The following is a 54,828-nucleotide window of genomic DNA, read 5'->3' as shown; positions in this document are numbered from 1 at the left end:
GCTGTATCTCCTACCTCACCATCGAGCACGACGGCCCAATTCCGCCCGAGTTGCGCGTTCAGATGGGCAACCGCATCTATGGCTGCGACGACTGCCAACTGGTCTGCCCCTGGAACAAGTTTGCGCAGCCCTCGATGCTGGCGGATTTCGACCCGCGCCCCGGCTTTGCGGGCGCGTCCATCACGACGCTGCTCGGCTGGGACGAGGCCGAGTTTTTGCGCCGCACGGAAGGCAGTGCCATCCGCCGCATCGGCCATGTGCGCTGGCTGCGCAATCTGGCCGTCGCTGCCGGCAACGCTTTGCGTGCGCAGCCCCGCGCGCCCGAGGCCGAGGCCTTGCGCCTCGCACTGCAGCGCTGGCAGAGCCACCCGAGCGCGCTCGTGCGCGAGCATGTGGTCTGGGCTTTGGGCAACGCTGAACAAGTCCCTCGCGCGTCGCGCATCCCGGGTGCGGGCGGTCTGCTTCGTTGCAAATCCTCGCCATAGCTACGGCTATGGCTGCGGTTTTCGCCTCGCATCCCATCCCGCGGCCGGGCGCGCGCCATCGCGGGAACTTATTCAGCGTTGCCTTTGCAGTCGTAAGCGGGCTCGGGCGGTGAGCGTGCCTCGGTGGCAGACCGGGCTGTCCGATGACCTTGCCCTATGATCCATCCATGAAGCACCAGACCGCCCTGCAGCTTGGGTCGCAGCGCGTGCGCGCTGCGTGGGCGTCGCTGCGGCTGGCTGCGTTCGTGCTAGTGTTGGCTTTGAGCCCTTCCACCTACCGCGACCCGGCGGTGCGCGCGACGCTGGTGCGGCAGATTGCGCTGGGCACGGGGCCGCTGTTGGCTTGGTTCACGGTGCTCGTAGCCGTGGGCTCTTTGGTGTTGATCCGCATCGTCGTCGTCACCGCAGCGAGCTACGGCTTGAACCGCTACGCGCTCGACATGGTGGTGCGCGTGCTGGTGCTCGAGCTCATCCCGCTTATTGCCGCGCTGGCGGTGGCGGTACGCATCACGTTGCCCGAAGGCGTGCGGCTTGCAGCGCAAATCACACCCGAGCGGCTCGCCGCCTGGCGCCGCGAGGGGCGCGATCCGCTCGCGGTCGAAGGGGCGCCGCGGGTCGTGGGCGGGGTGTTCGCGGTGGTGGCGCTCGCGGCGGTGAGCTGCGCGGTGTCGCTGGTGCTGGCCTATCTGGTCGTGCACGGTTTCACGCTGGCCGCGCTGCCGGCCTACACCCGCAAGGTCGGCCAGGTATTCACGCCGGCGGTGTCGCTGGTGTTCGTGCTCAAGACGCTCGCGCTCAGCTTGAGCGTTTCGCTGGTTCCCGTGGTGTCGGCCTTGCGGATCGCCGGCTCCAGGAACGCGGGCGTACTCTCTGAAGTGGGTAGTCTCGTGCGCATGTTCTTACTGATCTTGCTGATCGAAATCGGCTCGCTCATGGTCAACTACGCTTGATGTCCTCGTCTTTGCCTTCATCGAACGAAAGTGTTGCGGCCGCGGATCTGGCCGCGCCGGATCCGCGGCTCGCGCGCCGTGCGCGCTGGTTGGTGCTGGCGGTGCTGGCGCTCGTCGTCGCCTCGGTGCTTTATTTGCTCTATGCCCGCGGTGTGTTTGAGCAAACGCAGCGGGTCGTGCTGGTCGCCGATGACTCCGAGGGTGTGAGCATCGGCATGGACATGACGTTTGCGGGCTTTCCGCTCGGGCGTGTGAGCCGGATCGAGCTCGCGCCCAGCGGCCGGGTGCGCATCCTCGTCGACGTGGCGCGCAAGGACGCGCATTGGCTGCGCGAAACCAGCGTCTTCACGCTCGAACGTGGCTTGGTCGGCGGCGCCAAGCTGCGCGCCTACACCGGCATGGTCGGCGCTGCCCCGCTGCCCGACGGCGCCGAGCGCGAACTGCTCATCGGCGACGCGAACGCCCAGATCCCGCGGCTGCTCAGCGACGTGCGCGACCTGCTCGCCAATGTGCGTGCGCTCACGGCGCACGACGCGCCCCTGGCGCAGACGCTTGCCGATGTGCATGAGATTACCGGCCGCATCAAAGGCCCGAGCGGTGCGCTGGGTGTGCTGTTCGGCAACGAGGCCGATGCGCGCCGGCTGCTCACCACGCTGGACCGCACCAACGCACTGCTTGCGCGCCTCGACGGGCTGGGCGCCAAGGCGGACGCCCAGGTATTCGGCGAGCGCGGGCTGGTCAACGCCTCGCGGGGGGCGGTGGACGAGGTCTCCGGCCTGCTGGCTGACACCCGCGCTAGCCTCAAAAAACTTGACGCCGTGCTGACCCAGGTCGAAGCCGTCGCCGCCAACGCGAAGGAAGGCACGGCCGATTTGGGTGCGCTGCGCGCCGAGGTCGAGAGCAACCTGCGGCGGGTCGAAGACTTGATGAACGAAATCAACCGCAAATGGCCGTTTGCGCGCAACCCGGAGCTGCGGCTGCCATGAGGTCCGCAGCGTTTCTGCTCCCGCCTCTGCCGTCGAGCGTGCGTCGCGGCGGGCTGGGGCTGTTGTTCGGCCTCTTGCTCGCCGGTTGTGCCAGCGGACCGCCCGTGCCCGACTGGAAGCTCGAGTCCCATGCGGCCGCGACCCGGGGCTTGGCCGCCATCCTCAATGCCGATACCCGCGTGGCGCAGGCCGAGTTTGCGCGGGCCCGCCAGCAGCTCGCCCGCACGGCCGATCCGGCCCGCCTCGCACGGCTCGAACTGCTGCGCTGCGCCGCCGAAGCGGCAAGCCTGCTCGTGAGCGACTGCCCCGCGTTCGAGGCTCTGCGTGCCGACGCACCGCCGGCCGATCGCGCCTATGCCGATTGGCTGCAGGGCCGCGCGCAGGCCGAGACGCTCGCCTTGCTGCCCGAGGCCCAGCAGCCCGTGGCGCGTGCTTTGCTGTCGCCCGCGGGCGCCAGCACCGGGGGTGCGGCGCTGATCGCCGGGATCGAGGACCCGCTCGGGCGGCTGGTTGCAGCCTCGGTCTGGCTGCGGGCCGGCCGAGTCGACACCGCCGTCATCGACCTCGCGATCGACACCGCCTCGGCCCAAGGCTGGCGGCGCGCGCTCGCCGCCTGGCTGCAGGCGGGCGTTCGCGCGGCCAGCCTGCGTGGGGACGAGGCCCGCGCGTCGCAACTGGGCCGCCGACTCGAGCTGCTGAGATTCGCATTCGACGGCGGCTGAGACGCTGCCGGCCGACATCGGTCTGTCATGTCTCGTCTTTATACTGTCAGGGGTATGTGACAGCCGACTGCCACTCTGGCGCAATGTGGCAGTGCGTGTGACAGCCGAGTGAAGCCGTCTTTGCGGAACATCAAAGGGTTGCCGCTTTGAGTATTGATCCAGCGCAAACCCAGCTGTCGTTACCGCTTGGCACAGATCTTGTTTCTCTTCTCGCGGTTCGCGCGCGGACATCCCTTCGCCGCGAGACCGCAGAGGACGAACAAAAACCATGGAGATGATTGGTCTGTATCCGACCTGGTTTGAAGCCGGCGTCGGTAGTGGCTGGATCGTGGGGCTCATCGCCACGGCCCACGTTTTGTTTTCACACACCTCGGTTGGCGCGGCCATCTTTTTTGCGTGGCTGGCCAACTATGCCTACCGGCACGACAGGCCTAAGCTGCTGGAGTTCATTCGCCGCTATGGCCTGTTCCTGCTGGTGTTCAGCTACGTGCTGGGTTCCATCACCGGGCCGGGCATCTGGTACTCCACTACGGTGGCCAGCCCCCGTGGCATCTCGGCGCTGATCCACTCCTTCGTCTGGATGTGGGCCACCGAATGGGTTTTCTTCGTCATCGAGGTGGTGGGTGTGTACATGCTGGTCTACCTGGTGGGCCGCATCGACGTGAAAACCCACACCCGTGTGGCGCTGATCTTCGGTCTGGCGTCCTACACCACCATGCTCATCATCGTGGGCATTCTGAGCTTCATGATGTGGCCGGGTAAGCCCGAATGGAACGAGGCGGGGGGCGTGCTCAACGCCTTCTATGGTCCCAACACCTTCGCGCAACTGGGCATGCGCACGGCCTTCATGTTCAGCATCGCCGCGGTGGTGGGCGGCATCGTGGCCGCGCGCTTCGAGGATGCGGAACTCAAGAAGAGCATCGCACGCAAGCTCGCTGTGCTGGGCATCGTTGCCACGCTGAGCGGCGCGGGCATGCTGCAGTGGTACTTGGCCACGCTGCCGCCTACTGCGGATGTGATGCTGCAGAACCGCCTGCCCGCCTATTTCCCCACCGCCCTGATGGCCGTAGTGGCCGGCACGCTCGCTTACTTTGTGCTGACCTTCGTGCAGCCGCGTGCGCTGGTGTCGGCCGTGGCAGGGGTGATGACGGTGGTCATCCTGGTCTTTGGCCTGTGGCCTGAAGAGGTGGCCCGCGAGTCCATTCGCAAACCCTGGGTGGCTGGGCAGTACGTCTATTCCAACCAGGTGGTCGGCGCCGATGTGCCAGGCATGGGCGTGAAGTCCGAGATTCCCAAGATCGAGGCGCATGGCTTCCTGCAAACCCATGTGTTCGTGCCGCAGGGCCAGCGCGTAGTGACGGATGACAACCGGCTCGAAGTCGGCCGCACGCTTGCGCTGGCCACCTGTTCCAACTGCCATTCGCTCTCAGCCACCGGCATGCGGCCGCTGCGTAACTACTTCGCCGGCAGTCACACCGAATCGGAGATTGCCGAGTACCTGCAAGCTGCGCTGGCGGGCGGCAACACGCTCTACATGCCGCAGATTCCGCTCAAGGACGACGAGGCCCGTGCGCTTGCCGCCTACATCCTCTCCACCACGCCTCAAGCGGGCGTGAACACCGCGCAGGCCAGTGTTGCCGCGCCTGCCAAGGAGTGAAGCCATGACCCCTGAAATGCTCTACGCGTTGCGCGACCAGGCGGGCGTCCCCTCGCACCCTGCGGTGTTCCTGATTCTGGGCGTGCTCACTTTCGCGCTGCACATCGCTGCGGTGCAGGTCATGCTTGGGGCGGCTGCGCTCACGCTGCGCGGCGCCTTTAGCACCGACCTGAAGTGGCGCCGCCTGGCTGCTGCGATGATCACCACGGCCAAGATCGCGGTGTCGGTGGCCATCGTCCTCGGCGTCGCGCCGCTGTTGTTCGTGCAGGTCATCTACGACCCGTTCTGGTACACCTCCAACGTGCTCTCGGCCTGGTGGGTGATCGGCTTCATCATGCTGCTTATCGCCGGCTACATCGCGATGTATGTGTTCTACTGGAAGAACCATGACATCGTGGCTGAAGGTGGCCGGGGCGGCGGGTGGATGGTGTTGTCCCTCGCGCTGCTGCTGGCGGTAGGCTGGATCGTGCACAGCCTCACCTATCAGATGCTGTTCCCCGAGCAGTGGATGGACTGGTATGCCCCCAACGGCCAGATCGACCCCAGTGGCCGCAGCCTGCATTTGTCGCACCTGCCCCGCTTCCTGTTCTTCATTGCGCTGTCGGCGCCGGTGACGGGGGCGTGGTTGTTTGCCTACCGCCGTTATCTGCAAGGCGGCAAGGAATCTGACGGCGTCTATCTGGCCTTCCTGCGCGGGCTGGCGCAGCAGCTCATGCTAGTGGGCGGAGTGGTGGCGGTGGTCATTGGCGCGGTGTGGATGCTGACGCTGCCTGAAAAGATGGCCTGGTTCGCTGGCTCGGTCTGGATGTGGATGGCGCTGGCAGCACTGCTGGCCGTGGTTGCTTTGCCGCTGGTACTGCGTGAGAAGCTCGACACGGGTTTCTGGGGCTACGCCATCTTTGGCGCCGGCGCCGTGGCGCTGATCGTGGTCGGCGCTTCGCGCGAGGTGCTGCGCTTCGTTACGCTGCTGGGCAGCCACGGCTACAACGCGCTGGACTACCGCATCACCATGGATTGGTACAGCACGCTGCTGTTCTTCATCACCTTCGGCGTGCTCGGCGGCATGACGCTGGCGTATTTGTTGACCGTGGCCTGGAAGGCCGGCCAGCACAAGGGCGATGGGCCGTACGTGCCCAGTGCGGGCGTGACCCGCATCGGCCAGTGGTCGGTGAGCCTGCTGGTGATCTGGACCTTGTTGTATTTCGGCGTGGGCTTTTGGGTCTGGGCCCGTTGAAGACCGAGCAGGAGTCAACCCAACATGACGTACCTTTTTTCTCTCCCCCCGGCCCGCCTGCCGCTGCGAGACGTCGCGGCCTGGTCTCTGGCCGTCGCTCTGGGCGCCACGCTGATGGCGTCGCTCAGCGTCAAAGCGCTGGCGCAAACCGCGCCGGGCGCTGGCCCAGCGGTAGCCCCAGTTGCCGCAGCAAATCCGGCCGCCGCCGCACCGCCGCCACCCGCGCCGAGCCCGGCGCTCAACCCGAAGCCGGTGCCCGCAGCCATCATGGCGCACAGCTGTGCGGCCTGCCACGGCACCAACGGTCAACTCGGCGACGAGTATTTCAAACCGCTCGCGGGCATGCCGGTGCAGCAGTTCGTGCGCACGATGGTTGATTTCCGCGAAGGCAAACGCAGCGCGACCCTCATGGGCCATGTGGCCAAGGGCTTCACCGACGCCGACCTCAAGGCCATGGGTGAGTTCTTCGCCGCACAAAAGCCGTCGAACCCGGCTGCCGCCGGCCAAGGAGCGAAATGATGCACAACATGAATGTCGCCACGCGCCGCGCGTGGCTCGGGCAGGCTTTGGGTGCGCTCGGCGTGCTGGCGGCGCCCAGCTTGGCCTTTGCACAGAACCGCGCCCGTATCGTCATCGTCGGCGGCGGCGTGGGCGGTGCCACTGCAGCCAAGTACCTCAAGCTGTTCAACCCCGAACTCAGCGTCACCGTCATCGAGAAGAACCCGGTCTATGTGCGGCCCTACGGCTCGTCCGAGGTGCTCAACGGCCATGTCTCGATGGAAGACCTGAACGTCAGTTACGACGCGCTCAAGAGCCGCTACGGCATCGAGTTCGTCTTTGATACCGTCACCGGCGTCGACGCGGCGGCACACGTCGTCACCACGGCTGGCAAGCAGAAGATCGGCTACGACCGCCTCATCGTCTCGCCGGGCATCGAGCTGATGTACAACGCCTACGCGGGCTACAGCGAGGCCGTGGCCCGAACGGCCGTGCCCTCGGGCTGGATTCCCGGCGAGCAGACCGCGTTGCTGGCCAAGCAGCTGCAGGGTATGCGTGAGGGCGGAACCTTCGTCCTGGCTGCGCCGCCCAACCCCTATCGCTGCCCGCCCGGGCCGTATGAACGCGCCTCGCTCATGACCGAGTGGTTCCAGAAGCACAACCCCACGGCCAAGGTCATCATCGTCGATCCGAAGGACAGCTTCGTGACCGACGAAACCATGCTGCTCGGTTGGAACCGGCTCTACAACTTCAACCTGCCGCCGGACTATGTGAAGAAGATGCAGGCCGAAGTCGAGATCAAGCAGCATGCCAAGCCCGGCATGCTGAGCTGGGTCCGCGGCAAGGACGGCGGGCGTACGCTCAAGATCGACGCGAAGAAGATGACCATCGAGACCGAGGCCGAGGTCATCAAGGCCGATGTGATCAACGTCATCCCGCCCATGCGCGCCGGCCAGGTGGCCAGGACGCTGGGCCTGACCGACAGCTCGGGCTTCTGCCCGGTCAACCGCCGCAACTTCGCGTCCACACTGCTGCCCGATGTGCATGTGATTGGCGACGCCAGCATTGCTGACGCCATGCCCAAGAGCGGCTTTTCGGCCAACACGCAGGCCAAGGTGGTGGCACGCGCCATCGTCGAGGAACTCGCCGGCCGCCAGGCGCCCGAGCCGCTGTGGGAAAACACCTGCTACGCCCTCGCTGGCGAGGACTACGGGCTGTTCGTGGCCGATGTGTTCAAGATTGTCGACGGCAAGATCGGCCGCATCAACGGCAAGAGTCGCTATCTCCCTCTCAAGGCAACGCCGGCACAGCTCAAGCTCGGCGCGCGCTACCAGCAAGCCTGGCTGCGCACCTTCACCTCGGACTGCTTTGCGTGAAAGGCCGCACCCGATGAACACTTCCGTTTCCCTGGCCCGTGCCGCCGGCCTCTCGCTCGCGTTGGCTGCAGCCCTGAACACATCGGCGCATGCCAACGAAACCGCGGCCACACCCGCTACCAAGGCCTGGACGCCCGCCGCCCTGCGGCAGGCCCTCGCCGCATTGCCCAAGGGCGATGTCGAGCGTGGCCGCGTGGTCAACCAGCAGCTGTTCTGCGCTTCCTGCCATGGCGACACCGGTGTCGCCCCCACCCAGAACTGGCCGCACCTTGCCGGGCAGAAGAGCGTCTACACCGTGAAAATGCTGCTCGATTACCAGAGCCGCTTGCGTAGCGAAAACAAAGGCGCCGCGCTGATGCACGATGTGGCGGTGATGATGACGCCGCAGCAGATGGCCGACGTCGCCGCCTTTTACGCCGCGCAGACGCCCCCGCGTGACGACGGCACGCCTCGCCCCGGCACCAAGGGCGGCGGCCTCAGCGCCGAGCAACTGGTCACCAAGGGCGATCCCACGCGCCTGCTGACGCCTTGCGCGAGCTGCCACGGTGTGAAGGCCTCGGGCGGCAAGTTCGAGGCGGCGTCCTTGGCCGGGCAAAACCCCTTGTACTTCACGCGCACCATGCTCGACTACCAAAGCGGCGTGCGTGCCAATGATGCAGCCAAGGGCATGAGCGCCTTTGCCAAGAAGCTCACGCGCGGCGAGATCGAAGCGCTCGCCACCTACTACGCCGACCTGCCGCAGAAGCTGAAGTGAGGCCGGATGCCGGCGGCATCGCTGGGTGCCGGCCGCACCTCAGAGGCTGAGAGGGAATTGGGCGTGCCCGAAGGGGCGCCCCAAAACGCGCCCGAGTAGGCGCAAAGCACAGCCGTAGCTCGGGCTACGGCGCGCATTTGCAACGCCCTCTGGCGTGTTTTGGGACGTCAAAGCGGGCATGACCAATTCCCTCTTAGCCTCTCAGAGCCGCCGGACGAGCTCCAGTGCGAGCGGCAGGCTCAGCAGTCCCAGCAGGGTGGAGAGCGTGACCAGCGCGGCCACATAGCCGCCCGGGTAGCCCATGCGGGCCGCCAGCACATAGGCGCTCGAGGCCGTGGGCAAGGCAGAGAAAATCAGCAGCACGGTCGCCTGGATGTGCGGCAGTTGCAGCGTCACCGCCAGCGCGAACGCCGCCAGCGGCAGCAGCAGGTGGCGGATCGCCAGCACCGAGGCCGCGAGCGCGCGGGCCTGCGAGAGCGATCCGAGCTGCATGCCCGCGCCCGCACTCATGAGGCCGAGCGCCAGCGCCGCTGCGCCAATGCGGGTGGCCGCCGGCTCGATCCACGCCGGCAGGTGCCAGCCCGAGAGGCTGGCCACCAGGCCCGAGGCGGTGGCGACGATCAGCGGGTTGCGCACGAGTTCGCGCAGCAGCCCGTGGCCGCCGTGACGCGCCATCGGCCACACGGCGGCCACGTTGAACAAGGGCACGCACACGCCGATCAGCACCGACACCCACTGCAGCCCCTGCGGCCCGGCCAGCCGCTCGGCCAGGGCCAGCCCGATGAAGGAGTTGAAGCGAAAGGCCACCTGGGCCGCGGCCGCATGGCTGCGCACCTCCAGGTGGCGCCCCAGGCCCGGCAGGTGGGGCAGCCCCCAGGCCATGCCGATGCCGACCACGCCCAGCGCCAGGCCCGCGGCAATCAGCTGCGAGGCCGCCGACACATCGAGCGAGAACCGGGTGATCGACTGAAACAGCAGCACCGGGAACAGCAGGAAGTACACCAACTGCTCCACCGCGACCCACACCGGCCGGCCCAGGGTGGTGTAACGGCAGACCAGGAAGCCCAGCAGAATCAGCGTGAAGTCGGGCAGCAGCAGGGAGAACATTGCCATTCATGCGAGCATAGCGGCACCCCGTTGCCGCCTCTGTCACGCGCATGCCCGCCGCCACCCGTTCTGCCACGCCGCCCACCACGGCCACCACCGCCCCCGATGCCGGCATCGACGCTTTTCTCGACGCGTTGTGGCTCGAGGACGGGCTCAGCGCCAACACCCTGGCCGCCTACCGGCGCGACCTCACGCAGCTCGCGCGCTGGCTGCACGGCCAGGGCGTGGCGCTGGATGCAGCCACCGATGCCTGGCTGCAGCGCTACATGGCCGAGCGCCACGCCAGCAGCCGCGCCACCTCGGCCAACCGGCGGCTCACGGTGTTCAAGCGCTACTACCGCTGGGCGCTGCGCGAACGCCGCATCGAGCGCGATCCGACGCTCAAACTGCTCTCGGCGCGCACGCCTTTGCGTGTGCCGCGCACGCTGAGCGAAGCCCAGGTCGAGTCGCTGCTGGCCGCGCCCGATGTGGGCACCGCCCTGGGTGTGCGCGACCGCACCATGCTCGAGCTGATGTACGCCAGCGGCCTGCGGGTGAGCGAGCTGGTGGGCCTCAAGCTGCACCATGTCGGGCTGCGCGAGGGCGTGCTGCGGGTCTTGGGCAAGGGCGCCAAGGAGCGTCTGGTGCCGTTTGGCGAGGTGGCGCAAGATTGGCTCGAACGCTATCTGCAGTCGGCGCGCCAGGCGCTACTCGGTGGGCGCCAGAGCGACGACCTGTTCGTCACCACCAGCGGCGCGCGGCCGGGTACGGCGATGACGCGGGTGATGTTTTGGCAAATCGTCAAGCGCTATGCGCGCGAGGCCGGCATCACCGCGCCGCTCTCACCCCACACACTGCGCCATGCGTTCGCCACGCACCTGCTCAACCACGGCGCGGACCTGCGCGCGGTGCAACTGCTGCTGGGGCACGCCGATATTTCCACCACCACCATCTACACCCACATCGCCCGCGAGCGGCTCAAAACGCTGCACGCCCAGCATCATCCGCGGGGATGAAGCTCAGCCTCTCAGCCGGCGTCTCGCAGCGCCTGCAATTCGGCCTCGGTAAACCCCGCGGCGCGGCGAGCAGCGTCGTTGTACGGGGGCTTGAGGCGGGGCGCGCGGTGGGTGCGTGCGAGCCCTTTGTAATGGGCGAGGGGGTCGAGCCCGTCGCGCGCGCACAGCCAGCGGTACCAGCGGTTGCCGATGGCCACATGGCCGACCTCGTCGCGCAGGATGATGTCGAGCAGCGCGCAGGCTTCGAGCGCGTCCTGCGTGCCCACCTGCCGCAACCGCGCCTGGATCAGGGGCGTGGCATCGAGCCCTCGGGCTTCGAGCGTGCGCGGCACCAGCGCCATGCGTGCCACCGGGTCGTTACGGGTTTTCTCGGCCATCTCCCAAAGCCCATCGTGCGCGGCAAAGTCGCCATAGTCGTGGCCGAGGCTTTGCAGGTGACGGCGCAGCAGGCTGAAGTGCTCGGCCTCCTCGGCGGCGACGCGCACCCAGTCGCGGTAGTACTCGGCGGGCAGACCCGCAAAGCGCCAGACGGCGTCGAGCGCGAGGTTGATGGCGTTGAATTCGATGTGGCAAACCGCGTGGATCAACGCGGCGCGGCCCTCGGGCGTGAACGGGGAGCGGCGAGGCACCTCTGGCGGCGGCACAAGCCGGGGCTGGGCCGGTCGGCCGGGCAGCGACGGGGGCTCTGGGATGGGGTCGATTGCTATTGAATACGACGCAAACTGTGCCCGAATCACGCTGGCGAGTTGGCATTTTTCTTCTGGATCGGCGGTTTGAAGAGCCGTCAGCGCCGCGTGTCGGAGTTCCATCCCTACAATTCTAGAGTTCCCGGCTTCTACGCTTTCGCGCACCCCCATGGCACTCTACGAACTCGACGGCATTTCTCCGCAATGTCACCCCTCGGCCTGGGTGGCCGACAGCGCCGAGGTCATCGGCAACGTACGTCTGGGCGCCGACGCGAGCGTCTGGTTCGGCACCGTGGTGCGCGGCGACACCGAGAGCATCACCATCGGCGAGGGCAGCAACATCCAGGATGCGAGCGTGTTGCACGCCGACATTGGCCAGCCGCTGACCATCGGTGCGCGGGTCACGGTCGGGCACCAGGTGATGCTGCACGGCTGCACGATCGGCGACGAATCGCTGATTGGCATCGGGGCGGTCGTGCTCAATGGTGCGAAGATCGGCCGCCATTGCCTCGTCGGCGCGGGCGCGCTCGTGACCGAAGGCAAGGAATTTCCCGACGGCTCGATGATTCTGGGCAGCCCAGCCAAGGTGGTGCGCTCGCTCAGCCCCGAGCAAATCGAAGCACTGCGCCAGAGCGCGCAGCACTACATCGACAACGCCAGGCGCTTTCGCGCGGGGCTCAAGAAAATCGCCTGAAGGCGAGAAGGCGGCTGCGTGTCCGAACTGCACAAATTTCATTTCCAAGGCATGCCCGTGCGCGGCATGCTGGTCCGCTTGACCGAGGCGTGGCAAGAGGTGCTTGAGCGGCGCGCGGCCAACGCGACGACCGGCGCGTACCCGGCGCCGGTGCGGGCCCTGCTTGGCGAGATGACCGCCGCGGCGCTGCTGCTGTATGGAAACATCAAGTTCGATGGCGCGCTGATTTTGCAGATCCACGGCGACGGCCCGGTGAAGCTGGCGGTCGTGGAAGTACAGCCCGGCATGCGTTTTCGCGCCACCGCCACGCTCGTGGGCGAGGTGCCCGAGGGCGCGACGCTGAGCACCATGGTCAACCAGCACGGACGCGGGCGTTGCGCGGTGACGCTGGACCCGCAGGGGCGGCAGCCGGGGCAACAGCCCTACCAGGGGCTCGTTCCGCTGGTCGATGAGGCTGGGCGGCGGCTCGAGCGGCTCGCGGAGGTGCTCGAGCACTACATGCGGCAGTCCGAGCAGCTCGATACGACGCTGGTGTTGGCCGCCGACGACCGGGTCGCGGCGGGCTTGTTGATTCAACGTTTGCCGGCGCAGGGCGGCACGGCAGCCGTTGGGGCACCCGTGCGGGCGCACGGCGAGGAAGCCGACGACGACTACGCGCGTATGGCCATGCTGGCCAAGAGCCTCACACCCCAGGAGTTGCTGGGGCTCGACAGCGAGACCATTCTGCGCCGCCTGTTCTGGCAGGAACCGATCGAGCGTTTCGAGCCGCTGCTGGGGCCATCCGGGCCGCGGTTCGGCTGCAGCTGCAGCCGAGAGCGCGTGGCGCAGATGCTGCGTTCGCTCGGCGCAGACGAGGTACGCAGCATCGTCGATGAGCAAGGCCAGGTCGAGGTCGGCTGCGAATTTTGCGGTCAGCAATACCGCTTCGACCCGATCGAAGCGACGCAGTTGTTCGTTCCCGCCGTCGGGCAGCCCCCCGTGGGGCCACAGGTGCAGTGAGCCTAAATCCGGCAGTTGGGCGCGCCCGGGCGGGTCGTCATCGGGCACGCGGGCAAGGCGCAAACCGCAGACATGGCGGGTGCCATGGCGAGGATTTGCAACGCCGCCCCCGGGCCCGAGGGCGGCTCGAACGGGTGCGCAGCGCTCACCCAAGCGGTGAACGGCCTGCGCACCGAAAATTGTTGAAACATCAACACCTTGCTTTTCGCGAGTAGCGGTCAACTGCCGGATTTAGGCTGAGAACGATCCTCACGGCGACGAGGGCGGAGCACCGAAGTCGAGGTTGTTGCAGGCCTCGCACTCTTGCTTGAACACGCCCAGTTTCGCGAGCAGCGCATGCAGCTCGCAGCCCACGCAGACGCCCAGCACCGTCTCCATCCACATGAAGCCCACGCAGACGCCGACGGCCACCAGCGGAATCCAGCGCGGCATGTAGTTCGAGGTGGTGGGCAGCCATTCGTGCATCGTCACGGTGTTCACCCAGCCCGCGAAGGTGTCGGGGTTGAAGAAGATCCAGCAGACGGCGATCATCGTCGCGCCGATGCTCCAAGCCATGCGCTTGGGCGCGAGCGGTTTCCAGACCGGCGGCTTGTTCGCAGCGAGCAGGCTGGCGATCCAGACCGTGGGTGAGAGCCGGGTCGTCGCCGGGAACATCGCCACGATCATTTCGAAGAACGCGTAGGCCAGCAGCCGCGACTGCACGGTGTAGTCGTAGACCCGGCGCACGGCCTCCACCATGTAGAGCACGCGGCCGTCGAAATCGGTGTCGAAGGTGTCTTGGATGACATTGCCCGTGACTTCCCAGCGGCTGCCGTACACCACATCGAGCAGGGTGTAGAGCATGAAGAGCGGAATGAACAGCAAGATGCCCGCGCGGATGCGCACGGCCACCTCGTTGATCATCGGCTCGGCGTCGTCGGGGCTGCGAAACCACAGGTGGCGCAGCGCGTGGCGCCAACCGACACCGCGATGGCGTGGTGCCTGAAAGATCGTGGCAGCAGTCATGGGGCCTCCTTGATACAGCCGGGGGTATATGTGGAGCCCCAAGCTTACTCCTGCCCGATCCCGACGTTGATCAGGGTCAATACCTACCCATGCCGCGAAACAAGCGCCGCTCGGCTGCGGCGTCGCCACAGTGCGGACACAGCGCCATCCAGCGACCATGCGCCAATGTGGCTTCCGACGGGTTTCGGTCAGGCGCCGGCGTGGAATGGGTTTGAAGTGCTCTGAAAAAAAGAGCATCGAGGGCTCGCTGCAGCCGGGCTACGCCATGCCCATAGATCACCTGCCAAGGCTGGCCCGACTGGTGCAGGGCCGTGCGCAGCAGGGTGTCGACCGGCTCGCGCACGTGGGGGCCGTCGCGCTGAATGCCGTCGGGCACCCAGGGCAGGTCGAGGCCGGTGAGCAGGGTCAGGTCGTATTGCCGCTGGTGCGCGAGCGCAAAGGGATGCAGCGAGCGGTCGCCAAACAGCCGTTCGCTGTAGACCGCGGTCATGAGCGGCGTGGTGTCGGCGATGACGAAGTCTGCGTCGCGCACGGCCAGCACCCGCCGGGCCTGCTCGCGCGCGATGTCGCGCTGTTCCTGCGGCTCGGGCGTGCGGCCGGCCCGGTCGCACCATTCGCGCAGGTATTCCGGGACGACCACCGCCTCGAGGCCGCGCGCGCGCAAGGCGTCGGCCAAGGCGACGGTCAGAGCCGTCTTGCCGGTGCTCTCGGCACCGAGTACCGCGATGCGCTGCGGCCGGCTGGGCGTCGTGGTCATGGCTGTGCGGCGGGTTCGAGGGCGGCGCGCCAGGCGCGCCAGCCGACGACGGACAGGCCGATGAACAGCAGGTAGAGCAGGGCAGTGAGCCACAGCCCCTTCCAGGCAAAGAGTGCGACGCTCACCCCATTGACCGCGATCCAGACCAGCCAGTTTTCGAGGTATTTACGGCCCAACAGCACCTGCCCAATCAGGCTCAACGCCGTCGGGAATGCATCCCACCAGGGCACGTCGGTGTCGGTGTAGCGTGCCAGGAATAAGCCCGTGGCCGGCCACAGCAGCACGGCGCTGCCGATCAGTGCGCGCCAGCCAGCGGCGCTGAGCCGTGCGACCCTCAGCGGCTGCCCGTTGCCGCGTGAGCCGCGCAACCACTGCGCCCAGCCCCAGAACGCCATCACCGCGAAGAAGATCTGCAGCGCCGCGTCACCATAGAGTCGGCTGCGCCAGAACAGGCCGAAATACAGCAGCGAGGCGACGGCCGCCAGCGGCCAGCCCCAGTGGATTTCGCGGATGTTGCACGCGACCATGGCCAGCGAGAGCGCGAAGGCGACGATCTCGAGCCAGGTGGTCGGACTGCCCCAGGCGGTGAAGGCAGGGGTGAAAAGCCAATCGGGCATGAGCAAGGGGCTGCGCTGGGCTGGCCGCGCTGGGCGCAGGCGTCGGCGTCAGGGGCCGAACTGGACCAGGATTTCGTTGGGCTTGACCATGCCCAACTCCGAGCGCGCGATCTCCTCGACGATTTCGAGGCCTTCACGCAGGTCCTGCACTTCTGCGGCCAGCCGGGCGTTGGCCGCGCGCGCCTCCTCGTTGGCCAGGCGTTGCGCGGCCAGGCGTTCCCGCAGGCGTTGCACCTCGGGAATGCTGCCGCGGCCAAACCACAGCTGGGCGTGGAACACCCCCAGCAGAACGACCAGGACGGCGGCAACGACGCGAGCGGTCATGAGCGTTCCGTGGGCGGCGCGTGCGCAGGGCCAGCCGCGGCTTCAGCGCAGGTTGTAGAACGCCGCGCGGCCGGGGTAGATGGCCACGTCGCCCAGGTCTTCCTCGATGCGCAGCAGTTGGTTGTACTTGGCCATGCGGTCGCTGCGGCTCATGGAGCCGGTCTTGATCTGCCCGGCGTTGGTGCCCACGGCGATGTCGGCGATCGTGCTGTCCTCGGTCTCGCCCGAGCGGTGGCTGATGACGGCGGTGTAGCCCGCACGCTTGGCCATTTCGATGGCGGCGAAGGTCTCGGTCAGCGTACCGATCTGGTTGATCTTGATGAGGATGGAGTTGGCGACGCCGCGCTCGATGCCTTGCTTGAGGATCTTCGTGTTGGTGACGAACAGGTCGTCGCCCACGAGCTGCACCTTCTTGCCCAGGCGTTCGGTGTGCAGCTGCCAGCCTTCCCAGTCGCCCTCGGCCATGCCGTCTTCGATGGAGATAATGGGATACTTGTCCACCCAGGTCTCGAGCACGTTCGTCCACTCCTGCGCCGACAGCGTCAGGCCCTCGCCGGCGAGGTGGTACTGGCCGTCTTTGTAGAACTCGCTGGCCGCGCAGTCGATGGCGATGGCCATCTGCTCGCCCGCCGTGTAGCCGGCGTTGCTGATTGCCTCGAGGATGAGTTGGATGGCCGCTTCGTGGCTGGCCACGCTGGGCGCAAAGCCACCCTCGTCACCGACGGCGGTGCTCATGCCGCGGTCGTGGATGATTTTCTTGAGCGCGTGGAAGGTCTCGGCGCCCCAGCGCAGCGCCTCGCGCAGGCTCGGCGCGCCCACCGGCACGATCATGAACTCTTGCAGGTCGAGGTTGTTGTTGGCGTGCGCGCCGCCGTTGATGACGTTCATCATCGGCACCGGCAGCTGGCAGCCGTTCATGCCGCCGAAGTAGCGGTACAGCGGCAGGCCCGATTCCTCGGCCGCGGCGCGGGCGACCGCCATCGACACGGCGAGGATGGCGTTGGCGCCCAGGCGGCTCTTGTTCTCGGTGCCGTCGAGGTCGATCAGGGTCTTGTCGAGGAAGGCTTGCTCCGACGCATCGAGGCCCAGCACCGCTTCGCTGATTTCGGTGTTGATGTGCTCGACGGCTTTGAGCACGCCCTTGCCGCCGTAGCGGCTCTTGTCGCCGTCGCGCAGCTCCACGGCCTCGCGGGTGCCGGTCGATGCGCCCGACGGAACCGCGGCGCGGCCCATGGTGCCGCTCTCGAGCAGCACGTCGCATTCGACGGTGGGGTTGCCGCGGCTGTCGAGAATCTCGCGACCGACGATGTCAACGATGGCACTCATGCAGTAGTCCTTTCAAAGGAATCGGGGAAAAAGAAGAGGGAATTCAGGGTGAGGGCGGCTCGGGTTGGCGCAGCAGCACGATCCAGCCCGTGAGCCAGCCCAGGCCGCCGAGCAGCATGGCGGCCGCCACCGGCTCCCAGCAGCCGCGCGCGCCGCTGGTGTCGGCGGCATCGAGCGCGGCCGCGTGCTCGGCGGGCACGCACCAAGCCTGGCCGATGAGCCAGGCCGCCAGCGCCGGCAGAACCGCAGCCGCCACCACGAAAACGATGCGGCCGCCGAAGCTGCGTGGCAAGCGCATCAGACGCCCTCCACCGCGATCATGCGCATGACGCACGCGCCTTCGCGCGCGGCCCGCGCGGCGCGGTACTCGGGGCTGTCGTAGAAAGCCTGCGCCGCCGCGAGGCTGGGGAACTTCAGCACCACGATGCGCCCAGGCGTCCAGTCGCCTTCGAGCGTGACCGTCGCGCCGCCGCGCACGCAGATTTCCGCGCCATGGCGCTCGATGGCGATCGAGGAGAGCGTGCGGTACTGCGCATACTGTTCCGGGTTCGTGACGGTGACATCGGCGATGACGTAAGCGCTGGGCATGGGGTTCGGTGGAGAGGGTCAGTCGTTGAACCTAAATCCGGCAGTTGGGCGCACCCGGGCGGGTCGTCATCGGGCGCGCGGGCAAGGCGCAAACCGCAGCCATGGCGGGTGCCATGGCGAGGATTTGCAACGCCGCCCCCGCGCCCGAGGGCGACACGAACGGGTGCGCAGCGCTCACCCAAGCGGTGAACGGCATCCGCACCGAAAATTGTTGAAGCGTCAACACCTTGCGTTTCACGAAAAGCGGTCAACTGCCGGATTTAGGTTGAAATGCTGCTCGAGGAAACCGCGTCGCTTGGTGACGGCGTCGAGTTCCTGCAGCGACTCGAGCAGCGCGCGCAGGTGCTTGAGCGGTACGGCGTTGGGCCCGTCGGAGAGGGCGTGGGCAGGGTCGGGGTGGGTCTCCATGAACACGCCGGCGACGCCCACGGCCACGGCCGCGCGTGCGAGCACCGGGACGAACTCGCGCTGCCCGCCCGAACTCGTGCCCTGGCCACCGGGCAGTTGCACCGAGTGGGTGGCGTCGAACACGACGGGCGCCGCGGTCTCGCGCATGATGGCCAGGCTGCGCATGTCCGAGACCAGGTTGTTGTAGCCAAAGCTCACGCCGCGCTCGCAGGCCATGAAGCGGTCTTCGTCCAGGCCCGCTTCGCGCGCGGCAGCGCGGGCCTTGTCGATGACGTTTTTCATGTCGTGCGGCGCGAGGAACTGCCCCTTTTTGATGTTGACGGGCTTGCCCGACTGCGCCACTGCACGGATGAAGTCGGTCTGTCGGCACAGAAAGGCCGGCGTTTGCAGCACGTCCACCACCTCAGCGACGGCGGGAATCTCACCCTCGGTATGCACGTCGGTGAGCACCGGCACGCCGATCTCGCGGCGCACCTTGGCGAGGATTTCAAGGCCGCGCTCCATGCCGGGGCCGCGAAAGCTCGCGCCCGAGGAGCGGTTGGCCTTGTCGTAGCTGCTCTTGAAGATGAACGGGATGCCGAGCGCCGCGGTGATGTCACGGATCTGGCCCGCGACGTCCATTTGCAGTTGCTCGCTTTCGACGACGCAGGGGCCGGCGATGAGGAAGAAGGGATGGTCGAGGCCGACGTCGAAGCCGCAGAGTTTCATGGGTGTTTCTTCAGGCGACGGCTTTGAGCTCGGCGCGGCTCGCCTGATGCTCGAGCGCGGCGCGGATAAAGGCGTTGAACAAGGGGTGCCCGTCCCACGGGGTGGACTTGAATTCCGGGTGGAACTGCACGCCGATGAACCACGGGTGCACCGCCTGCGGCAACTCGACGATTTCGGTGAGCTGCTCGCGCTGGGTGAGCGCCGAAATCACGAGGCCGGCTGCGCGCAGCCGGTCCAGGTACTGCGTGTTGGCTTCGTAGCGGTGGCGGTGCCGCTCGGTCACGACCGGGCCATAGATCTGGTAGGCGAGCGTGCCGGGCAGCACGTCCGCGCTCTGCGCGCCCAGGCGCATGGTGCCGCCGAGGTCGGTCTGGGCATCGCGTTTTTGCACGGTGCCGTCGGCGTCGAGCCATTCGTCGATGAGCGCAATCACCGGATGCGGCGTGTCCGGGTCGAATTCGGTGCTGTTGGCGCCTTCGAGCCCTGCGACATGGCGCGCGAACTCGATCGTGGCCACTTGCATGCCGAGGCAGATGCCGAGGTAGGGCAGACGATGCTCGCGGGCGTAGCGGGCGGTGCGGATCTTGCCTTCGATGCCGCGCTTGCCAAAGCCGCCGGGCACGAGGATGGCGTCGTACTTGGCGAGCCGGGCGACGCTTGCTTCGTCGATGGTTTCGGAATCGATGTGGTCGATTTTGACGCGCACATGGTTTTTCATGCCCGCGTGGCGCAGCGCTTCGTTGACCGACTTGTAGCTGTCGGTCAGGTCGACATACTTGCCCACCATCGCAATGCTCACCTCACCCTGCGGATGCTCGACTTCATAGACCAGCGCATCCCAGCGGCGCAGGTTGGCCGGCGGGGTGTTGAGCCGCAGTTTGTCGCAAATGAGCCCGTCGAGGCCCTGTTCATGCAGCATGCGCGGCACCTTGTAGATGGTGTCGACATCCCACATGGAGATCACGCCCCATTCGGGGACGTTGGAGAACAGGCTGATCTTCGCGCGCTCGTCCTCGGGAATGGGACGGTCGGCGCGGCACAGCAGCGCGTCGGCCTGGATGCCGATCTCGCGCAGCTTTTGTGCGGTGTGCTGCGTGGGCTTGGTTTTGAGCTCGCCGGCGGCGGCGATCCAGGGCACGTAAGACAGGTGTACGAAGGCCGCATTGTTGGGCCCGAGGCGCAGGCTCATCTGGCGCGCCGCCTCAAGGAAGGGCAGCGATTCGATGTCGCCCACGGTGCCGCCGATTTCGACGATGGCCACGTCCACCGCGTCGGGCGTGTCCACGCCGGCGCCGCGGCGGATGAATTCCTGGATCTCGTTGGTGACGTGGGGGATCACCTGCACGGTTTTGCCGAGATAGTCGCCGCGGCGTTCCTTCTCGAGCACGCTCTTGTAGATCTGGCCGGTGGTGAAGTTGTTGGCGCGCTTCATGCGCGTGGTGATGAAACGCTCATAGTGCCCGAGGTCCAGATCGGTTTCGGCGCCGTCGTCGGTGACGAACACTTCACCGTGCTGGAACGGGCTCATCGTGCCCGGGTCGACGTTGATGTACGGGTCGAGCTTGATGAGGGTGACTTTGAGGCCGCGCGATTCGAGGATCGCGGCAAGGGAGGCTGAGGCGATTCCCTTGCCCAGGGAAGACACCACACCGCCGGTGACGAAGACGAATTTGGTCATGTCAGGGTCGGGCAGATGGCCCGAGGGAGGTGGTAAAGGTGGATTATAGGCGCGTGCGTCTCCGCGCTGCGGGTTTGTCCGGAGGGCGCCGCTGAGCGTATCGGTCGCGCGCCGTGGCAGATGTCGCATCCCGGCGCGCGGGCGGCGGGTTGGTATATTGGCCGCATGGATGTCTTGCATGGAAAACACATCGTGCTCGGCTTGAGCGGCGGCGTGGCCTGCTACAAGGCCGCGGAGCTCTGTCGCCAGCTCATCAAAGCGGGCGCCACCGTGCAGGTGGTCATGACCGAGGCCGCCGAGCACTTCATCACCCCGGTGACGATGCAGGCGCTCTCAGGTCAGCCGGTCTATGGCTCGCAGTGGGACCTGCGCGCGCCCAACGCGATGGCCCACATCAACCTCGGCCGCGAGGCCGACGTGGTGCTGATCGCGCCGGCCAGCGCCGACTTCATGGCGCGGCTGGCGCAAGGCCGCGCCGATGAGTTGCTGAGTCTCTTGTGTCTCGCGCGGCCGGCCGAACGGGTGCCGCTCGTCCTCGCTCCCGCGATGAACCGCGAGATGTGGGCGCACCCAGCGACCCAACGCAATGTGGCGCAGTTGCGCGCCGACGGTGCGCAGGTGCTCGATGTGGGGGTTGGCGCGCAGGCCTGTGGCGAGACGGGCGACGGTCGCATGCTCGAGCCACATGAAATCGTCGCCGAACTGCGTCGCGTGCTGAGCCCGCAGCGGCTCGCCGGACGGCGGGTGCTCATCACCGCCGGGCCGACCTGGGAGGCGATCGACCCGGTGCGCGGCCTCACCAACCGCTCGAGCGGCAAGATGGGTTTTGCGCTGGCGCAGGCCGCGTGGGAGGCCGGCGCCGAGGTCACGCTGGTGGCCGGGCCGGTGGCGCTGGCCACGCCGCGCGGCGTGCAGCGCATCGATGTCGTCTCGGCGCGCGACATGCTCGAGGCGGTGCTGGCCGAGGTCGAGGCCGCGGATGTGTTCATCGCGACGGCAGCGGTGGCCGACTGGCGACCGGCTCAGGTCAGCGAGCAAAAGATCAAGAAGGACGCCAGTGGCCGCACGCCGACACTCTCGTTCACCGAAAACCCCGACATCCTGGCGACCGTCGCCGCGCTGCCGCGCTCGCGCAGCGGCGCGCTCTACTGCGTGGGCTTCGCGGCCGAAAGCCACGACCTGCAGCGCCACGCCGAGGAAAAGCGCGCGCGCAAAGGCGTGCCGCTGCTCGTCGGCAACATCGGCCCCGAGACCTTTGGGCGCGATGACAATGCCTTGCTGCTCGTCGACGCCGAGGGCAGCATGGCATTGCCACGCGCGCCCAAGACCGAGCTGGCCCGCCTGCTCGTGGCCGAACTCGCACGGCGGCTTTCCGCCACGCCCTGAACCATGGACATCGAACTCAAAATTCTCGACCCCCGCATGGCCGAGCGCCTGCCGGCCTACGCCACACCGGGCAGCGCCGGGCTCGATCTGCGGGCTTGCCTGGACGCGCCGCTGAGCCTCGCGCCCCATGCCTGCGCGCTCGTGCCCACGGGGCTGGCGATCCACATCGCCGATCCGGGCTTTGCGGCGCTGATCCTGCCGCGCTCGGGGCTTGGGCACAAACACGGCATCGTGCTCGGCAACCTCGTCGGCCTCATCGACAGCGATTACCAGGGGCAACTCATGGTCAGCGCCTGGAACCGCAGCGACACGCCCTACACCATCGAACCGATGGAGCGCATCGCCCAGCTCGTCGTCGTGCCCGTGGTGCAGGCGGCGTTTCGGGTCGTCGATGCCTTCGGGGCGACGAGCGCGCGCGGCTCGGGCGGCTACGGCTCCACGGGAACCACCTGATTTGCTTCTTTAAAAAGAGCAAGAAAAGACCGATTGACGCCGGGAATCGGCCAAAAATATCCAAAAATTAGGGCAACGCTGAATCAGTTCCCGCGATGGTGCGGGCCCGGCCGCGGGCTGGGATGCGAGGCGCAAACCGCAGCCATAGCCGAAGCTATGGCGAGGATTTGCAACGAAGCGGACCGCCCGCAGCCGGGATGCGCGACGCGCGAGGGACTTGTTCAGCGTTGCCTTAGTGCAGGGTCCGCCCGCCGGGCGCCAGAGCGGTCTGGGCGGCTGTGGCGATGGCGTCGCGCTCAGGCTCGCCAACCTCGATGCGGAAGAAGCCAGTGCCGCAGGTGCCCGCGCCGATTTCTTCTTCCGTGGCTTCGCGCACGGCATGGACCTTGAGCGACAGCCGCAGCGCGATTCCCGCCAGCGGATGGTTGCCGTCGAGCACGATGTGCTCGGGGTAGATTTCGCTGATGGTGTAGAGCACGTCCTTCGGTGCGTCGGGGTTCGTGCCCGCGGGCAGCGCGTGTCCTTCGATCGTCATGCCGACTTCGATGTCTTTTGGAAACAGCGAGCGCGGCTCGAGAAACAGCAATTGATCGTTGAAGTCGCCAAAGGCTTCCTCGGGCTCGAGGTGCAGGTCTAGCGTCGCGCCGGGGCCGTGGCCTTGCAGCGCCTCTTCGATGCGCGGCAGCAGGTCGCGCCCGCCGACGAGGAACTCCACGGGTTCGTCGAGCACGTCGAGCTCCTCACCGAGTGTGTCTTTGAGCGTCCAGGTCAGAGCGACCACACATTGTTCCTTGATGTCCATGGGAGAATTGTCCCATGGACACGACCCTAGCAACACCGCTGCTCGGCGGCCTCACGCCCGAGCAATTCATGCGTCGGCACTGGCAAAAGAAGCCGCTGCTCGTGCGGCAGGCGATGGCCGGCTTTGCGCCGCTGCTCGACCGCGCTGCGCTGTTTGCGCTGGCCGAGCGCGACGACGTGGAGTCGCGGCTCTTGCAGCGCGGTGAGCAGGGCTGGAAGCTGCGCCACGGCCCGTTGCCGCGGCGCGCACTGCCGCCGCTGAAGGCGCCGAACTGGACGCTGCTCGTGCAAGGCGTCGATCTGCACGATGAAGCTGTGCACCGTCTGATGCAGCGCTTTCGCTTCGTGCCCGATGCGCGGCTCGACGACGTGATGATCTCCTGGGCCAGCGACGGCGGCGGGGTGGGGCCGCATTTCGACAGCTACGACGTGTTTTTGCTCCAGGCCTACGGCCAGCGGCGCTGGCGCATCGGCCGGCAGAAGGACAAAACCCTGGTCGAGGGCCTGCCGCTGCGCATCCTCGCGCACTTCGAGCCCGAGGAAGAGTTCGTGCTCGACCCCGGCGACATGCTCTATCTGCCGCCAGGCTGGGCGCACGACGGCATTGCGGTGGGCGAATGCATGACCTATTCCATCGGTTTTCGCCAGCCCAAGCGCGGCGAACTGGCGCGCGAACTGCTGGAGCGCCTGGCCGAGGACGCCGAGGAGGTGGCGGGCGAGACGCCCTATCGCGACCCCAAACAAAGCGCGGTGGCCACGCCTGCAGCGATCCCGGCGCCGATGTTCGACTTTGCCCGCGACGCGCTACAGGCCGTGCTCGACGACCCCGAGGAACTCGCCTGCTTGCTCGGTGAATACCTCAGCGAACCCAAGCCTCAGGTGTGCTTCGAGCCTCGCGCGCACGAGGGCCAGCAGCCGGATGGGCCCGCAGCAGCGCGTCGGGGCGTCGTTCTCGACCGCCGCAGCCGTATGCTCTACGACGAGCGCCGCATTTACATCAACGGCGAGAGCTATTTGGCCGCAGGCCGAGACGCTCGCCTGATGCAACGACTGGCCGACGAACGCCGCCTCGATGCCGCGACGCTGCGCCGAGCGAGCCGGGCGGCCTTGGAACTGTTGGCGCTGTGGAAGGAAGCGGGGTGGCTGCATGACGAATTCGAATGAGGGCGCTGGGCCGTCGGCCGCCGCCTTGCTCGAGGGGCGTTTCGAGGGGCGCCAAGCGTTTCGCCAGGCCGTGCGCGATGCCTTGGCAGCAGCAGCCCGCGAGGGTTGGCGTGAGATCGTCCTTTGCGACGCGGATTTCGAGGACTGGCCGCTCGGTGAGCGCGCAACGCTCGAGGCACTCGGGGCTTGGGCGGCGCGGGGCCGGCGGCTGGTGCTCCTGGCGGCGAACTTCGACCCGCTGGTGCGGCAGCATCCCCGCTTCGTCGGCTGGCGCAAAACCTGGGACCACATCATCGAGGCTCGTCGCTGCGCGAAGGGCGACGCCGACGACCTGCCCAGCGCGATCTGGACGCCGCACTGGTTTTTGCACCGCCTCGACCCCCGTCACGCCACGGGCGTTGCCAGCCAAGACGCCGAGCGCCGCGCACAGCTGCGCGAGCAAATCGACGAATGCCTGCGCCGCAGCAGCAGCAGCGCCTTTCCCGCGACGACGCTGGGCCTGTCAGGGGGGTAGAGACCGGGGCTGAGAAGCTGAGTGGAAGGCTCGGCCGCCGCGCAGTGCCTTGGGCGCTCGGGTGGAGCGGGGTCCGCGGGACAGTTTTTCCGCTGCGCGTTGCGTCGAGGCCACGGGCGGCTCCCCGCGCGAGGCCGTGTCTGTGGCGGGTCGGCTTGGAGTAACCCTATAATTTGTGGTTGAGCGGAAAGAGCTCTCAAGCTTTCTCTCATCCCGCACGTGCTTGCCGCGGGCGGGGCGTTTCCAGTTTTTCTGCGTTTCCCAACCACTCCTTGAAGGAAGTCGAAATGAACAAGTCCGTCGTTCTCGCTGCGCTGATCGCTGCTGCTGCCCTGGCCGCTTGCGGCAAGAAGGAAGAGCCCGCGCCCGCTCCGGCCCCCGCGCCCGCTGCTGCTCCGGCTCCCGCTGCCGCTCCGGCTCCTGCCGCTGAGCCCGCCGCTGCCGCTTCCGCTGCTGCCCCGGCTGCTGCGGACGCTGCTGCCAACGCCGCCGCTGCTGCCGCTTCCGGCGCCGCTGCGGGTGCTGCCGACGCTGCCAAGAAGTAATTCTTCGGCACGGCATGAAAAAGCCGCCTCCGGGCGGCTTTTTCTTTGGGCAACCGAAACTGATGCGCATGCGCTGCGCCTTCAGCGTTGCCCTAGACCTCGACCCACGGCAGGCCGTCGCGCGGGTCGGCGACGAGGATGTCGGCGGCTTGCCCGCCGAGCGCGGCGGCGAGGGCGAGGCGGGCGTGTTCGGGCGTGTTGTTCTGCTCGCTCAAGTGGGCCGCGACGACATGACCGAGGCCGTCATGCCGGATGTCGCTCAAGAAGCGGGCCGCCTGGTCGTTCGAGAGGTGGCCGTAGTCGCTGCGGATGCGCTGTTTGAGCGATTCGGGATAGGCCGAAGTCGCGAGGCGATCGAGATCGTGGTTGCATTCCAGCAAAACGGCGTGCAGGCCGTGCAGCCGCTGGCGCACCGGCTCAGGGGTATGGCCAAGGTCGGTCAGGATGGCCAGATGCCGTGCGCCGTCGTGGCAGCGCAGTTGCAAGGGCTCGGCGGCGTCGTGGGGAACGGCCAGGGGTTCGATGCAGATCGCCCCGATGGCCAGCGATTCGCCGTCGGCACAGAGCTTCCAGGAGCCCGGCAATTGGTCGCCGCCGCACGCGCGAAACGTGCCCTCGCTGAGGTAGACCGGGAGACGTTCGCGCCGGACCAAGGGCCGCAGTCCGCCGACATGGTCGCTGTGCTCATGGGTGATGAACACCGCGTCGAGATCGGCGGCGCACAGCCCGATGCGGGCCAGCCGGGCGTCGAGTGCGCGCAGGCTGAAGCCACAGTCGACGAGCAGCCGCTTGGTCTGCGTGCCCGCGCGGGCCTCGACCACGGTGGCATTGCCCGAGCTGCCGCTGCCGAGGCTGCAAAAGCGAAGCATCGGCGCGGGTCGCTTATTTCAGCTCGTCGGCGACGATCTTGAGGATGTTGCGCGCCGCATCGGCTGGCGCCGGACGGCCTTGCGCGTCGAGCAGACGCACGACACTCCCCTTGGCGGCCGCGGCAACCTGGATCTGGTATTTGGTCGCCGACGTGTTCTTCTCGTCGCTGCCAAAGAGCTTGGCGAGGAAGCCCGGTTCCTTGCGGTTGGGATCCGGCGCCACATAGCGCACGAAGTACAGGCCTTTGCTGCGATCGCGATCCTCGACCGTGAAGCCGGTGCGGTCGAGCGCGAGGCCCACGCGGCGCCATGCGCGATCGAAGCCGTCGTCGATCTCGACGGCGGGCATGTTGCCTTCGAGCGTGACCAGGCGCGCCGCGGATTGGGGAGCAGCGGCGGCGAGCGCCGCCTGGGCCTGCTCCTGCGTGACCCCCAGCTTGATCATGAGGCGACGCAGGAACTCGTTTTCGAGCTCGGGGTCCGCAGGCCGGGGCTGCCAGATGGTGTTTTCGCGCGTGGCGTTGTTGGTGTAGACCTCGATCATGCCGCGGTGGCTGATGTAGATCTCGGTGCTGCCGTCGGGTGCGCGTTCGATGCGGGTACGGAACTTGTCCCGCTCGGGCGTGGAATAGACCGAGTCGAGCAGCTTACCCAGCGTTGCGCGGATGATGTCCTGCGGAATCTTGGCGCGGTTCTCGGCCCAGTCGGTTTCCATGATGCCGAGCTTCGGGTTGTCGATGGCGAGCAGGAAGCCGTTTTCCAGCCAGAAGGCACGGACCGGATCCCACAGCGCTTCGGGCGGCCGCTTGACGACCAGGTAGCGGGTATTGCCGGCGCGTTCGACCCGCACGTCGCCCAGCGCGGTGGTGGCGACGGTGCCGCCGCTTTGCGTGGCGGCTGCGGCCTGGCCGGCCGCAAAGCCGCTGGCCGTGACCGCACCGCCCGGGACGGCATAGCGCGTGTCGCGCGTCAGTTGCGTGAGGTCGGGCGGGACTTCGAGCGTCGGCGCCTTGCCCGCGCTCTTGTAGTCGATCTTGTCGCCTTCCAGAACCGAGCAGCCGGCCAGCACCATGAGGATGCCCAGGGCGCTGAGCCGGAAGATCGAAGAAGCTTGGTCTTTCACAGGGGATTCCTTAGGGTGTTGCGTCGGGGCTGCTTCGGTGCGGGAAAGAGGGAGTCAGAGCAGACCGGCTTCGCGCAGGGCCGCCTCCACCGTGGCGTGGTAGCCGTCCGAAAGCGGCGTCAGCGGCAGCCGGATGCCCGCGCCGATCTGGCCCATGCGCTGCAGGGCCCATTTGACCGGGATCGGATTGGCCTCGACGAACAGCGCCTTGTGCAGGGGCAGCAACTGCTTTTGAATTGCGCGGGCGCGGGCCACGTCGCCGGCGATGGCGGCCATGCAGAGCTCGTGCATCAGGCGCGGGGCCACGTTGGCGGTGACGCTGATGTTGCCGTGCCCGCCGAGCAGCATGAGGGCCACGGCCGTCGGGTCGTCACCGGAATAGATGGAAAAGCCCTCGGGCGCTTCACGGATGAGCCACTGCGCGCGCTCGATGTTGCCCGTGGCTTCCTTGATGCCGACGATGCCCGGCACCTGCGCCAGCCGCAGCACGGTTTCGGGCGCCATATCGGCAACGGTGCGGCCAGGCACGTTGTAGAGGATGATGGGCAGGTCGCCCGTGGCCTCGGCGATCGCCTTGAAATGCCGGTATTGGCCCTCTTGCGTGGGCTTGTTGTAGTAGGGCACGACCTGCAACTGGCAGTCGGCACCGACCTTTTTTGCAAAGCGGGCGAGTTCGATGGCCTCGGCCGTCGAATTGGCGCCGCAGCCCGCCATGACGGGCACGCGGCCGGCGGCCTGCTCGACGGTGACGCGGATGATCTCGCAGTGTTCCTCGACGGTGACGGTGGGCGATTCGCCGGTGGTGCCGACCACGCTGATGCAGTCGGTGCCCTCCGCGATGTGCCAGTCGATCAGGCGCCGCAGCGCCGCATAGTCGACGCGCCCATCCTCGAGCATCGGGGTGACGAGCGCTGGAATGCTGCCCCGGATGGGGCGGAAAGTGGATGTCATGGAGTTCGCAGCCAGGGAGCGAAAAGACTCATTCTAACGACGGCAGGGCGCAGGCCGATGGCGCTGCGTCGCGCACCGCCGCGAGGCGCTGCACGCAGCGCGTGGGCGCTTCGAGCCGCCCCTCCTCATACGCCACGACCCGCAGCGCCGGGCGGGCTCGGCAAAGGCCGCAGGCGCGCAGCAGCTCGCCGCTCTGCAGCAGAAAGTCCGGCCGCGAGGGCTTGCCGAAGGCTTCGTTGCCGACGGCAAAGGTCTCGTAGATCAGCACGCCGCCGGGCGCGACGCTCTCGACCAGTGTGGGCAGCAGCGGGCGCCAAAGGTAGTTGGTGACCACCACTGCGTCGAAGCGCTGGCCCTCGAAGGGCCAGGGGCCGGCCTCGATGTCGGCGCAGACCGCGTGCACGCCGGGCAACGCGGCCAGCGCGGTGATGGCCTCGGCGTCGCGGTCGACCGCGGTGACGGCACAGCCTCGTTCGGCAAACCAGCGCACATGGCGTCCCCGTCCGCAGGCCACGTCGAGCACCCGAGCACCCGAGGCAACGAGATGCGCCCAACGCTGCACCCAAGGCGAGGGCGCCAAACCCGCATGGCTCTGGGCTGCGAAAGCATCAATTTTCATAGCAACACATGACCATTTCACGCTGGCATCGGGCCAAAAAGATTTGAAATATCGGCTTTGGGGTGGCTTGACAGCGTTGCCCCATGCCTCAAAAGCATCCCCAGAGTTGGTTCGCGACGTCCAGCATGAAGTCGCCTCGCCCGTACAGGCTGAACACCGCCAGCAGCGCGGCCAGGGCCAGCGCCCACAGCAGCCAGCGGGGCAGCGGCTTCATGCGGCGGCCTGCACACGCGGCAGGCTGCGGCGGATCGGTTGCTCGTTCACGCGCAGATTCACCAGCGCCGCCACGATGCCGAGCGCGATGGCGATCCACCAGACGATGTCGTAGCTGCCGGTGCGGTCGTACAGCAGGCCGCCGAGCCACACGCCCATGAAGCTGCCGATCTGGTGGCTGAAGAACACGAAGCCGCCGAGCATGGACAGATGCGCCACGCCGAAAATCTGCGCCACCGCCGCGTTCGTCGGCGGAACGGTCGAGAGCCACAGCACGCCCATCACCGCGGCGAACACGTAGACGCTCGCCGGTGTGAGCGGCAGCAGCAGAAAGACCGAGATGGCCACGGAGCGGGCGAGGTAGATGAAGGCCAGGATGTGCCGCTTGGCCAGCCGCTGCCCCAGCGCGCCAGCGGCATAGGTGCCCAGCACGTTGAACAGCCCGATGAGCGCGAGCGCGTAGCTCGCGACCTGCGGCGAAAGCCCGTGGTCCTTGAGGTAGCTCGGCATGTGCACACCGATGAACACCACCTGAAAGCCGCAGACGAAATAGCCCGCCATCAGCAGCCGAAAGCTGGGGTAGGCCAGCGCCTCGCGCAGGGCCTGCAGGATGGACTGCTCCCCACGCACCCCGCCGGCGTGCGCACGCCGCTCGCGCAGCCCCCAGGCCAGCGGGATGATGAGCAGCACCGCCAAGGCCAGCGCCCACAGCGAGCGCTGCCAGCCCAGCGTGGTGATGAGCCAGCCCTCCACCGGCACCATCAGGAACTGGCCGAAGGAGCCCGCGGCGGCCGCCACGCCCATCGCCCAGGATCGGCGCTCGGGCGGTACGTTGCGGCCGATGACCCCGTAGATCACGGCATAGGTGGTGCCCGCCTGCGCCGCGCCGATCAAGACGCCCGTGGTCAGCGCAAAGCCCAGCGGCGTGGTGCTCTGCGCCATGCCCCACAGCCCCAGCGCGTAGAGCACGGCACCGGCGATGAGCACGCGCAGCGCGCCGTAGCGGTCGGCCAGCATGCCGGCCACGATGCCGACCAGCCCCCAGCTCAGGTTCTGCACCGCCAGCGCCAGCGCGAAGCTCTCGCGCGACCAGTCGCGTGCCTGCGTGATGGGCTGCAGCCACAGCCCGAAGCCGTGGCGCACGCCCATGGACAGCGTGACGATCAGCGCGCCGCACAGCAGCACCTGGGTCATGGAGAGCGGGCGGTGGCCAGTAGCCTGGCGGGGGGTGGCGGAACTCATGTGCCGAATGTAGCGAATTCGCCCCTGCTTTGCTGGCGTGCAAGCTGTATGGATAACCAGGTGTTTTCCGCGTGCCGCCGTACAATCGCGCCCCTATGGCTTCCGTGAACGAACCGAAAACCCAGACTGCCGCCTATGGCGAGGCGTCGATTCGCGTGCTCAAAGGGCTCGAGCCGGTCAAGCAGCGCCCGGGCATGTACACCCGCACCGACAACCCGCTGCACATCGTGCAGGAGGTGATCGACAACGCCGCCGACGAAGCGCTGGCGGGCTTTGCGAAAAAGATCGCCGTCACCCTGCACGCCGACGGCTCGGTCAGCGTGGAGGACGACGGCCGCGGCATTCCGTTTGGCTTGCATCCCGAGGAGGGCGCGCCGGTGATCGAACTCGTGTTCACGCGGCTGCACGCGGGCGGCAAGTTCGACAAAGGTAAGGGCGGCGCCTATGCCTTCTCGGGTGGCCTGCACGGCGTGGGCGTGTCGGTGACCAATGCGCTGGCCACGCGGCTCGAAGTCACGAGCCGACGCGGCGGCGAGGTCGCGCGCATCGTCTTCGCCAGCGGTGACGTGGCCGAGCCGCTGGTCGTTCGCCCAGCCGAGGCGGGCGAGAAGCGCAGCGGCACCATCGTGCGCGTCTGGCCCGATGCACGCTATTTCGAGAGCAGCGTGCTGCCGCTGGCCGAACTCACCCATCTGCTGCGCAGCAAGGCGGTGCTGATGCCCGGCGTGACGGTCAGCCTCACGAACGAGAAAACCCGCGACACCCAGACCTGGCTCTACAAGGGCGGGCTGCGCGACTACCTTGCGCAAACCTTGCCCGCCGAGCCGGTCGTGCCCCTGTTCGAGGGCGAAGGCTGGGCCGATGCGCAAAGCGACAGTTTTGCCGAAGGCGAGGGCGCGGCCTGGTGCCTGGCCTTCACCGAGGAAGGGCCGACGGTGCGCGAGAGCTACGTCAACCTGATTCCCACGCCCGCGGGCGGCACGCACGAGGCGGGCTTGCGCGAGGGCGTGTTCCAGGCCGTCAAAGGCTTCATCGAACTGCACGGCCTGCTGCCCAAGGGCGTGAAGCTGCTGCCCGAGGATGTGTTTGCCCGCGCGAGCTACGTGCTCTCGGCCAAGGTGCTCGACCCGCAGTTCCAGGGCCAGATCAAAGAGCGGCTCAATTCCCGCGACGCGCTGCGCCTGGTGGCGGGCTTCGTGCGCCCCGCGCTCGAACTCTGGCTGCATGCGCATGTGGAGCACGGCAAGCGGCTGGCCGAACTCGCCATCCGCGCCGCCCAAACCCGCCAGCGGGCGAGCCAGAAGGTCGAGAAGAAGAAGGGCTCGGGCGTGGCGGTGCTGCCGGGCAAGCTCACCGATTGTGAAAGCCGTGACCTGGCGCGCAACGAGTTGTTCCTGGTCGAGGGCGACTCCGCCGGCGGCAGCGCCAAGATGGGTCGCGACAAGGAGTTCCAGGCCATCTTGCCGCTGCGCGGCAAGGTGCTCAACACCTGGGAGGTCGAGCGCGACCGCCTGTTCGCCAACAACGAGGTGCACGACATCGCGGTGGCCATTGGCGTCGATCCGCATGGGCCGGACGACACCGTCGATCTGTCCAGTCTGCGGTATGGAAAGATCTGCATCCTCTCCGACGCCGATGTGGACGGCGCGCACATCCAGGTGCTGCTACTCACCTTGTTCTTCCGGCACTTCCCACGGCTGATCGAGGCCGGCCATGTGTTCGTGGCGCGCCCGCCGCTCTACCGCGTCGACGTGCCCGCGCGCGGCAAGAAACCCGCAGCCAAGTTCTACGCGCTCGACGAGGGTGAACTCGCCGCCGTGCTCGACAAAGCCGCCAAAGAAGGCGTGCCGCGCGAGAAGTGCAGCATCAGCCGCTTCAAAGGCCTGGGCGAGATGAACGCCGAGCAACTGTGGGAAACCACGCTCAACCCCGACACCCGACGCCTCATGCCCGTGACGCTGGGCAGCCTCGACGCCGCGCGCACCACCGCACTCATGACGCAACTCATGGGCAAGGGCGAGGCCGCGGCGCGGCGCGAACTGATGGAACTGCACGGCGATGCGGTCGATGTCGATGTTTGAGGCGACGCTGAACCAGTCCCCCGCGCGCTGCGCATCCCGGCTGCGGGCGGTCTGCGTCGTTGCACATCCTCGCCATAGCTGCGGCTATGGCTGCGGTTTGCGCCTCGCATCTCATCCCGCAGCCGGGCGCGCACCATCACGGGAACTTGTTCAGCGTTGCCTCAAGGCGCCGCTGAACCCGAACGCCACACGCCATGACTGAGACCACGCTTTTCGACACCCCCGCTCCCGGCAGCGACGCCGAGTTTCCCGATCTGGCGCACTATGCCCAGCGCGCCTACCTCGAATACGCCTTGTCCGTCGTCAAGGGCCGTGCGCTGCCCGATGTGTGCGACGGGCAAAAGCCAGTGCAGCGCCGCATCCTCTACGCCATGCACCGCATGGGCTTGGGCTATGGCGGCGCAGGCGGCAACGTGGCGGCCAAGCCGGTCAAGAGCGCGCGGGTCGTCGGTGACGTGCTCGGGCGCTTTCACCCGCACGGTGACCAGGCGGCGTATGACGCGCTGGTGCGCATGGCGCAGGATTTCTCGCAGCGCTATCCGCTCATCGACGGCCAGGGCAATTTCGGCAGCCGCGACGGCGACGGCGCAGCGGCCATGCGCTACACCGAGGCGCGGTTGGCCAAGATCACCCGGCTGCTGCTCGACGAGATCGACGAAGGGACGGTCGATTTCATTCCCAACTACGACGGCTCCACCGAAGAGCCGCGCCAACTGCCCGCACGGCTGCCGTTCGTGCTGCTCAATGGCGCGAGCGGCATCGCCGTCGGCCTGGCCACCGAAATTCCCAGCCACAACCTGCGCGAGGTGGCCGATGCGTGCATCGCGCTCATCAAAGACCCGGCGCTTTCGGACGAGGCTTTGTTCGCGCTCATCCCCGGCCCGGACTACCCCGGGGGCGCGCAGGTCATCAGCAGCGCTGCAGAGATTGCCGAGGCCTACCGCAGCGGCCGCGGCTCGCTCAAGGTGCGCGCGCGCTGGAAGATCGAGGAGCTTGCGCGTGGCCAGTGGCAACTCGTCGTGACCGAACTGCCGCCGGGCGTGAGCGCGCAGCGCGTGCTCGAGGAAATCGAGGAGCTCACCAACCCCAAGGTCAAGGCTGGTAAAAAAGCGCTCACCGCTGAGCAGAACCAGCTCAAGGCCAGTGTGCTCGCGGTGCTCGACGCCGTGCGCGACGAGTCGGGCAAGGAAGCCGCGGTGCGCCTGGTGTTCGAGCCGCGCAGCAGCCGCATCGAGCAGGCCGAGCTCATCCGCACCTTGCTCGCGCACACCAGCCTCGAGACCACCGCGCCGATCAACCTCACCGCCATCGGGCTCGACGGTCGGCCGGTGCTCAAGTCGCTGCGGCAGTTGCTGACCGAGTGGATCGCCTTTCGCCAAAGCACCATCGAACGGCGTACGCGCCACCGTCTGGCCAAGGTGCTCGACCGCATCCACATCCTCGAAGGCCGGCAGGCGGTGCTGCTCAACATCGACGAGGTGATCGCCATCATCCGCGCGAGCGACGAGCCCAAGGCCGCGCTGATCGAGCGCTTTGCCCTCTCCGATCGGCAGGCCGAGGACATTTTGGAAATCCGCCTGCGTCAGCTCGCCCGGCTCGAGGCCATCCGCATCGAGCAGGAGCTTGCCGAACTGCGCGAGGAGCGCGCGCGGCTCGACGAAATCCTGGGCTCCAGCGCGGCGCTGCGCCGCCTCATGGTGCGCGAGATCGAGGCCGACGCCAAAGCCTTCGCCGATCCGCGCCGCACGCTGATTCAGGCCGAGAAGCGCGCCGTCGCCGAAGTCAAGGTGCTCGACGAGCCGGTCACCGTGGTCGTTTCGCAAAAAGGCTGGGTGCGCGCGCGCAGCGGCCACGAGCACGACCCGGCCGGCTTCGCATTCAAGGCGGGTGATGCGCTCTACGCGACCTTCGAATGCCGCACCGTCGACACCCTGATTGCGTTTGGCAGCAACGGTCGGGTCTATTCCGTGCCGGTGGCGTCCTTACCCGGCGCGCGCGGCGACGGCCAGCCGGTCACGAGCTTCATCGAGCTCGAGGCGGGCACTCAGCTCGTGCATTTCTTCGCGGGGCCGGCGGCGGCCACGCTGCTGCTCTCCAACTCGGGCGGCTACGGCTTCCTCGCCACGGTCGAGCACATGAGCACGCGCCTCAAGGCCGGCAAAGCCTTCGTCACGCTCGCTGAAGGCGAAACGCTGTGCCTGCCCTCGCATGTCTCGGGCCATTCGGGCAGCCGGCCGCTGGCGCCGGCCACGCAGGTGTGCTGCGCGTCGACCCTCGGGCGCATCCTGACCTTCGATCTCACGGAGCTCAAGCTCCAGTCCGGCGGCGGCCGCGGCCTGGTTCTCATCGACCTCGACCCCAAAGACACCCTGGCAGGCGCGGCAGCCTACACCCGCAGCGTGCGCATCGAAGGCATCGGCCGCGGCGGCAAGCCCCGCGAAGAAACGCTCGAAATCCGCAGCCTCAACAACGCGCGCGCCGCCCGCGCCCGTAAAGGCAAACTCGCCGACCTGGGCTTCAAGCCGCAGCGGGTCATGCGCGTAGAGTAGGGTGGGTCCGCACGGCCGCGGGGTTTTCCGTCCTCAAAACCGAAAGAGGCCGACGTGAAATGGTGCGTTTATGCTATGAAAAAACAAGCATTTCAGGGTCGCCGGAAAGCCACGTGGCGTGCGCGCGCCGGGGTGTCTGCCCTCTCGCTGGTGCTTTCGTTGGCTGCAATGAGCCTGCCGGCGCAGGCCGAGGAGGGGCGGCTCTCGCTGCGCGAGCGCATCGCACAGCGGCGCGCGGCGACCGCGCCAACGCCAGCCGCCGCCGCGCTGCCTCTCACACCAGGCGACCATGAAATCCGCGTGGCGCATCAAGGTCTCGAGCGCAAGGTGGTGGTGCACGTGCCGCGGGCGGCCGAGGCGGGGCAGCCGCTGCCGCTGGTGCTGGCGCTGCATGGCGGGGGTGGCTTTGCCGAGTTCATGGCCGACGATGCGCGCTACGGCCTCATCCGCGCGGCGGATGAAGGCGGCTTCATCGTCGCCTTCCCCAACGGCTACAGCCGCTTTGCCGGCGGGCGCCTGGCCACCTGGAATGCCGGGGCCTGCTGCGGCGACGCCCGCGACCGCCAGGTGGACGATGTGGGTTTCCTGCGCGCCGTGGTGGCGCAGCTGCAGGCGCACGCGCACATTGACTCGGCGCGCATCTTTGCCACTGGCATGTCCAATGGCGGCATGATGGCCTACCGGCTCGCCTGCGAGGCGTCTGACCTGTTCCGCGCCGTCGCCAGCGTGGCCGGCACCGACAACACCTTGCAGTGCACGCCGGCGCGGCCGGTGTCGGTGCTGCACATCCACGCTCGCGACGACGACCATGTGCTGTTCGAAGGTGGCGCAGGTCCTGGCGCTTTCCGCGACGCCAACAAGGTCACCGACTTCACCTCGGTGCCCGAGACCATGCGCCGCTGGGCGCAGCGCGACCGCTGCGAGGGCGCGCCGCAGCGCACCCAGAGCTTCGCGGGCGCGAGCTGCGAGGCCTACGCCCGCTGCGCCCAGGGCGTGCGGGTCGAGCTGTGCGTGACCGACAGCGGCGGCCACTCCTGGCCCGGCGGCGTCTCCCGCCGCGGCAAGGCACCAAGCTCGACGGCCTTCGACGCCGCTCGGCTGATCTGGGACTTCTTCGCCGCCAGCAGCGCTCCGCGCTGAGCGGGCGGGAAGGATTCGCCCACAACCGCTCAAGCCGCCTTGAGCCCGCCCGGCGCGCCAGCGTTGGCCGCCGCAGTGGCGCTGCGCGCCTTGTCGCCGGTGCCGAAGCTGATCTGCCCTGAGAGTTGGCCGCCTTCCTCGATGACGAGCTTGCCGTAGCGGATGGTGCCGCTGACGCGCCCGGTGGCGTAGATGACGAGCTTGTCGCGCACCGTCAGGTCGCCGTCGAAGGCGCCATGAATCTCCGCGGTGTCGATTTGCGCCGAACCCTGAAACGCCCCGATGGGCGCGATCTGCATCAGCCGCGAATCCATCGTGGCCTCGACCAGCCCCTCCACCACCAGGGTGTCGCAGTCGGTGATTTCCACACCCTTGAGCTTGATGTTGGGGCCAACGATGAGCCGGCTGCCGCCCTCGCGCACCGGCGCGCCGGCTGCCGACGCGGTCGCCGAGGCCGCTGCACCGGACGCCGCGTCCGGTGCCCATGCGGCGGGGTTCAGACCGGTGCGCTGCGAGGCAGCCGTGGGGCTGCCGGCGCGCAGCGGGCCTGCGGCCGATGGGCCGGATGAACCTGCGCTCGGGTGGGCGGCGGGCGTGAGTTCGGGTTCGCGTTTGCTGAAAAATGGGGTGGCCATGGGTGGGTGCCTCTTGCGTTGCGTGGAGGATGTGATGAGGCTTTCATGCTAGGCCGCAGCCTGCTTACAAGCGCCGCGCCACACGCAAGAAGGGTCACGAAATGCGACGGCCTGGCCCGTGCCGTCGCGCGAGCTCGCCGAAGCGGCTTCAGGCCAGTTCGGCGATGAGCTCGATCTCCACGCACGCCCCCAGCGGAATCTGCGCCACGCCGAAGGCGCTGCGGGCGTGCGCACCCTTGGCACCGAAAACCTGGCCCAGCAGCTCCGAGCAGCCGTTGGTGACCAGGTGCTGCTCGGTGAAGTCACCGGTGGAGTTCACCAGGCTCATCACCTTCACGATGCGCGCCACGCCGTTGAGGTCGGTGCCGGCGGCCACGCAGGCGGCGTGCAGCGTGCCCATGAGGTCGACGGCAATCGCGCGTGCCGCCGCCTGGCCCTCGGCCGTGCTGATGTCGCGCCCGAGCTGGCCGACCCAAGGCTTGCCATCTTTCTTGGCGATGTGGCCCGAGAGGAAAACCAGTTTGCCCGTCTGCACGAAGGGCACATAGGCCGCGGCAGGCGTGGCGACAGGGGGCAGGGTGATGCCGAGTTCGGCGAGTTTGTCGTAGACGTTCATGGGTCAGAGTCCTTTCAGAGTGCAGCTTCACCGACCGCGGGCCGGTGCAGACTGGCGAGTCTAGGGCAACGCTGAATAAGTTCTCGTGATGGCGCGCGCCCGGCTGCGGGCTGGGATGCGAGGCGCAAACCGCAGCCATAGCCGAAGCTATGGCGAGGATTTGCAACGACGCAGACCGCGCGCAGCCGGGATGCGCGGCGCGCGAGGAACTTGTTCAGCGTTGCCCTAGGGCACGGGCGTTGTCCTAACATCCCCGCATGGAGCGCCAGCCCCCAAGCCCAGAGACCCCAGCCCCAGCCCCGGCCTGCGGTGGCTGGGCCTTTTGGCTGGGCTCCGTGGCCTTGCTGGGCTGGGTGCTGGGTTGCGCGCTGCAACTTGGCGAGCCGGTGCTGGCCCCAGCCGGGCGCTATGCAGGGCTGCTCGCGGCCAGCCTTGGCGCAGGGCTCGCGCTGGTGTGGGTCGGGCGTCGGCGCTCGTCCAAGGCGGGGGCCGTCCTGGGTTGGGGCAGTGTCTTCGTGCTGGCGCTGGGCCTGGGCTTTTCCCAAACCGGCTTGCGGGCGGTGTGGCTGGCGCAACAGGCTTTGCCGGCCTCGCTGGAGGGCCAGCGCCTCGTGCTCACCGGGATGGTGGCGGCCATGCCCACCCGGCAGGCGCAGGGTTTGCGTTTCGTCTTCGACGTGGCCGAAGCCCGCACGCTCGCCGGTGAACCGGTGCACGTCCCTGCGCGCGTGCTCTTGGGTTGGTGGGGTGGGCCGCAGCTCGCGGCCGACGGCGAGCGCTTCGATGTGTACCGCCAGCCGGCTGACCTGCGCGCGGGCGAGGTCTGGCGTTTCACGGCGACTCTGCGGGCCCCGCACGGCAGCCGCAACCCCCACTGCTTCGACGCCGAGCTCTGGCTGTGGGAGCAGGGCATACGGGCCACCGGCAGCGTGCGCGTGGCCTTGCGCGATGCGCCGCCCCAGCGCCTGGAGGCGACCGCACGACACCCGGTGGAGCAGGCGCGCCAAGCCGTGCGTGATGCGATTGAGGACCGCGTCGGCGCGGGTTCCACGCCCGACGACGATGGGGATACCGAGGCAGCCGGGCGTGCGCGCGCGCGCATCGCCGGCGTGCTCGCGGCACTGGTGACGGGCGACCAGTCGTCCATCGAGCACGCCGACTGGGAGGTGTTTCGGACGACGGGCGTCGCGCATCTCATGAGCATTTCGGGCCTGCACATCACGCTGTTTGCCTGGGCGGCGGGCCTGGTGGTGGGCGCGCTCTGGCGGCGCAGCGCGCGGCTGTGTCTGTGGCTGCCCGCGCCGACGGCGGCGGCGGTCGGTGGGTTGCTGCTCGCCGCAGCCTACGCTGGGTTTGCCGGCTGGGGTGTGCCCGCGCAGCGCACGGTGCTGATGTTGGCGGTCATGGTGGCGCTGCGCCTGCTGGGACGGCCGTGGCCGTGGCCCACGGTGTGGCTGCTGGCCCTGGCGGTGGTGGTGGCGTTGGACCCCTGGGCCCTACTGCAGGCGGGTTTTTGGCTGAGCTTCGTCGCGGTCGGCGTTCTGTTTGCTACGGATTTGAAAGCACAAGAAGACCGAAACACACCGGTAAAGCGCCTGATTCTTTCCAAAGTGTCCGCTCTGCTGCGCGAGCAGGGCGTGGTCACGCTCGCGCTCACCCCGCTGACCCTGCTGCTGTTCGGACAGGTGTCGCTGGTGGGGTTGCTGGCCAATCTGGTCGCGATTCCGTGGGTGACGCTGGTGGTCACGCCGCTGGCTTTGGGCGGCGTGTTGGCGCCGCCGCTGTGGACGCTTTCGGCTTGGGCGCTGACGCCGCTGATGGCGCTGCTCGAGGCCCTCTCGGCCTTGCCTTGGGCGACGCTTTCGGTGCCCGCAGCGCCTTGGTGGGTGGGGGCGGTGGGCGTGGTGGGCGCGCTGCTCCTGGTGCTGCGCCTGCCGGTGCCGGTGCGCCTCATGGGCCTGCCGCTGCTCTTGCCCGTGCTGCTGTGGCCGGTCGCACGGCCGGCGCCCGGGCAGTTCGAACTGTTGGCCGCCGACATCGGGCAGGGCAATGCGGTGCTGGTGCGCACGGCTGGGCACACGCTGCTCTACGACAGCGGCCCGCGGTTCTCCAGCGGAAGCGATGCCGGCACACGCGTGCTGGTGCCGCTGCTGCGGGCGCTGGGCGAGCCAGTGGACATGGTGTTGCTCAGCCACCGCGACGCCGACCACACCGGCGGCGCGCGCGCCGTGCTGCGCATGCAGCCGCGGGCGACGCTGCTGAGTTCCATCGAGCCCGAGCATGAACTGCAGGCCGTGCGTCCGGCCACCCGCTGCGTCGCGGGCCAACGCTGGGTGTGGGACGGCGTGCGCTTCGAGGTGTTGCATCCCGTGCCCGAGGACTACGCCACCGCGCGCAAGACGAACGCCTTGAGCTGCGTGCTGCACGTCGACAACGGCGAACACCGCGCGCTGCTCGTGGGCGACATCGAGGCCGCTCAGGAAGCGGCGGTGCTTGCGCGCGCCGGGCAGGCGCAGGCCTTGCGTAGCGACGTGCTGCTGGTGCCGCACCACGGCAGCAAAACCTCGTCGACCGCCGCCTTCCTCGACGCGGTCGCGCCGCGCTGGGCGCTGGTGCAGGCGGGCTATCGCAACCGCTACGGCCACCCGGCACCCGAGGTGTTGGCACGCTACCAGGCGCGCGGCATCCAGGTCATCGACTCCGTCCACTGCGGCGCGGCGCAATGGTCTTCGGCCGAGCCGGGCCGCATGGTTTGCGAGCGTGAGCGCGTGCCGCATTACTGGCAGCACCGCGCACCGCCCTTGGGAAACGCTGAATAGGGCAACGCTGAACCAGTCCCTCGCGCAGCGCGAATCCCGGCTGCGGGCGGTCTGCGTCGAAAGCAGATCCTCGCCATCGCTTCGGCTATGGCTGCGGTTTGCGCCTCGCGTCCCATCCCGCGGCCGGGCTCGCGCCATCACGGGAACTGATTCAGCGTTTCCCTGACGCATCGCCGGGGCTGAGACAATCGCCCCATGAGTGACGATTCCGACCTCCAAGCCCTGACCTCTCCCGAAGCCACCGCCCCTTGCAGCGACGCGGCGCCCGCGCTGCCCGAAGGCTGGCTGCGCGTCGACGCGCTCGACATCGAAGCCCAGGGCATCGCCCGCCGCCCCGATGGCAAGGTGGTGTTCATCGAGGGCGCGTTGCCTGGCGAGATCGTCAGCGCCTCGGTGCACCGCAAGAAGAACAACTGGGAGGCGGCCACCCTCACCGCCATCCACCGCGAGTCGAGCCAGCGCGTGCGCCCCGCCTGCCCGCACTTCGGCCTGCACACGGGCGCCTGTGGCGGCTGCAAGATGCAGCATCTGCATCCGGCCGCGCAGGTGGCGGTCAAGCAGCGCGTGCTCGAAGACAATCTTTGGCATCTCGGCAAGGTGCGCGCCGAGACCCTGCTGCGCCCCATCGAGGGCCCGGCCTGGGGTTATCGCTACCGCGCGCGGCTGGCGGTGCGCTATGTGCACCGCAAGGGCGAAGTGCTGATCGGCTTTCATGAGCGCAAAAGCCGCTACATCGCCGATATGCGCAGCTGTTCGGTGCTGCCCGCTCAGGTGAGCGCACTTTTGGTTCCGCTGCGCGCGCTGATCGGCAGCATGGATGCGCGCGAAACCTGCCCCCAGATCGAGCTCGCCTGCGGTGACGCGGTGACGGCATTGGTGCTGCGGCACCTGGAGCCGCTCAGTGAGGATGACGCTGCGCGGCTGCGCGCGTTTGCGCTCCAACACGACGTGCAATGGTGGCTGCAGCCCAAGGGGCCCGATTCGGTGCACCTCCTTGACGAAGGCGGGCCGGAGCTTGCCTATCGCCTGCCCGAGTTCGGCATCACCATGCCCTTCAAGCCCACCGACTTCACGCAGGTCAACCCCCACATCAACCGGGTGCTGGTCAGCCGCGCGCTGCGCCTGCTGGCCGCGCAGCCGCACGAGCGGGTGATTGACTGGTTCTGCGGTCTGGGCAATTTCACCCTGCCGCTGGCCACCCAGGCGCGCGAGGTGCTTGGCATCGAGGGCAGCGCGGCACTGGTCGAGCGCGCGCAGCAAAATTTTGAGCGAAATTCGCAAAACCCCGGCGTGATTCCGTCACTCTGTGCTACGAAATTCGTAGCGCGCAACCTCTTCGAGATGACGCCCCAGATGCTCGTCGCCGACGGCAGCGCCGACAAATGGCTGGTCGACCCGCCGCGCGAAGGCGCGTTCGCGCTGGTCAAAGCCCTGGCCGAGCTGCACCAGTCGCGCATGGGTGCCGAAGGCGCAGCGCCGCTGCCCGCCGCGGCCCAGGGCTGGGAGCCCCCGCAGCGCATCGTCTACGTCAGCTGCAACCCGGCTACCCTCGCGCGCGACGCCGGCCTGCTCGTGCACCAAGCCGGCTACCGCTGCACGGCTGCCGGCGTGGTGAACATGTTCCCGCACACCGCGCATGTGGAGAGCGTCGCGGTGTTCGAGCGCGCCGCCGCGACGGTTTGACGACCCCCCGGGCCGCGGGAAATCCCCGGTCGGCACGGTGCGCAGGCTGCGCACAATGGCGGCACCTGCCCGAGGAGCCGCCATGCCCAGCATTTTTGACCAGGACCTGCCCCGCACCGAGGCGAACTTTGCGCCGCTGACGCCGCTCGCCTTCATCGAACGCACGGCCGAGGTCTACCCCGAGCGGCTGGCCATCGTCTATGGCGAGCAGCGGCAAACCTGGCGCGAGACCGCTGCCCGCGCCCGCCGGCTGGCCGGTGCGCTGCAGCAAGCAGGCATCGCGAAGAACGACACCGTCGCGGTGATGTTGCCCAACACGCCGCCGATGGTGGAGGCGCATTTCGGTGTGCCCATGGCCGGCGCCGTGCTCAACACGCTCAACACCCGGCTCGAGGCGGCAAGCATTGCCTACATGCTCGATCACGGCGAGGCCAAGGCCATCATTGTCGATACCGAATTCGCGCCGGTCGTCGCGCAGGCGCTCGAGCTCCGTGAGCGCCCCGAGCCCATCCTCGTCATCGAAGCCCACGACCCGCTTGACGAGGCGCAGGCCCCGCGGGGGGACATCGAGCGTGCGCGCGCGAGGCTGAGCGCCATGGGCTACGAAGACTTACTCGCTGGAGGCGACCCCGCGTTTGCCTGGGTCTGGCCCCGCGACGAGTGGGATGCGATCGCGCTCAACTACACCAGCGGCACCACCGGGCGCCCCAAGGGCGTCGTTTATCACCACCGCGGCGCAGCGCTCAACGCGCTCAGCAACATCCTGGAATGGGACATGCCCAAGCACCCCGTGTATCTGTGGACGCTGCCCATGTTCCACTGCAATGGCTGGTGCTTCCCGTGGACCATCGCCGCGCGAGCGGGCGTGAACGTATGCCTGCGGCGCGTCGATGCCCGGGGCATGATCGAGGCCATGCGCACGCACGGCGTCACCCACTATTGCGGCGCCCCCATCGTGCACGCGATGCTGGTCCACGCGAGCGAATCCGAGCGCGCCGGCCTGCCCCGCGGCATCCGCGCCATGGTGGCCGCAGCGGCGCCACCGGCCTCGCTGATCGAAGGCATGGACCGGCTCGGCTTTGACCTCACGCATGTCTATGGGCTCACCGAGGTGTACGGGCCGGCGATGGTCTGCGCGAAACACCCCGAGTGGGCCGAACTCGACGTGGCCGAGCGCGCGCGCCTCAATGCGCGCCAAGGCGTGCGCTACCACCTGCAGCGCGACGCCCGCGTGCTCGACCCCGAGACCCTGCAGCCCGTGCCTTGGGATGGTGAAACCCTGGGCGAAATCATGTTTCGCGGCAACATCACCATGAAGGGCTATCTGAAGAACCCGCAGGCCACGCGCGAAGCCTTTGCCGGTGGCTGGTTCCACAGCGGCGACCTCGCCGTCCAGCACCCCGACGGCTACATCAAGATCAAGGACCGAAGCAAAGACATCATCATCTCCGGCGGCGAAAACATCTCCTCGCTCGAAATCGAGGACGTGCTCTACCGCCATCCCGACGTGGCCGCCGCCGCGGTCGTCGCGCGGCCCGACCCGAAGTGGGGCGAAACCCCGTGCGCCTTCATCGAGCTGCGACCGGGCGCGAGCCTCACGGCCGAAGACATCGTGCGCCATTGCCGGCAACACCTTGCCGGCTTCAAGATCCCGCGTGCCGTGGTGTTTGGCGAACTACCCAAGACCAGCACCGGCAAGATTCAGAAATTCGAATTGCGTCAGCGTACGGGCTCCGCGCAAGCGATCGACGTGTGACGAGCCACGAGGGTGCCGCCGCGGCTGTCTGCGGGCAGGAACAAGGCAACGCTGAACCAGTTCCCGCGATGGCGCGCGCCCGCAGCTGGAATGCGCGACGCGTGGGGGACTGGTTTAGCGTTGCCAAAAAAATGCCCGCCGAAGGGCGGGCATTCGTGAGGAAGACCTCAGAAAGTTTGGCGGAGTGGACGGGGCTCGAACCCGCGACCCCCGGCGTGACAGGCCGGTATTCTAACCAACTGAACTACCACTCCTGGCAGCCAGCGTTTGCTCTTGCGAGCCAAGTGCTGACGACTTGTGCCTCATGGTTGGCCTCTTCGCTCGAAGAGCCAAGCCTGTTTGGCGACCCTACGGGGATTCGAACCCCGGTACTCACCGTGAAAGGGTGATGTCCTAGGCCTCTAGACGATAGGGTCAAAACCTTTGGACGTATCCATTCGACGCTGTTGGTGGAGGTAAGCGGGATCGAACCGCTGACCTCTTGCATGCCATGCAAGCGCTCTCCCAGCTGAGCTATACCCCCCTGCACCGAAGCCTAGCATTTCTGACTCAGAGATGCGCTTCGTTCGCGTCGAGACTCGCATTATAGAGGGATTTTTATGCGTTTTCGAGCCGCTCCAAAATTTTTTCTCGATCGAACAGGGCCAGCACCGCGTCGATGGACGGGGTTTGCGGCGTCCCCATCACCAGCACCCGCACCGGCATGGCCAGTTGCGGCATTTTCAGCTGATGCTCGGCAAGCACGGCTTTGATGGCCGCCGCAATCCCTTCCTTCGTCCAGTCGCAGTTCGCCAGCCGCTCGGCCAGCGCGGCCAAGGCCGGCCGCACCGCATCGGTCAGGTACTGCGCGCGGTCGGCTTCACTTGGATGCACCTCGGCGTAGTAAGGCCGCGCCCACTGTGCAAGCGCGACGGTGGTGTCGCAGCGATCTTTGAACAGCCCGCAGATCGCACTCAAGCGATCATCGGCCGCGATGCCCATGCGTGCGAGCTGCTCGGCCACCAGTGGCGCGAGCTTGGCGTCCTCGGTCATCTTCATGTGCTGCGCATTGACCCAACGGAGCTTGGCTTCGTCGAACTGCGCGGCGCTGCGACCCAAGTGTTCCAGATCGAACCACTGCAGGAACTGCTCGCGCGTGAAGATTTCGTCGTCGCCATGGCTCCAGCCCAGGCGGGCCAGGTAGTTGATCATGGCGTCGGGCAGGAAGCCCTCGTCTCGATATTGCGTGACCGCCTTGGCCCCGTGGCGCTTGCTCATCTTCTCGCCGTGCTCGTTGAGCACCGTCGGCAGGTGCGCGTAGATCGGCGGCTCGTGCCCGAGGGCACGGAAGATGTTGATTTGCCGCGGGGTGTTGTTGACATGGTCATCGCCGCGAATCACGTGCGTGATGCGCATGTCCATGTCGTCGACCACCACGCAGAAGTTGTAGGTCGGGGTGCCGTCGGCACGGGCAATCACGAGGTCGTCGAGTTCCTCGTTGCGAATCTCGATGCGCCCCTTGACCTTGTCGTCCCAGGCCACCACCCCATCCTTGGGGTTTTTGAAGCGCAAGACCGGCCGGACGCCTTCAGGAACGGGCGGCAGTGTCTTGCCGGGCTCGGGTCTCCAGGTGCCGTCATAACGAGGCTTTTCTTTCGCGGCCATCTGGCGCTCGCGCAGAGCCTCGAGTTCGGCCTGACTCATGTAGCAGGGATAGGCGTGGCCTTCGGCGAGCAACTGGGCCAGCACTTCCTTGTAGCGATCCATGCGCTGCATCTGGTAGTAGGGGCCCTCATCGGGGTCCATGCCCAGCCAGCGCATGCTCTCGAGGATCACGTCCACCGCAGCCTGCGTCGAGCGCTCGAGGTCGGTGTCCTCGATCCGCAGGATGAAGGTGCCGCCATTGGCGCGCGCATACGCCCAGGGATAAAGCGCCGAGCGGATGTTGCCGAGATGGATGAAACCGGTGGGCGAAGGGGCGAATCGGGTGCGGACAGCAGGATTTTTCATGGCAGGGTTTCAAGACCACGCAACAGGTCGGATTGGATGTCGCCGAGATGCTCGAGGCCCACGGCGATGCGGATCAAGCCTTGGCTGATTCCGGCCGCCTGGCGCTGTTCCTCGGTGAGCCGGCCGTGCGAAGTGCTGGCCGGGTGGGTGATGAGGGTTTTGACGTCGCCCAGATTGGCCGTGATCGACAGCATCCGGGTCGAGTCGATGACATGGAAGGCGCGCGCGCGGGCCTGCTCAGGCGTGCTCGCGCGCAGTTCGAACGAGACGACGGCGCCGCCCAGGCCGGACTGCTGCGCCATCGCCAGCGCGTGCTGCGGGTGCGACGGTAGACCCGGGTAGTGGACGGCCGCAATGCCCGCATGCTGCTGCAGCCATCGCGCGAGTTCCAGGGCACGCGCCGATTGCGCCTGCATGCGCAGCGAGAGCGTCTCCATGCCCTTGAGCACCACCCAGGCATTGAACGGCGAAAGACTCATGCCCGCGCTGCGCAGTGTCGAAACACAGCTTTGGGCGATGGCCTCTCCGGTGCACAACGCGCCCGCGACGACCCTTCCTTGGCCATCGAGGTATTTGGTGCCGGAGTGGACGACGACATCGGCACCCAATTCCATCGGACGCTGCAGCGCCGGGGTGGCAAAACAGTTGTCGACCGCGAGCAGCGCACCGGCTTCGTGCGCCAAGTCGGCCAGCGCACGGATGTCGCAGACCTCGGTCAAGGGGTTGGTCGGGGTCTCGGCAAACAGCAAACGGGTGCGGCCGGGGCGGATTGCAGCGCGCCACTGCGCAAGATCCGTTTGCGAGACCAAAGTCGTCTCGACACCAAAGCGCGCCAGATCGCTGCCCAGAAGCTTGATCGTCGCGCCAAAGACGGAGCGTGAGCACACCACATGGTCGCCCGCCTTCAGTTGCGAGAGGCACAGCAGCAGAATCGCCGCCATTCCGCTGGCGGTGGCGACACAACGCTCGGCGCCTTCGAGTGCCGCCAGGCGCTGTTCCATGCTCGCGACCGTCGGGTTTGAAAAACGCGAGTAGATATAGCCATCCTCTTCGCCCGCAAAACGCCGCGCTGCGGTTGCGCTGTCGGGCTGGACGAAGCTCGAGGTCAGAAACAGCGCCTCGCTGTTCTCGCCATAGGCGCTGCGCTCGACGGCAGCGCGCACGGCGAGCGTGTCGCGGTGAAATTCCGGCATTTGGGGCTCGTGTGGCTTCATCGGGGGCGGCAGGGCACGACTTCAGTGAGCCGAGGCATTGGGCAGATTGAGTCGGGACGTATCTTCGGCGTCTTCGGTGCCGGCGCTGCGGCGCTCCTGCGCCATGCGTTCGAGATCTTCGACGGTGATGTCGCCGGTGCAGTAGATGCCATCGAAACAAGAGGCATCGAAGCCCTGGATGTTCGGGTTGATCGAGCCGACCGCGCGCTTCATCGCGTCGACATCCTGGTAGATCAAGGCATCGCAGCCGATGATCGCACGCACCTCTTCGACCGTGCGGCCATGCGCGACCAGTTCGTCGAGCGTGGGCATGTCGATCCCGTAGACGTTGGGGTAGCGCACCGGTGGCGCGGCGCTCGCCAGGAACACCTTGCGCGCTCCGGCATCCCGAGCCATTTGAACGATTTCCTTGGAAGTGGTGCCCCGAACGATCGAATCGTCGACCAGGAGCACGTTGCGGTTGCGGAACTCGCTGGCGATGACGTTGAGCTTTTGGCGCACGCTCTTCTTGCGCACGGCCTGCCCCGGCATGATGAAGGTGCGGCCCACGTACCGGTTTTTCACGAATCCTTCGCGGTACGGAAGGCCCAGCAGTTGCGCCAGCTGCATGGCACTCGGTCGGCTCGACTCGGGGATCGGAATCACCACGTCGATTTCGCTCGGCGGCACGGTCGAGATCACGCGCTTGGCCAGCGTTTCCCCGAGGTTGAGGCGCGCCTGATAGACCGAGATGCCGTCGAGTACCGAGTCGGGGCGTGCCAGATAAACGAACTCGAAAATACAGGGCGAGAGCACGGTGTGCTCAGCGCAGGGCTGGGCCTGGACTTGGCCGTCCAGACTCACGAAGATGGCCTCGCCGGGTGCGACGTCGCGCTCGAACCGGTGCCCCGTGCCTTCCAGGGCGACCGATTCACTGGCAAACATCACCGTTCCGTCCTCACCCCGGCCCATGCACAGCGGTCGTATCCCGTACGGATCGCGGAAGGCCACCATGCCGTGGCCCGCGATCAGCGCAATCACGGCATAGGAGCCGCGAACCCGGCGATGGACGCCGCGCACCGCTTTGAACACGTCTTCGGCCGTCAGCGGCAGGCCGTCGGTGGCCTGCGCGAGCTCATGGGCAAAGATGTTCAGCAGAACTTCGGAGTCACTCTCGGTGTTGATGTGACGGTGGTCGGTGCTGAACAGTTCCGACTTGAGGGCTGCCGCGTTGGTGAGGTTGCCGTTGTGCACCAGCACCACGCCAAACGGCGCATTGACGTAGAAAGGCTGCGCTTCTTCCTCACTGTAGGCGTTGCCGGCGGTCGGGTAGCGCACCTGTCCGAGGCCGCTGCTGCCGGGCAGCGAACGCATGTTGCGCGTGCGAAAGACGTCGCGCACCATGCCGCGCGCCTTGTGCATGAAAAACTTGTGCCCCAATTGCGTGACGATGCCCGCGGCATCCTGCCCGCGGTGTTGCAGCAGCAGCAGCGCGTCGTAGATCAGCTGATTGACCGGAGTGGTGCTGATGACGCCAACGATTCCACACATGTTCGCTCGATTCCAATGGTTGAAACTCAGGTTTTGGGGGCATCGGGGCTCAAGCCCCGGGCCAGGTCAGCTGGCCTCGGCGCGCGCCGTCCAGGCCTCGACCCAGGGCACGAACGACCGCACGGTGGAGTCGATCCAGGGCGTCGTGGCGGACAGGCGCCAGAATTCGGTGCGGTGCAGGGGCGTCCAGTGCGCGACAAAGCCGATCGCCAGCAACAGCGCAAGGCCACGCAAAATGCCAAAGCCCGCCCCCAAAGCGCGGTCCACCGGCCGTAGCCCCACGGCCCCGAGCAAACGCCGAATCAGCGCGGCGAAGAGGCCCGCGCCGAACACGCCCCCGATGAAGATCAAGACGAAAGCCACCGCGTGACGCAAGCCCCCGGTGCTGCCCGACAGCGGCAGATGCACGGCCAGATCGGCCGCCCAGGTCTGCGCCGCGACGAAGGCGACGACCCAGCCCGCGAGCGTCACGACCTCGTAGAGAAATCCGCGCCACGCACCGAGCAGCACCGAGCCGAGCAGGATGGCAACGACGATCCAGTCCAGCAGCGTCAGTGCGGCCATGGCAGGTGTGCGCTTTCACAGCGTGAGGATCGCTGCGGACAGACCGAGCGAGCGGATGCGTTCGGCCGCATGATCGGCAGCCGCACGGTCGGCGTAGGGGCCGACCCGCACGCGGATACGCTTGCCTTCGGCGGTTTCGACCACCTGGGTGTAGGTGACGAGTCCCGCCTTCTCGACTTTGAGGCGGACCTCGCGCGCCTTGGCCGCGTCCGAGAATGCGCCGACCTGAACGACGTAGCGGGCCGACGCGGCGGCCGCCGCCGGCGCCGCACTGCTCTTGCCTTCGAGCAGCGCCCGTGCGCGGGCGGCTTCGTCCGCCGCCGAAGACTTGGCGGGCTCAGGCTTCGGCGGCGCACTCGGGCGCGAGGACGGCTGAGACGCCGGTTTGGCGGTGGCAGCCGCAGGCTTCGAGGCCGCCGGGGCCGGCGCTGGAGCGGCTGGCCGGGGACTCGCGGCCGCGGGCGCCGAGGCGGGAGCTGAGGCGGGCACTGGCGCGCTTGCCGCAGGCTTGGGGCGGGGTGTTTCGACCAACGTTTCTTTGGCGTCGAGTGCGGCTTGAGCGCTCAAAGGGGCGGCTTCGCTGTCGCGCCGGGGTCCGCCGGAGCTCGAAGCCATGACCGCCGCAGTCGCCGCCGAAGCCGGTTGGACGCGCAGCGGCGGCACCTGGTTGCGGTCGGGAATGATGATCGGGAGATCGACCTTGACGGGTCGTGGCTGCGTGTCGAAGACCAGCGGAAAGCCGATCACCGCGACGAGGACGAGCACGATGGCGCCGATGAGCCTTTGCCGGGCGCGCCGGCGCAGGGCCTCGACGCTGTCAGCGGCGGGCGCTTCGGCACGGCCGCGCGAACCGGGGAAGGAGAATTTGGGCAATGGCATGCGTGCGAGGCTCAAGCGGTGAGGTGCTTGGCCTGCAGCCGCGGCAGGCCACCTTGCAAGGCGCCTCCCACCGTGAAGAAGGAGCCGAAGATTACGATTCTATCAGCCGGGTCTGCGGCGGCGAGCGCGGCTTGCAGGGCGGCCACGGGGTCGGCGTGTCGGCTGGCGCTCGCGCCGTTGGGGGCTCGTTCCGAGTGTTCCAACCAGCGCTTTTCGAGCTCGGCGGCGGCTGCAGCGCGCGGCGTCGGCAGGTCGCAGAAATACCAGTGGTCGATCAAGGGGCTGACGCGGCCGAGCATGCCGCCGATGTCTTTGTCGGACATGGCACCGAAAACCGCGTGGGTTCGGGGGTAGTAGCCCATTGCGTCGAGGTTCTCGGCCAAGGCTGCGACCGCGTGGGGATTGTGCGCGACATCGAGCACCAGCGTGGGCGAGCCCGGGAGGATCTGGAACCTGCCCGGCCAATCCACCGTTGCAAGGCCGTTGCGGATCGCCTGGGCGCTGACCGGAAGACGCGCTCGCAGCGCTTCGAGCGCGGCCAAAACGCCGGCAGCGTTGAGCAACTGATTGGCACCGCGCAGCGCCGGGTAGGCCAGACCGGCATACCGGCGGTTGCGGCCTTGCCATGCCCATTGCTGCCGGTCGCCCGACGCCCGGAAGTCGCGACCGGCGAGCCAGAGATCGGCGCCGATCTCGCGCGCATAATCGATCACGCTTTGCGGGGGGCGCGGATCGCTGACGATGGCGGGGCGACCGGTTCGCATGATGCCCGCTTTCTCGCGCCCGATGGCCTCCCGGTCAGGGCCGAGAAAGTCCATATGGTCGAGGTCGATGCTGGTGATGACGCTGCAGTCGGGGTCGACGATGTTGACCGCGTCGAGACGACCACCGAGCCCGACTTCGAGGATGACGAGGTCCAGGCCGGCGCGCGCCAGGCGGTCGAGGATGGCAAGCGTCGTGAATTCGAAATAAGTCAGCGGCATGCCCTCGCGCGCCTGCTCGACCCGCTCGAAATGCGCAACGAGACTCTCCGCAGGCACCGGCGCGCCCTGGATGCGGCAGCGTTCCTCGAAATGAACGAGATGCGGGGAGGTGTAGGTGCCGGTGCGGTAGCCGGCCTCGCGTGCGATGGCTTCGAGCATGGCGCAGGTCGAGCCCTTGCCGTTGGTTCCGGCGACCGTGACCACCGTGGCGTCGAAGGCGAGCCCGAGGCGGGCGGCGACGGCCGCCACACGCTCGAGGCCGAGGTCGATGGTCTTGGGGTGGAGTCGCTCGCAATGCGCGAGCCAGGAATCGAGATCGGTCATGCTTGGGCGTAACGGTCGGTGGCGGCGCGCAGCGCGCGCAGGATGCCCGGTTCGAGCCAGGCGTGTCCGGCATCGGGGATGATGTGCAGATCGGCCTCGGGCCAGGCGCGGTGCAGGTCCCAGGCGCTGCGCATGGGCGTGCACATGTCATAGCGGCCCTGAATGATCACGCCCGGAATGTCGCGCAGTCGCGGGGCGTCGCGCAGCAACTGGCCTTCGGCGAGCCAGCCGTGGTGCACGAAGTAGTGGTTTTCGATGCGCGCAAAGGCGAGCGCGAAGTCGTCTTCGCCGTGGTGGGCTTCCGCTTGCGGGTCGGGCAGCAGGCGGATGGTGCGCCCCTCCCAGAGGCTCCAGGCGCGCGCGCAGGCCAGTTGCTCGGCACGGTCGGCTCCGGTCAGGCGGCGCCGGTAGGCCGCCATGAGGTCGCCGCGCTCCTCGGGCGGTATGGGCGCGAGGAACTCCTCCCACAGGTCCGGGAACACCCAGCTTGCGCCTTCCTGGTAATACCAATGCAGTTCGGATCGGCGCAGCGTGAAGATGCCGCGCAGGATCAACGCCGAGACACGCCCGGTGTGCCGCTGCGCATAGGCGAGTGCGAGCGTGCTGCCCCAGGAGCCGCCGAACACCAACCAGCGATCGACGCCCAGCATCGCGCGCAGGCGCTCGATGTCATCCACCAAATGCCAGGTGGTGTTGTGCTCGAGGCTCGCATGGGGGCGCGAGCGGCCGCAACCGCGCTGGTCGAAGAGCAGCACGTTGTAGCGCTGCGGGTCGAACAGCCGACGGTGCTCGGGCGAGCAGCCCGCGCCGGGGCCGCCGTGGAGGAACACGGCGGGCCGGCCGGCGGGGTTGCCGCACAGCTCCCAGTAAATCTCGTGGCCGTCGCCGGTGTCGAGCCAGCCGGTGCGGTACGGCTCGATCGGCGGGTAGAGCAGGGGGGTGTCCGTCATGTTTGCGTGCCAGAATATTCGGATGATCACACTCTACGGCATTCCCAACTGCGGCACGGTCAAAAAAGCCCGGGCCTGGCTCGACGCCCGCGGCGTGGCCTATCAGTTCCATGATTTCAAGAAGCTCGGCGTGCCCGCGGCGGAACTCGCGCGCTGGGCCCAGGCCGTCGGGTGGGAGCGACTGCTCAACCGCCAGGGCACGACTTGGCGCCGGCTCGACGCCGCCGAGCAAGCCCGTGCGGCCGATGCGGCGGGGGCGCTCGCGCTGATGCAGGCCCAGCCCAGTGTCATCAAGCGCCCGGTGGTCGATTGGGGCGACGGACGCATCACCGTGGGCTTCGATGAAACGATGTTTACCGAGGCTTTACAGAAAATCTGAGCGTTGGGTCAACGCTGGCCGTGCCTCGGGCGTCAAATGGCGCGGGGGTCCGCGGTGGACGCCGAAGGAGAACGCACGATGGCGATGAATTGGAACAAGAAGCTGATGTGGAGCGGCCTGCTCGTGGCGGCAAGCCTGCCCGCGGGCCCGGCGATGGCCGACGAGATCGCGCGCGTGGTCTCGAGCACCCCCATCCTGCAGCAGGTCGCCGTGCCCCAGCAGGTCTGCAGCCAGCGCCCCGTGACCGTGGCGCCGGCGCGCACGGGGGGCGGCGCGGTCATGGGTGCGATTGCCGGCGCCGCCATCGGCAATGCCCTTGGCGGCGGCATGGGCCGGGCCGCGGCCACACTGCTCGGTGGCCTGGGGGGTGCGGTCGTGGGTGACCAAATCGAGGGCCGCGGTGCCGCGCAGGTGCAAAACGTCACCGAATGCAGCACCCAGACGATCTACGAGAACCGCCCGGTGGCCTGGAACGTGGTCTACGAATACGGCGGCCGCCAGTACCAGACGCAGATGCCTGACGACCCGGGCCCGACGCTGCGGCTTCAGGTGACGCCGGTGGGGGCCGCGCCCGTCGCGCCATACGGGCCTGCGGGCTTTGAACCGGGCAACAGCCAGACGTACGGGCAAGGTTACGCAGTGCCGCAGGCCGTGCCCGCGCAGCCTGCGCCGGTTTATGCGCCGACCTATCCCCCGGCCTATGCTGCCCCCGCGCCGGTTTACAGCGCCCCGGTCTATGCGGCGCCGCCCGTCGCGTATGTCGCGCCCTCGTCGTATGTGGTGCCGGTGGGTATTTCGTTGGGGCTGGGCTATGTCATCGGCCGCAGCGTGCACGGCTACCCCCATCACCACCGCGGCTGGCGCTGAGAACAAAGATTCGGCACGCCTTGGGGTACAGGGTCCGGGCGTAAAATCGCCCCTTTTTGACCCAGGCGCAAGAGATGATCACCGAGTCGATTCCCGGCGTGACGCTACGCACGAAGGCCTATGTTTACTTCGATGGCAAATGCGTCAGCCACAGCTTCACTTTGCCGGATGGCACGGCCAAGTCGGTGGGAGTCATCCTGCCCGCGACGCTGACCTTCAACACCGGCGCACCCGAAATCATGGAGTGCGTGGCCGGCAGCTGCGAATACAAACTCGCCGGCAGCGACGCCTGGATGACTTCCGGGCCCGGGGAGCGCTTTCACGTTCCGGGCAATTCCTCGTTCGAGATTCGCGTCCGCGACGTGTATCACTACATCTGCCATTTCGGCTGAGCCCTGAGCTTTCGCATCCAGACCCATGGCCACCATACTCCAGAACCTGCCCGTTGGGCAAAAAGTCGGCATCGCTTTCTCGGGCGGCCTCGACACCAGCGCCGCGCTGCTGTGGATGAAGCAAAAGGGCGCGATCCCCTATGCCTACACCGCCAACCTCGGCCAGCCCGACGAGAGCGACTACGAAGAGATCCCGCGCAAAGCCATGGCCTATGGCGCGGAGAAGGCCCGCCTCATCGACTGCCGCTTGCCGCTGGCGCACGAAGGCATTGCCGCCATCCAGTGCGGGGCTTTCCACATCAGCACGGCGGGCGTCACCTATTTCAACACCACGCCGCTCGGTCGCGCCGTCACGGGCACGATGCTGGTCGCCGCGATGAAGGAAGACGATGTCCACATCTGGGGCGACGGCTCCACCTTCAAGGGCAACGACATCGAGCGCTTTTACCGCTACGGCCTGCTGACCAACCCGAGCCTGAAGATCTACAAGCCTTGGCTCGATCAGCGCTTCATCGACGAGCTCGGTGGCCGCAAGGAGATGAGCGAGTTCCTCATCCAGAACGGCTTCGACTACAAGATGTCGGTCGAAAAAGCGTACAGCACCGACAGCAACATGCTGGGCGCGACGCACGAGGCCAAGGATCTCGAGAGCCTGTCTTCGAGCATACGCATCGTCAACCCCATCATGGGCGTGGCGTTCTGGAAGCCCGAGGTGGAGGTCAAGCCCGAAGAGGTCACGGTGCGCTTCGAGGAAGGGCAGCCGGTCGCCCTCAACGGCCAGAGCTTCAACGATCCGGTCGCGCTCATCCTCAAGGCCAACGAAATCGGCGGCCGCCACGGCCTGGGCATGAGCGACCAGATCGAGAACCGCATCATCGAAGCCAAGAGCCGCGGCATCTACGAAGCCCCCGGCATGGCGCTGCTGCACATCGCTTATGAGCGCCTGGTCACCGGCATCCACAACGAAGACACGATCGAGCAGTACCGCGAGAACGGTCGCAAGCTGGGCCGCCTGCTCTATCAGGGCCGCTGGTTCGACCCGCA

At 67.5% G+C, this 54,828-nt stretch carries 56 protein-coding genes and 3 tRNA genes (2 of these 59 running past the window's edge); 27 read left to right on the top strand and 32 right to left on the bottom strand.

Annotated elements, in window-relative coordinates:
* From queG to EDC62_RS02615, 9 genes are all read left to right on the top strand, one after another.
* Window positions 1-485 carry the final stretch of a tRNA epoxyqueuosine(34) reductase QueG gene (gene queG / locus EDC62_RS02655; protein ID WP_245968748.1) on the top strand. It extends 631 nt beyond the left edge of the window, so 485 of the gene's 1,116 nt are visible here — the last part of the coding sequence; its start codon lies off the left edge, out of view; it ends in the stop codon at window positions 483-485.
* A gap of 167 nt (window positions 486-652) precedes the next feature.
* The gene (locus EDC62_RS02650) at window positions 653-1,435 is read left to right on the top strand and encodes an ABC transporter permease (protein ID WP_124220174.1); all 783 of its coding nucleotides are present in this window, start codon (window positions 653-655) and stop codon (window positions 1,433-1,435) included.
* Window positions 1,435-2,421, top strand: a complete 987-nt coding sequence (locus EDC62_RS02645) for an MlaD family protein (RefSeq protein WP_245968719.1) — start codon at window positions 1,435-1,437, stop codon at window positions 2,419-2,421. The genes EDC62_RS02650 and EDC62_RS02645 overlap by 1 nt, the downstream gene beginning before the upstream one ends.
* A complete protein-coding gene (locus EDC62_RS02640; protein ID WP_245968718.1) occupies window positions 2,418-3,143 on the top strand; it encodes a hypothetical protein in 726 nt (241 codons plus the stop codon). The genes EDC62_RS02645 and EDC62_RS02640 overlap by 4 nt, the downstream gene beginning before the upstream one ends.
* Window positions 3,144-3,411: 268 nt before the next feature.
* Window positions 3,412-4,800, top strand: a complete 1,389-nt coding sequence (locus tag EDC62_RS02635; RefSeq protein WP_124220172.1) for a c-type cytochrome — start codon at window positions 3,412-3,414, stop codon at window positions 4,798-4,800.
* 4 nt (window positions 4,801-4,804) lie between these two features.
* Window positions 4,805-6,034 carry a hypothetical protein gene (locus EDC62_RS02630; RefSeq protein ID WP_124220169.1) on the top strand — a complete coding sequence of 410 codons (1,230 nt, stop codon included), beginning with the start codon at window positions 4,805-4,807 and terminating at the stop codon, window positions 6,032-6,034.
* Between the two features lie 24 nt (window positions 6,035-6,058).
* Window positions 6,059-6,553 carry a c-type cytochrome gene (locus tag EDC62_RS02625; protein ID WP_124220166.1) on the top strand — a complete coding sequence of 165 codons (495 nt, stop codon included), beginning with the start codon at window positions 6,059-6,061 and terminating at the stop codon, window positions 6,551-6,553.
* Between the two features lie 8 nt (window positions 6,554-6,561).
* Entirely contained in the window at window positions 6,562-7,908 is a 1,347-nt protein-coding gene (locus EDC62_RS02620; RefSeq protein ID WP_124220163.1) for an NAD(P)/FAD-dependent oxidoreductase, read from the top strand.
* Window positions 7,909-7,921: 13 nt separating this feature from the next.
* Window positions 7,922-8,662, top strand: coding sequence for a c-type cytochrome (locus EDC62_RS02615; RefSeq protein ID WP_124220161.1), 741 nt, complete (start codon window positions 7,922-7,924; stop codon window positions 8,660-8,662).
* 201 nt (window positions 8,663-8,863) lie between these two features.
* Here the strand turns inward: EDC62_RS02615 and EDC62_RS02610 are convergent, their stop codons facing one another.
* On the bottom strand, window positions 8,864-9,775 hold the full coding sequence (locus EDC62_RS02610; protein ID WP_124220158.1) for an AEC family transporter: 912 nt from the start codon (window positions 9,773-9,775) through the stop codon (window positions 8,864-8,866).
* 44 nt (window positions 9,776-9,819) lie between these two features.
* Here EDC62_RS02610 and xerD point away from each other — a divergent pair, with 44 nt between their 5' ends.
* Complete coding sequence (gene xerD, locus EDC62_RS02605; protein ID WP_124220155.1) at window positions 9,820-10,764, top strand: site-specific tyrosine recombinase XerD; 945 nt, start codon at window positions 9,820-9,822, stop codon at window positions 10,762-10,764.
* 11 nt (window positions 10,765-10,775) lie between these two features.
* Here xerD and EDC62_RS02600 read toward each other — a convergent pair whose 3' ends face one another.
* The gene (locus EDC62_RS02600; protein ID WP_124220153.1) at window positions 10,776-11,573 is read right to left on the bottom strand and encodes a ferritin-like domain-containing protein; all 798 of its coding nucleotides are present in this window, start codon (window positions 11,571-11,573) and stop codon (window positions 10,776-10,778) included.
* 46 nt (window positions 11,574-11,619) lie between these two features.
* Between EDC62_RS02600 and EDC62_RS02595 the strand changes: the two genes are divergently transcribed.
* Both EDC62_RS02595 and hslO read left to right on the top strand, forming a co-directional pair.
* Window positions 11,620-12,144: a gamma carbonic anhydrase family protein gene (locus EDC62_RS02595; protein ID WP_124220150.1), complete on the top strand. Its 525-nt coding sequence runs from the start codon at window positions 11,620-11,622 to the stop codon at window positions 12,142-12,144.
* An 18-nt stretch (window positions 12,145-12,162) separates the two neighbouring features.
* Window positions 12,163-13,143, top strand: coding sequence for an Hsp33 family molecular chaperone HslO (gene hslO, locus EDC62_RS02590; RefSeq protein WP_124220148.1), 981 nt, complete (start codon window positions 12,163-12,165; stop codon window positions 13,141-13,143).
* 2 nt (window positions 13,144-13,145) lie between these two features.
* On the opposite strand, the gene EDC62_RS02585 is transcribed toward hslO, so the two are convergent.
* The 11 genes from EDC62_RS02585 to EDC62_RS02535 form a co-directional block, all read right to left on the bottom strand.
* A complete protein-coding gene (locus tag EDC62_RS02585; protein ID WP_124220145.1) occupies window positions 13,146-13,334 on the bottom strand; it encodes a hypothetical protein in 189 nt (62 codons plus the stop codon).
* A 58-nt stretch (window positions 13,335-13,392) separates the two neighbouring features.
* Complete coding sequence (locus EDC62_RS02580; RefSeq protein WP_124220142.1) at window positions 13,393-14,148, bottom strand: DUF4395 family protein; 756 nt, start codon at window positions 14,146-14,148, stop codon at window positions 13,393-13,395.
* Between the two features lie 76 nt (window positions 14,149-14,224).
* Window positions 14,225-14,905 (bottom strand): AAA family ATPase, encoded by a 681-nt coding sequence (locus EDC62_RS02575; RefSeq protein WP_124220139.1) that lies wholly within the window; start codon window positions 14,903-14,905, stop codon window positions 14,225-14,227.
* Entirely contained in the window at window positions 14,902-15,522 is a 621-nt protein-coding gene (gene pnuC, locus EDC62_RS02570; protein ID WP_124220136.1) for a nicotinamide riboside transporter PnuC, read from the bottom strand. Before pnuC ends, EDC62_RS02575 begins: the two co-directional genes overlap by 4 nt.
* A gap of 48 nt (window positions 15,523-15,570) precedes the next feature.
* Entirely contained in the window at window positions 15,571-15,846 is a 276-nt protein-coding gene (locus EDC62_RS02565; RefSeq protein WP_124220134.1) for a septum formation initiator family protein, read from the bottom strand.
* Between the two features lie 42 nt (window positions 15,847-15,888).
* Window positions 15,889-17,172: a phosphopyruvate hydratase gene (eno, locus tag EDC62_RS02560; protein WP_124220132.1), complete on the bottom strand. Its 1,284-nt coding sequence runs from the start codon at window positions 17,170-17,172 to the stop codon at window positions 15,889-15,891.
* Window positions 17,173-17,215: 43 nt separating this feature from the next.
* The gene (locus EDC62_RS02555) at window positions 17,216-17,470 is read right to left on the bottom strand and encodes a hypothetical protein (protein ID WP_124220129.1); all 255 of its coding nucleotides are present in this window, start codon (window positions 17,468-17,470) and stop codon (window positions 17,216-17,218) included.
* Window positions 17,470-17,760, bottom strand: coding sequence for a DUF1330 domain-containing protein (locus tag EDC62_RS02550; protein WP_124220126.1), 291 nt, complete (start codon window positions 17,758-17,760; stop codon window positions 17,470-17,472). The genes EDC62_RS02555 and EDC62_RS02550 overlap by 1 nt, the downstream gene beginning before the upstream one ends.
* Before the next feature lie 31 nt (window positions 17,761-17,791).
* Window positions 17,792-17,986, bottom strand: coding sequence for a hypothetical protein (locus EDC62_RS02545; RefSeq protein WP_124220123.1), 195 nt, complete (start codon window positions 17,984-17,986; stop codon window positions 17,792-17,794).
* An 8-nt stretch (window positions 17,987-17,994) separates the two neighbouring features.
* Entirely contained in the window at window positions 17,995-18,876 is an 882-nt protein-coding gene (gene kdsA, locus EDC62_RS02540; RefSeq protein WP_124220120.1) for a 3-deoxy-8-phosphooctulonate synthase, read from the bottom strand.
* Window positions 18,877-18,886: 10 nt separating this feature from the next.
* Window positions 18,887-20,554: a CTP synthase gene (locus tag EDC62_RS02535; protein WP_124220117.1), complete on the bottom strand. Its 1,668-nt coding sequence runs from the start codon at window positions 20,552-20,554 to the stop codon at window positions 18,887-18,889.
* Window positions 20,555-20,719: 165 nt separating this feature from the next.
* Between EDC62_RS02535 and coaBC the strand changes: the two genes are divergently transcribed.
* A complete protein-coding gene (coaBC, locus tag EDC62_RS02530) occupies window positions 20,720-21,940 on the top strand; it encodes a bifunctional phosphopantothenoylcysteine decarboxylase/phosphopantothenate--cysteine ligase CoaBC (protein WP_124220114.1) in 1,221 nt (406 codons plus the stop codon).
* A gap of 3 nt (window positions 21,941-21,943) precedes the next feature.
* Window positions 21,944-22,393, top strand: a complete 450-nt coding sequence (dut, locus tag EDC62_RS02525; protein WP_124220112.1) for a dUTP diphosphatase — start codon at window positions 21,944-21,946, stop codon at window positions 22,391-22,393.
* A gap of 232 nt (window positions 22,394-22,625) precedes the next feature.
* On the opposite strand, the gene EDC62_RS02520 is transcribed toward dut, so the two are convergent.
* On the bottom strand, window positions 22,626-23,195 hold the full coding sequence (locus tag EDC62_RS02520) for an FKBP-type peptidyl-prolyl cis-trans isomerase (protein ID WP_245968717.1): 570 nt from the start codon (window positions 23,193-23,195) through the stop codon (window positions 22,626-22,628).
* 14 nt (window positions 23,196-23,209) lie between these two features.
* Between EDC62_RS02520 and EDC62_RS02515 the strand changes: the two genes are divergently transcribed.
* The 3 genes from EDC62_RS02515 to EDC62_RS02505 all read left to right on the top strand — a co-directional run bounded on the left by EDC62_RS02515 (window position 23,210) and on the right by EDC62_RS02505 (window position 25,417).
* Window positions 23,210-24,358 carry a cupin domain-containing protein gene (locus tag EDC62_RS02515; RefSeq protein ID WP_124220110.1) on the top strand — a complete coding sequence of 383 codons (1,149 nt, stop codon included), beginning with the start codon at window positions 23,210-23,212 and terminating at the stop codon, window positions 24,356-24,358.
* Window positions 24,342-24,872: a hypothetical protein gene (locus EDC62_RS02510; RefSeq protein ID WP_124220107.1), complete on the top strand. Its 531-nt coding sequence runs from the start codon at window positions 24,342-24,344 to the stop codon at window positions 24,870-24,872. The genes EDC62_RS02515 and EDC62_RS02510 overlap by 17 nt, the downstream gene beginning before the upstream one ends.
* A gap of 287 nt (window positions 24,873-25,159) precedes the next feature.
* Entirely contained in the window at window positions 25,160-25,417 is a 258-nt protein-coding gene (locus EDC62_RS02505) for a hypothetical protein (RefSeq protein WP_124220105.1), read from the top strand.
* Window positions 25,418-25,509: 92 nt separating this feature from the next.
* Here EDC62_RS02505 and EDC62_RS02500 read toward each other — a convergent pair whose 3' ends face one another.
* The 6 genes from EDC62_RS02500 to EDC62_RS02480 form a co-directional block, all read right to left on the bottom strand.
* Window positions 25,510-26,286: an MBL fold metallo-hydrolase gene (locus EDC62_RS02500; RefSeq protein WP_124220102.1), complete on the bottom strand. Its 777-nt coding sequence runs from the start codon at window positions 26,284-26,286 to the stop codon at window positions 25,510-25,512.
* A 13-nt stretch (window positions 26,287-26,299) separates the two neighbouring features.
* Window positions 26,300-27,358: an outer membrane protein assembly factor BamC gene (gene bamC, locus EDC62_RS02495; RefSeq protein ID WP_124221096.1), complete on the bottom strand. Its 1,059-nt coding sequence runs from the start codon at window positions 27,356-27,358 to the stop codon at window positions 26,300-26,302.
* Window positions 27,359-27,463: 105 nt separating this feature from the next.
* Complete coding sequence (gene dapA, locus EDC62_RS02490; RefSeq protein ID WP_124220099.1) at window positions 27,464-28,360, bottom strand: 4-hydroxy-tetrahydrodipicolinate synthase; 897 nt, start codon at window positions 28,358-28,360, stop codon at window positions 27,464-27,466.
* Window positions 28,361-28,388: 28 nt separating this feature from the next.
* Window positions 28,389-28,979, bottom strand: a complete 591-nt coding sequence (locus EDC62_RS02485) for a class I SAM-dependent methyltransferase (RefSeq protein WP_124220097.1) — start codon at window positions 28,977-28,979, stop codon at window positions 28,389-28,391.
* A gap of 88 nt (window positions 28,980-29,067) precedes the next feature.
* Entirely contained in the window at window positions 29,068-29,193 is a 126-nt protein-coding gene (locus tag EDC62_RS13210) for a hypothetical protein (protein ID WP_281273813.1), read from the bottom strand.
* Window positions 29,190-30,434 (bottom strand): MFS transporter, encoded by a 1,245-nt coding sequence (locus tag EDC62_RS02480; RefSeq protein ID WP_124220094.1) that lies wholly within the window; start codon window positions 30,432-30,434, stop codon window positions 29,190-29,192. Before EDC62_RS02480 ends, EDC62_RS13210 begins: the two co-directional genes overlap by 4 nt.
* A gap of 104 nt (window positions 30,435-30,538) precedes the next feature.
* Here EDC62_RS02480 and EDC62_RS02475 point away from each other — a divergent pair, with 104 nt between their 5' ends.
* The 3 genes from EDC62_RS02475 to EDC62_RS02465 all read left to right on the top strand — a co-directional run bounded on the left by EDC62_RS02475 (window position 30,539) and on the right by EDC62_RS02465 (window position 36,204).
* On the top strand, window positions 30,539-32,515 hold the full coding sequence (locus EDC62_RS02475) for a DNA topoisomerase IV subunit B (protein ID WP_245968716.1): 1,977 nt from the start codon (window positions 30,539-30,541) through the stop codon (window positions 32,513-32,515).
* A gap of 194 nt (window positions 32,516-32,709) precedes the next feature.
* Window positions 32,710-35,064, top strand: a complete 2,355-nt coding sequence (gene parC / locus EDC62_RS02470) for a DNA topoisomerase IV subunit A (RefSeq protein WP_124220088.1) — start codon at window positions 32,710-32,712, stop codon at window positions 35,062-35,064.
* Between the two features lie 75 nt (window positions 35,065-35,139).
* Window positions 35,140-36,204 carry an extracellular catalytic domain type 1 short-chain-length polyhydroxyalkanoate depolymerase gene (locus EDC62_RS02465; protein WP_211330897.1) on the top strand — a complete coding sequence of 355 codons (1,065 nt, stop codon included), beginning with the start codon at window positions 35,140-35,142 and terminating at the stop codon, window positions 36,202-36,204.
* 29 nt (window positions 36,205-36,233) lie between these two features.
* Here EDC62_RS02465 and EDC62_RS02460 read toward each other — a convergent pair whose 3' ends face one another.
* Together EDC62_RS02460 and EDC62_RS02455 are read right to left on the bottom strand one after the other, a co-directional pair.
* Window positions 36,234-36,839, bottom strand: coding sequence for a bactofilin family protein (locus EDC62_RS02460; protein WP_211330895.1), 606 nt, complete (start codon window positions 36,837-36,839; stop codon window positions 36,234-36,236).
* A gap of 148 nt (window positions 36,840-36,987) precedes the next feature.
* Window positions 36,988-37,455, bottom strand: coding sequence for a RidA family protein (locus EDC62_RS02455; RefSeq protein ID WP_124220085.1), 468 nt, complete (start codon window positions 37,453-37,455; stop codon window positions 36,988-36,990).
* 257 nt (window positions 37,456-37,712) lie between these two features.
* On the opposite strand from EDC62_RS02455, the gene EDC62_RS02450 reads away from it, so the two are divergent.
* The 3 genes from EDC62_RS02450 to EDC62_RS02440 all read left to right on the top strand — a co-directional run bounded on the left by EDC62_RS02450 (window position 37,713) and on the right by EDC62_RS02440 (window position 43,713).
* Window positions 37,713-40,274: a DNA internalization-related competence protein ComEC/Rec2 gene (locus tag EDC62_RS02450; RefSeq protein ID WP_124220083.1), complete on the top strand. Its 2,562-nt coding sequence runs from the start codon at window positions 37,713-37,715 to the stop codon at window positions 40,272-40,274.
* Window positions 40,275-40,469: 195 nt separating this feature from the next.
* Window positions 40,470-41,957: a 23S rRNA (uracil(1939)-C(5))-methyltransferase RlmD gene (gene rlmD, locus EDC62_RS02445; protein WP_124220081.1), complete on the top strand. Its 1,488-nt coding sequence runs from the start codon at window positions 40,470-40,472 to the stop codon at window positions 41,955-41,957.
* 82 nt (window positions 41,958-42,039) lie between these two features.
* Entirely contained in the window at window positions 42,040-43,713 is a 1,674-nt protein-coding gene (locus tag EDC62_RS02440) for an acyl-CoA synthetase (RefSeq protein WP_124220078.1), read from the top strand.
* A gap of 177 nt (window positions 43,714-43,890) precedes the next feature.
* Here EDC62_RS02440 and EDC62_RS02435 read toward each other — a convergent pair.
* The 10 genes from EDC62_RS02435 to pip all read right to left on the bottom strand — a co-directional run bounded on the left by EDC62_RS02435 (window position 43,891) and on the right by pip (window position 52,146).
* Window positions 43,891-43,967, bottom strand: a tRNA-Asp gene (locus tag EDC62_RS02435).
* An 86-nt stretch (window positions 43,968-44,053) separates the two neighbouring features.
* Window positions 44,054-44,129 (bottom strand) — tRNA-Glu (locus EDC62_RS02430).
* 31 nt (window positions 44,130-44,160) lie between these two features.
* Window positions 44,161-44,236 (bottom strand) — tRNA-Ala (locus tag EDC62_RS02425).
* A 74-nt stretch (window positions 44,237-44,310) separates the two neighbouring features.
* Complete coding sequence (gene gltX, locus EDC62_RS02420; protein WP_124220076.1) at window positions 44,311-45,702, bottom strand: glutamate--tRNA ligase; 1,392 nt, start codon at window positions 45,700-45,702, stop codon at window positions 44,311-44,313.
* On the bottom strand, window positions 45,699-46,895 hold the full coding sequence (locus EDC62_RS02415; RefSeq protein ID WP_245968715.1) for an O-succinylhomoserine sulfhydrylase: 1,197 nt from the start codon (window positions 46,893-46,895) through the stop codon (window positions 45,699-45,701). The genes gltX and EDC62_RS02415 overlap by 4 nt, the downstream gene beginning before the upstream one ends.
* A gap of 42 nt (window positions 46,896-46,937) precedes the next feature.
* Window positions 46,938-48,446, bottom strand: a complete 1,509-nt coding sequence (gene purF / locus EDC62_RS02410; protein WP_124220072.1) for an amidophosphoribosyltransferase — start codon at window positions 48,444-48,446, stop codon at window positions 46,938-46,940.
* Between the two features lie 66 nt (window positions 48,447-48,512).
* On the bottom strand, window positions 48,513-49,010 hold the full coding sequence (locus tag EDC62_RS02405) for a CvpA family protein (RefSeq protein ID WP_245968714.1): 498 nt from the start codon (window positions 49,008-49,010) through the stop codon (window positions 48,513-48,515).
* Window positions 49,011-49,025: 15 nt separating this feature from the next.
* The gene (locus tag EDC62_RS02400; protein WP_124220070.1) at window positions 49,026-49,889 is read right to left on the bottom strand and encodes an SPOR domain-containing protein; all 864 of its coding nucleotides are present in this window, start codon (window positions 49,887-49,889) and stop codon (window positions 49,026-49,028) included.
* A gap of 11 nt (window positions 49,890-49,900) precedes the next feature.
* Window positions 49,901-51,196 carry a bifunctional tetrahydrofolate synthase/dihydrofolate synthase gene (gene folC / locus EDC62_RS02395; RefSeq protein ID WP_124220067.1) on the bottom strand — a complete coding sequence of 432 codons (1,296 nt, stop codon included), beginning with the start codon at window positions 51,194-51,196 and terminating at the stop codon, window positions 49,901-49,903.
* Window positions 51,193-52,146, bottom strand: a complete 954-nt coding sequence (gene pip / locus EDC62_RS02390; protein ID WP_124220064.1) for a prolyl aminopeptidase — start codon at window positions 52,144-52,146, stop codon at window positions 51,193-51,195. The genes folC and pip overlap by 4 nt, the downstream gene beginning before the upstream one ends.
* A gap of 22 nt (window positions 52,147-52,168) precedes the next feature.
* On the opposite strand from pip, the gene EDC62_RS02385 reads away from it, so the two are divergent.
* The 4 genes from EDC62_RS02385 to argG all read left to right on the top strand — a co-directional run.
* Entirely contained in the window at window positions 52,169-52,525 is a 357-nt protein-coding gene (locus tag EDC62_RS02385) for an ArsC family reductase (protein WP_124220062.1), read from the top strand.
* 78 nt (window positions 52,526-52,603) lie between these two features.
* Window positions 52,604-53,392: a glycine zipper 2TM domain-containing protein gene (locus tag EDC62_RS02380; protein WP_245968713.1), complete on the top strand. Its 789-nt coding sequence runs from the start codon at window positions 52,604-52,606 to the stop codon at window positions 53,390-53,392.
* Between the two features lie 74 nt (window positions 53,393-53,466).
* Window positions 53,467-53,784: a pyrimidine/purine nucleoside phosphorylase gene (gene ppnP / locus EDC62_RS02375; protein WP_124220060.1), complete on the top strand. Its 318-nt coding sequence runs from the start codon at window positions 53,467-53,469 to the stop codon at window positions 53,782-53,784.
* 25 nt (window positions 53,785-53,809) lie between these two features.
* Window positions 53,810-54,828, top strand: the 5' portion of a protein-coding gene (argG, locus tag EDC62_RS02370; RefSeq protein ID WP_124220058.1) for an argininosuccinate synthase. Its footprint extends 337 nt past the window's final position; only the first 1,019 of its 1,356 coding nucleotides appear in the window; its start codon is at window positions 53,810-53,812; its stop codon lies off the right edge, out of view.

The sequence above is a fragment of the Tibeticola sediminis genome, assembly GCF_003843835.1.
GTDB lineage: Bacteria > Pseudomonadota > Gammaproteobacteria > Burkholderiales > Burkholderiaceae_C > Tibeticola > Tibeticola sediminis.
The sequence above is the reverse complement of the archived record's forward strand: the minus strand, read 5'-3'. Positions and strand labels throughout refer to the sequence as shown.

Coding starts and splice junctions, on each gene's coding strand:
- EDC62_RS02650 (WP_124220174.1), top strand. CDS start 653: ATGAAGCACCAGACCGCCCTGCAGCTTGGGTCGCAGCGCGTGCGCGCT.
- EDC62_RS02645 (WP_245968719.1), top strand. CDS start 1,435: ATGTCCTCGTCTTTGCCTTCATCGAACGAAAGTGTTGCGGCCGCGGAT.
- EDC62_RS02640 (WP_245968718.1), top strand. CDS start 2,418: ATGAGGTCCGCAGCGTTTCTGCTCCCGCCTCTGCCGTCGAGCGTGCGT.
- EDC62_RS02635 (WP_124220172.1), top strand. CDS start 3,412: ATGGAGATGATTGGTCTGTATCCGACCTGGTTTGAAGCCGGCGTCGGT.
- EDC62_RS02630 (WP_124220169.1), top strand. CDS start 4,805: ATGACCCCTGAAATGCTCTACGCGTTGCGCGACCAGGCGGGCGTCCCC.
- EDC62_RS02625 (WP_124220166.1), top strand. CDS start 6,059: ATGACGTACCTTTTTTCTCTCCCCCCGGCCCGCCTGCCGCTGCGAGAC.
- EDC62_RS02620 (WP_124220163.1), top strand. CDS start 6,562: ATGAATGTCGCCACGCGCCGCGCGTGGCTCGGGCAGGCTTTGGGTGCG.
- EDC62_RS02615 (WP_124220161.1), top strand. CDS start 7,922: ATGAACACTTCCGTTTCCCTGGCCCGTGCCGCCGGCCTCTCGCTCGCG.
- EDC62_RS02610 (WP_124220158.1), bottom strand. CDS start 9,775: ATGGCAATGTTCTCCCTGCTGCTGCCCGACTTCACGCTGATTCTGCTG.
- xerD (WP_124220155.1), top strand. CDS start 9,820: ATGCCCGCCGCCACCCGTTCTGCCACGCCGCCCACCACGGCCACCACC.
- EDC62_RS02600 (WP_124220153.1), bottom strand. CDS start 11,573: ATGGAACTCCGACACGCGGCGCTGACGGCTCTTCAAACCGCCGATCCA.
- EDC62_RS02595 (WP_124220150.1), top strand. CDS start 11,620: ATGGCACTCTACGAACTCGACGGCATTTCTCCGCAATGTCACCCCTCG.
- EDC62_RS02585 (WP_124220145.1), bottom strand. CDS start 13,334: ATGTTTCAACAATTTTCGGTGCGCAGGCCGTTCACCGCTTGGGTGAGC.
- EDC62_RS02580 (WP_124220142.1), bottom strand. CDS start 14,148: ATGACTGCTGCCACGATCTTTCAGGCACCACGCCATCGCGGTGTCGGT.
- EDC62_RS02575 (WP_124220139.1), bottom strand. CDS start 14,905: ATGACCACGACGCCCAGCCGGCCGCAGCGCATCGCGGTACTCGGTGCC.
- pnuC (WP_124220136.1), bottom strand. CDS start 15,522: ATGCCCGATTGGCTTTTCACCCCTGCCTTCACCGCCTGGGGCAGTCCG.
- EDC62_RS02565 (WP_124220134.1), bottom strand. CDS start 15,846: ATGACCGCTCGCGTCGTTGCCGCCGTCCTGGTCGTTCTGCTGGGGGTG.
- eno (WP_124220132.1), bottom strand. CDS start 17,172: ATGAGTGCCATCGTTGACATCGTCGGTCGCGAGATTCTCGACAGCCGC.
- EDC62_RS02555 (WP_124220129.1), bottom strand. CDS start 17,470: ATGCGCTTGCCACGCAGCTTCGGCGGCCGCATCGTTTTCGTGGTGGCG.
- EDC62_RS02550 (WP_124220126.1), bottom strand. CDS start 17,760: ATGCCCAGCGCTTACGTCATCGCCGATGTCACCGTCACGAACCCGGAA.
- kdsA (WP_124220120.1), bottom strand. CDS start 18,876: ATGAAACTCTGCGGCTTCGACGTCGGCCTCGACCATCCCTTCTTCCTC.
- EDC62_RS02535 (WP_124220117.1), bottom strand. CDS start 20,554: ATGACCAAATTCGTCTTCGTCACCGGCGGTGTGGTGTCTTCCCTGGGC.
- coaBC (WP_124220114.1), top strand. CDS start 20,720: ATGGATGTCTTGCATGGAAAACACATCGTGCTCGGCTTGAGCGGCGGC.
- dut (WP_124220112.1), top strand. CDS start 21,944: ATGGACATCGAACTCAAAATTCTCGACCCCCGCATGGCCGAGCGCCTG.
- EDC62_RS02520 (WP_245968717.1), bottom strand. CDS start 23,195: ATGGACATCAAGGAACAATGTGTGGTCGCTCTGACCTGGACGCTCAAA.
- EDC62_RS02515 (WP_124220110.1), top strand. CDS start 23,210: ATGGACACGACCCTAGCAACACCGCTGCTCGGCGGCCTCACGCCCGAG.
- EDC62_RS02510 (WP_124220107.1), top strand. CDS start 24,342: ATGACGAATTCGAATGAGGGCGCTGGGCCGTCGGCCGCCGCCTTGCTC.
- EDC62_RS02505 (WP_124220105.1), top strand. CDS start 25,160: ATGAACAAGTCCGTCGTTCTCGCTGCGCTGATCGCTGCTGCTGCCCTG.
- EDC62_RS02500 (WP_124220102.1), bottom strand. CDS start 26,286: ATGCTTCGCTTTTGCAGCCTCGGCAGCGGCAGCTCGGGCAATGCCACC.
- bamC (WP_124221096.1), bottom strand. CDS start 27,358: ATGGTGCTGGCCGGCTGCTCGGTTCTGGAAGGCGACAAGATCGACTAC.
- dapA (WP_124220099.1), bottom strand. CDS start 28,360: ATGACATCCACTTTCCGCCCCATCCGGGGCAGCATTCCAGCGCTCGTC.
- EDC62_RS02485 (WP_124220097.1), bottom strand. CDS start 28,979: ATGAAAATTGATGCTTTCGCAGCCCAGAGCCATGCGGGTTTGGCGCCC.
- EDC62_RS13210 (WP_281273813.1), bottom strand. CDS start 29,193: ATGAAGCCGCTGCCCCGCTGGCTGCTGTGGGCGCTGGCCCTGGCCGCG.
- EDC62_RS02480 (WP_124220094.1), bottom strand. CDS start 30,434: ATGAGTTCCGCCACCCCCCGCCAGGCTACTGGCCACCGCCCGCTCTCC.
- parC (WP_124220088.1), top strand. CDS start 32,710: ATGACTGAGACCACGCTTTTCGACACCCCCGCTCCCGGCAGCGACGCC.
- EDC62_RS02465 (WP_211330897.1), top strand. CDS start 35,140: ATGAAAAAACAAGCATTTCAGGGTCGCCGGAAAGCCACGTGGCGTGCG.
- EDC62_RS02460 (WP_211330895.1), bottom strand. CDS start 36,839: ATGGCCACCCCATTTTTCAGCAAACGCGAACCCGAACTCACGCCCGCC.
- EDC62_RS02455 (WP_124220085.1), bottom strand. CDS start 37,455: ATGAACGTCTACGACAAACTCGCCGAACTCGGCATCACCCTGCCCCCT.
- EDC62_RS02450 (WP_124220083.1), top strand. CDS start 37,713: ATGGAGCGCCAGCCCCCAAGCCCAGAGACCCCAGCCCCAGCCCCGGCC.
- rlmD (WP_124220081.1), top strand. CDS start 40,470: ATGAGTGACGATTCCGACCTCCAAGCCCTGACCTCTCCCGAAGCCACC.
- EDC62_RS02440 (WP_124220078.1), top strand. CDS start 42,040: ATGCCCAGCATTTTTGACCAGGACCTGCCCCGCACCGAGGCGAACTTT.
- gltX (WP_124220076.1), bottom strand. CDS start 45,702: ATGAAAAATCCTGCTGTCCGCACCCGATTCGCCCCTTCGCCCACCGGT.
- EDC62_RS02415 (WP_245968715.1), bottom strand. CDS start 46,895: ATGCCGGAATTTCACCGCGACACGCTCGCCGTGCGCGCTGCCGTCGAG.
- purF (WP_124220072.1), bottom strand. CDS start 48,446: ATGTGTGGAATCGTTGGCGTCATCAGCACCACTCCGGTCAATCAGCTG.
- EDC62_RS02405 (WP_245968714.1), bottom strand. CDS start 49,010: ATGGCCGCACTGACGCTGCTGGACTGGATCGTCGTTGCCATCCTGCTC.
- EDC62_RS02400 (WP_124220070.1), bottom strand. CDS start 49,889: ATGCCATTGCCCAAATTCTCCTTCCCCGGTTCGCGCGGCCGTGCCGAA.
- folC (WP_124220067.1), bottom strand. CDS start 51,196: ATGACCGATCTCGATTCCTGGCTCGCGCATTGCGAGCGACTCCACCCC.
- pip (WP_124220064.1), bottom strand. CDS start 52,146: ATGACGGACACCCCCCTGCTCTACCCGCCGATCGAGCCGTACCGCACC.
- EDC62_RS02385 (WP_124220062.1), top strand. CDS start 52,169: ATGATCACACTCTACGGCATTCCCAACTGCGGCACGGTCAAAAAAGCC.
- EDC62_RS02380 (WP_245968713.1), top strand. CDS start 52,604: ATGGCGATGAATTGGAACAAGAAGCTGATGTGGAGCGGCCTGCTCGTG.
- ppnP (WP_124220060.1), top strand. CDS start 53,467: ATGATCACCGAGTCGATTCCCGGCGTGACGCTACGCACGAAGGCCTAT.